Annotated in this window: 53 protein-coding genes, 1 tRNA gene and 2 pseudogenes (2 of these 56 only partly in view); 37 read left to right on the top strand and 19 right to left on the bottom strand. The window is 28.9% G+C overall.

The annotated features are described in order from the left end of the window. From waaF to CPEL_RS06745, 4 genes are all read left to right on the top strand, one after another. Positions 1 to 192, top strand: partial view of a lipopolysaccharide heptosyltransferase II gene (gene waaF, locus CPEL_RS06760; RefSeq protein ID WP_044599169.1) — the 3' portion only. It extends 729 nt beyond the left edge of the window; only the last 192 of its 921 coding nucleotides appear in the window; its start codon lies off the left edge, out of view; it ends in the stop codon at positions 190 to 192. A gap of 88 nt (positions 193 to 280) precedes the next feature. Continuing rightward, positions 281 to 583, top strand: coding sequence for an HU family DNA-binding protein (locus CPEL_RS06755; protein WP_044599168.1), 303 nt, complete (start codon positions 281 to 283; stop codon positions 581 to 583). A 101-nt stretch (positions 584 to 684) separates the two neighbouring features. Continuing rightward, positions 685 to 1587 carry a cysteine synthase A gene (gene cysK, locus CPEL_RS06750; RefSeq protein ID WP_044599167.1) on the top strand — a complete coding sequence of 301 codons (903 nt, stop codon included), beginning with the start codon at positions 685 to 687 and terminating at the stop codon, positions 1585 to 1587. A gap of 9 nt (positions 1588 to 1596) precedes the next feature. Beyond that, positions 1597 to 2985, top strand: a complete 1389-nt coding sequence (locus CPEL_RS06745) for a replicative DNA helicase (RefSeq protein ID WP_044599166.1) — start codon at positions 1597 to 1599, stop codon at positions 2983 to 2985. Here the strand turns inward: CPEL_RS06745 and tpx are convergent. The 3 genes from tpx to CPEL_RS06730 are packed head-to-tail and all read right to left on the bottom strand — an operon-like array spanning position 2982 to position 6012. Further along, positions 2982 to 3500, bottom strand: coding sequence for a thiol peroxidase (gene tpx, locus CPEL_RS06740; protein WP_044599165.1), 519 nt, complete (start codon positions 3498 to 3500; stop codon positions 2982 to 2984). The genes CPEL_RS06745 and tpx overlap by 4 nt on opposite strands. A 9-nt stretch (positions 3501 to 3509) precedes the next feature. Next, on the bottom strand, positions 3510 to 4853 hold the full coding sequence (gene mgtE / locus CPEL_RS06735; protein ID WP_044599164.1) for a magnesium transporter: 1344 nt from the start codon (positions 4851 to 4853) through the stop codon (positions 3510 to 3512). A 1-nt stretch (position 4854) separates the two neighbouring features. Next, positions 4855 to 6012 carry a peptidoglycan DD-metalloendopeptidase family protein gene (locus CPEL_RS06730; protein ID WP_044599163.1) on the bottom strand — a complete coding sequence of 386 codons (1158 nt, stop codon included), beginning with the start codon at positions 6010 to 6012 and terminating at the stop codon, positions 4855 to 4857. Positions 6013 to 6130: 118 nt separating this feature from the next. On the opposite strand from CPEL_RS06730, the gene CPEL_RS06725 reads away from it, so the two are divergent. The 3 genes from CPEL_RS06725 to CPEL_RS06715 are packed head-to-tail and all read left to right on the top strand — an operon-like array spanning position 6131 to position 9044. Further along, entirely contained in the window at positions 6131 to 6850 is a 720-nt protein-coding gene (locus CPEL_RS06725; RefSeq protein ID WP_375154877.1) for a plasminogen-binding N-terminal domain-containing protein, read from the top strand. Next, positions 6850 to 8232, top strand: coding sequence for a gycolate oxidase, subunit GlcD-related protein (locus tag CPEL_RS06720; protein WP_044599162.1), 1383 nt, complete (start codon positions 6850 to 6852; stop codon positions 8230 to 8232). The genes CPEL_RS06725 and CPEL_RS06720 overlap by 1 nt, the downstream gene beginning before the upstream one ends. Further along, entirely contained in the window at positions 8232 to 9044 is an 813-nt protein-coding gene (locus CPEL_RS06715) for a ribonuclease BN (protein ID WP_044599161.1), read from the top strand. The genes CPEL_RS06720 and CPEL_RS06715 overlap by 1 nt, the downstream gene beginning before the upstream one ends. Here the strand turns inward: CPEL_RS06715 and CPEL_RS06710 are convergent. Genes CPEL_RS06710 through CPEL_RS06695 form a run of 4 tightly spaced genes read right to left on the bottom strand, consistent with a single transcriptional unit; the run spans position 8991 to position 12926 of the window. After that, entirely contained in the window at positions 8991 to 10250 is a 1260-nt protein-coding gene (locus CPEL_RS06710; protein ID WP_044599160.1) for a ComEC/Rec2 family competence protein, read from the bottom strand. The two genes, CPEL_RS06715 and CPEL_RS06710, sit on opposite strands and share 54 nt — an antisense overlap. Continuing rightward, a complete protein-coding gene (locus tag CPEL_RS06705) occupies positions 10247 to 10810 on the bottom strand; it encodes a DedA family protein (RefSeq protein ID WP_044599159.1) in 564 nt (187 codons plus the stop codon). The genes CPEL_RS06710 and CPEL_RS06705 overlap by 4 nt, the downstream gene beginning before the upstream one ends. A gap of 9 nt (positions 10811 to 10819) precedes the next feature. Next, the gene (gene rny, locus CPEL_RS06700) at positions 10820 to 12373 is read right to left on the bottom strand and encodes a ribonuclease Y (RefSeq protein ID WP_044599158.1); all 1554 of its coding nucleotides are present in this window, start codon (positions 12371 to 12373) and stop codon (positions 10820 to 10822) included. Further along, on the bottom strand, positions 12297 to 12926 hold the full coding sequence (locus CPEL_RS06695; protein ID WP_044599157.1) for a 5-formyltetrahydrofolate cyclo-ligase: 630 nt from the start codon (positions 12924 to 12926) through the stop codon (positions 12297 to 12299). The genes rny and CPEL_RS06695 overlap by 77 nt, the downstream gene beginning before the upstream one ends. A gap of 67 nt (positions 12927 to 12993) precedes the next feature. On the opposite strand from CPEL_RS06695, the gene CPEL_RS06690 reads away from it, so the two are divergent. The 9 genes from CPEL_RS06690 (at position 12994) to CPEL_RS06650 (ending at position 22071) form a co-directional block, all read left to right on the top strand. Beyond that, positions 12994 to 13542 (top strand): TlpA family protein disulfide reductase, encoded by a 549-nt coding sequence (locus CPEL_RS06690; protein ID WP_044599156.1) that lies wholly within the window; start codon positions 12994 to 12996, stop codon positions 13540 to 13542. Beyond that, a complete protein-coding gene (ftsY, locus tag CPEL_RS06685; protein WP_044599155.1) occupies positions 13542 to 14408 on the top strand; it encodes a signal recognition particle-docking protein FtsY in 867 nt (288 codons plus the stop codon). The genes CPEL_RS06690 and ftsY overlap by 1 nt, the downstream gene beginning before the upstream one ends. Before the next feature lie 36 nt (positions 14409 to 14444). Next, complete coding sequence (gene radA / locus CPEL_RS06680) at positions 14445 to 15779, top strand: DNA repair protein RadA (RefSeq protein WP_044599154.1); 1335 nt, start codon at positions 14445 to 14447, stop codon at positions 15777 to 15779. Next, the gene (locus CPEL_RS06675) at positions 15770 to 16216 is read left to right on the top strand and encodes a DUF2147 domain-containing protein (RefSeq protein ID WP_084083591.1); all 447 of its coding nucleotides are present in this window, start codon (positions 15770 to 15772) and stop codon (positions 16214 to 16216) included. Before radA ends, CPEL_RS06675 begins: the two co-directional genes overlap by 10 nt. Next, positions 16209 to 17714 carry a phytoene desaturase family protein gene (locus CPEL_RS06670; protein WP_065757279.1) on the top strand — a complete coding sequence of 502 codons (1506 nt, stop codon included), beginning with the start codon at positions 16209 to 16211 and terminating at the stop codon, positions 17712 to 17714. Before CPEL_RS06675 ends, CPEL_RS06670 begins: the two co-directional genes overlap by 8 nt. 69 nt (positions 17715 to 17783) lie before the next feature. Beyond that, complete coding sequence (locus CPEL_RS06665; protein ID WP_044599152.1) at positions 17784 to 18464, top strand: F0F1 ATP synthase subunit A; 681 nt, start codon at positions 17784 to 17786, stop codon at positions 18462 to 18464. A gap of 120 nt (positions 18465 to 18584) precedes the next feature. Then, entirely contained in the window at positions 18585 to 20003 is a 1419-nt protein-coding gene (gene gatB, locus CPEL_RS06660) for an Asp-tRNA(Asn)/Glu-tRNA(Gln) amidotransferase subunit GatB (RefSeq protein WP_044599151.1), read from the top strand. A 2-nt stretch (positions 20004 to 20005) separates the two neighbouring features. Beyond that, positions 20006 to 20905, top strand: coding sequence for an NAD(P)H-dependent glycerol-3-phosphate dehydrogenase (locus CPEL_RS06655; RefSeq protein ID WP_044599150.1), 900 nt, complete (start codon positions 20006 to 20008; stop codon positions 20903 to 20905). After that, a complete protein-coding gene (locus CPEL_RS06650; protein ID WP_044599149.1) occupies positions 20902 to 22071 on the top strand; it encodes a dihydroorotase, subgroup IIa in 1170 nt (389 codons plus the stop codon). The genes CPEL_RS06655 and CPEL_RS06650 overlap by 4 nt, the downstream gene beginning before the upstream one ends. 11 nt (positions 22072 to 22082) lie before the next feature. Here CPEL_RS06650 and cetZ (CPEL_RS09810) read toward each other — a convergent pair. From cetZ (CPEL_RS09810) to CPEL_RS06630, 5 genes and pseudogenes are all read right to left on the bottom strand, one after another. Further along, positions 22083 to 22508: pseudogene (gene cetZ, locus CPEL_RS09810) on the bottom strand (energy taxis response protein CetZ); the annotation flags it as partial. 102 nt (positions 22509 to 22610) lie between these two features. Beyond that, positions 22611 to 23282, bottom strand: a pseudogene (gene cetZ / locus CPEL_RS09805) (energy taxis response protein CetZ); the annotation flags it as partial. Positions 23283 to 23443: 161 nt separating this feature from the next. Continuing rightward, positions 23444 to 23878 (bottom strand): hypothetical protein, encoded by a 435-nt coding sequence (locus CPEL_RS06640; RefSeq protein WP_044599147.1) that lies wholly within the window; start codon positions 23876 to 23878, stop codon positions 23444 to 23446. Positions 23879 to 23899: 21 nt separating this feature from the next. Then, a tRNA-Leu gene (locus CPEL_RS06635) sits at positions 23900 to 23985 on the bottom strand. 33 nt (positions 23986 to 24018) lie between these two features. After that, on the bottom strand, positions 24019 to 24342 hold the full coding sequence (locus CPEL_RS06630) for a F0F1 ATP synthase subunit C (RefSeq protein ID WP_044599146.1): 324 nt from the start codon (positions 24340 to 24342) through the stop codon (positions 24019 to 24021). Positions 24343 to 24539: 197 nt separating this feature from the next. Here CPEL_RS06630 and CPEL_RS06625 point away from each other — a divergent pair, with 197 nt between their 5' ends. From CPEL_RS06625 to pckA, 5 genes are read left to right on the top strand one after another with little or no spacing between them, the layout of a single operon-like run. After that, a complete protein-coding gene (locus CPEL_RS06625) occupies positions 24540 to 25892 on the top strand; it encodes a sodium-dependent transporter (protein WP_044599145.1) in 1353 nt (450 codons plus the stop codon). Between the two features lie 9 nt (positions 25893 to 25901). Continuing rightward, entirely contained in the window at positions 25902 to 27239 is a 1338-nt protein-coding gene (locus tag CPEL_RS06620) for a sodium-dependent transporter (protein ID WP_044599144.1), read from the top strand. Positions 27240 to 27248: 9 nt separating this feature from the next. Beyond that, on the top strand, positions 27249 to 28583 hold the full coding sequence (locus tag CPEL_RS06615) for a sodium-dependent transporter (RefSeq protein ID WP_044599143.1): 1335 nt from the start codon (positions 27249 to 27251) through the stop codon (positions 28581 to 28583). Positions 28584 to 28640: 57 nt separating this feature from the next. Then, complete coding sequence (locus tag CPEL_RS06610; protein WP_044599142.1) at positions 28641 to 30425, top strand: pyruvate carboxylase subunit B; 1785 nt, start codon at positions 28641 to 28643, stop codon at positions 30423 to 30425. An 11-nt stretch (positions 30426 to 30436) separates the two neighbouring features. After that, the gene (gene pckA, locus CPEL_RS06605; protein WP_044599141.1) at positions 30437 to 32011 is read left to right on the top strand and encodes a phosphoenolpyruvate carboxykinase (ATP); all 1575 of its coding nucleotides are present in this window, start codon (positions 30437 to 30439) and stop codon (positions 32009 to 32011) included. A gap of 15 nt (positions 32012 to 32026) precedes the next feature. Here pckA and CPEL_RS06600 read toward each other — a convergent pair whose 3' ends face one another. Further along, positions 32027 to 32392, bottom strand: a complete 366-nt coding sequence (locus CPEL_RS06600; protein WP_044599140.1) for a histidine triad nucleotide-binding protein — start codon at positions 32390 to 32392, stop codon at positions 32027 to 32029. A 94-nt stretch (positions 32393 to 32486) separates the two neighbouring features. Between CPEL_RS06600 and CPEL_RS06595 the strand changes: the two genes are divergently transcribed. From CPEL_RS06595 to efp, 8 genes are all read left to right on the top strand, one after another. Then, positions 32487 to 33470, top strand: coding sequence for a phenylalanine--tRNA ligase subunit alpha (locus tag CPEL_RS06595; RefSeq protein ID WP_148308803.1), 984 nt, complete (start codon positions 32487 to 32489; stop codon positions 33468 to 33470). After that, a complete protein-coding gene (gene pheT / locus CPEL_RS06590) occupies positions 33467 to 35797 on the top strand; it encodes a phenylalanine--tRNA ligase subunit beta (RefSeq protein ID WP_044599138.1) in 2331 nt (776 codons plus the stop codon). The genes CPEL_RS06595 and pheT overlap by 4 nt, the downstream gene beginning before the upstream one ends. Then, complete coding sequence (gene aroA, locus CPEL_RS06585; RefSeq protein ID WP_044599137.1) at positions 35794 to 37080, top strand: 3-phosphoshikimate 1-carboxyvinyltransferase; 1287 nt, start codon at positions 35794 to 35796, stop codon at positions 37078 to 37080. Before pheT ends, aroA begins: the two co-directional genes overlap by 4 nt. Next, the gene (locus CPEL_RS06580; RefSeq protein WP_044599136.1) at positions 37070 to 37897 is read left to right on the top strand and encodes a 4-hydroxy-3-methylbut-2-enyl diphosphate reductase; all 828 of its coding nucleotides are present in this window, start codon (positions 37070 to 37072) and stop codon (positions 37895 to 37897) included. The genes aroA and CPEL_RS06580 overlap by 11 nt, the downstream gene beginning before the upstream one ends. 65 nt (positions 37898 to 37962) lie before the next feature. Continuing rightward, positions 37963 to 39630, top strand: coding sequence for a 30S ribosomal protein S1 (locus tag CPEL_RS06575; protein WP_044599135.1), 1668 nt, complete (start codon positions 37963 to 37965; stop codon positions 39628 to 39630). 76 nt (positions 39631 to 39706) lie between these two features. Next, positions 39707 to 40117, top strand: a complete 411-nt coding sequence (locus tag CPEL_RS06570; protein WP_148308785.1) for a hypothetical protein — start codon at positions 39707 to 39709, stop codon at positions 40115 to 40117. Next, positions 40114 to 41694, top strand: a complete 1581-nt coding sequence (locus CPEL_RS06565) for an alpha-ketoglutarate reductase / D-3-phosphoglycerate dehydrogenase (RefSeq protein ID WP_044599133.1) — start codon at positions 40114 to 40116, stop codon at positions 41692 to 41694. The genes CPEL_RS06570 and CPEL_RS06565 overlap by 4 nt, the downstream gene beginning before the upstream one ends. A 60-nt stretch (positions 41695 to 41754) precedes the next feature. Beyond that, positions 41755 to 42324, top strand: a complete 570-nt coding sequence (efp, locus tag CPEL_RS06560; RefSeq protein ID WP_012661892.1) for an elongation factor P — start codon at positions 41755 to 41757, stop codon at positions 42322 to 42324. Positions 42325 to 42342: 18 nt separating this feature from the next. Here the strand turns inward: efp and uvrB are convergent, their stop codons facing one another. Further along, the gene (gene uvrB, locus CPEL_RS06555) at positions 42343 to 44316 is read right to left on the bottom strand and encodes an excinuclease ABC subunit UvrB (RefSeq protein WP_044599132.1); all 1974 of its coding nucleotides are present in this window, start codon (positions 44314 to 44316) and stop codon (positions 42343 to 42345) included. 149 nt (positions 44317 to 44465) lie between these two features. On the opposite strand from uvrB, the gene CPEL_RS06550 reads away from it, so the two are divergent. From CPEL_RS06550 to ispG, 6 genes are all read left to right on the top strand, one after another. Continuing rightward, entirely contained in the window at positions 44466 to 44696 is a 231-nt protein-coding gene (locus CPEL_RS06550; RefSeq protein ID WP_044599131.1) for a hypothetical protein, read from the top strand. Beyond that, positions 44686 to 44937 carry a hypothetical protein gene (locus CPEL_RS06545; RefSeq protein WP_044599130.1) on the top strand — a complete coding sequence of 84 codons (252 nt, stop codon included), beginning with the start codon at positions 44686 to 44688 and terminating at the stop codon, positions 44935 to 44937. The genes CPEL_RS06550 and CPEL_RS06545 overlap by 11 nt, the downstream gene beginning before the upstream one ends. Next, positions 44927 to 45403 carry a prepilin-type N-terminal cleavage/methylation domain-containing protein gene (locus tag CPEL_RS06540; RefSeq protein WP_044599129.1) on the top strand — a complete coding sequence of 159 codons (477 nt, stop codon included), beginning with the start codon at positions 44927 to 44929 and terminating at the stop codon, positions 45401 to 45403. The genes CPEL_RS06545 and CPEL_RS06540 overlap by 11 nt, the downstream gene beginning before the upstream one ends. Further along, positions 45400 to 47244, top strand: coding sequence for a primosomal protein N' (locus CPEL_RS06535; protein WP_044599128.1), 1845 nt, complete (start codon positions 45400 to 45402; stop codon positions 47242 to 47244). Before CPEL_RS06540 ends, CPEL_RS06535 begins: the two co-directional genes overlap by 4 nt. Positions 47245 to 47364: 120 nt before the next feature. Next, positions 47365 to 48858, top strand: coding sequence for a C69 family dipeptidase (locus CPEL_RS06530; protein WP_044599127.1), 1494 nt, complete (start codon positions 47365 to 47367; stop codon positions 48856 to 48858). 57 nt (positions 48859 to 48915) lie between these two features. Next, positions 48916 to 49980, top strand: a complete 1065-nt coding sequence (ispG, locus tag CPEL_RS06525; RefSeq protein ID WP_044599126.1) for a flavodoxin-dependent (E)-4-hydroxy-3-methylbut-2-enyl-diphosphate synthase — start codon at positions 48916 to 48918, stop codon at positions 49978 to 49980. On the opposite strand, the gene CPEL_RS06520 is transcribed toward ispG, so the two are convergent. From CPEL_RS06520 to CPEL_RS06500, 5 genes are all read right to left on the bottom strand, one after another. After that, complete coding sequence (locus CPEL_RS06520; RefSeq protein WP_044599125.1) at positions 49964 to 51340, bottom strand: nicotinate phosphoribosyltransferase; 1377 nt, start codon at positions 51338 to 51340, stop codon at positions 49964 to 49966. The genes ispG and CPEL_RS06520 overlap by 17 nt on opposite strands. Positions 51341 to 51365: 25 nt before the next feature. Then, positions 51366 to 52472 carry a cell division protein FtsZ gene (gene ftsZ / locus CPEL_RS06515; protein ID WP_044599124.1) on the bottom strand — a complete coding sequence of 369 codons (1107 nt, stop codon included), beginning with the start codon at positions 52470 to 52472 and terminating at the stop codon, positions 51366 to 51368. Between the two features lie 14 nt (positions 52473 to 52486). Further along, complete coding sequence (gene ftsA, locus CPEL_RS06510; protein WP_044599123.1) at positions 52487 to 53863, bottom strand: cell division protein FtsA; 1377 nt, start codon at positions 53861 to 53863, stop codon at positions 52487 to 52489. Then, positions 53860 to 55338, bottom strand: coding sequence for a peptidylprolyl isomerase (locus tag CPEL_RS06505; RefSeq protein WP_044599122.1), 1479 nt, complete (start codon positions 55336 to 55338; stop codon positions 53860 to 53862). Before CPEL_RS06505 ends, ftsA begins: the two co-directional genes overlap by 4 nt. 81 nt (positions 55339 to 55419) lie before the next feature. Then, entirely contained in the window at positions 55420 to 55998 is a 579-nt protein-coding gene (locus CPEL_RS06500) for a class II aldolase and adducin N-terminal domain-containing protein (protein WP_044599121.1), read from the bottom strand. 60 nt (positions 55999 to 56058) lie between these two features. Between CPEL_RS06500 and rsmH the strand changes: the two genes are divergently transcribed. Together rsmH and CPEL_RS09470 are read left to right on the top strand one after the other, a co-directional pair. Then, complete coding sequence (rsmH, locus tag CPEL_RS06495; protein ID WP_044599120.1) at positions 56059 to 56976, top strand: 16S rRNA (cytosine(1402)-N(4))-methyltransferase RsmH; 918 nt, start codon at positions 56059 to 56061, stop codon at positions 56974 to 56976. 3 nt (positions 56977 to 56979) lie between these two features. Further along, on the top strand, positions 56980 to 57671 hold the 5' portion of the coding sequence (locus CPEL_RS09470; RefSeq protein ID WP_044599119.1) for a hypothetical protein. The gene runs 238 nt beyond the window's last position; only the first 692 of its 930 coding nucleotides appear in the window; it begins with the start codon at positions 56980 to 56982; the stop codon falls past the right edge of the window.

Below are 57671 nucleotides of genomic sequence, written 5' to 3'. Positions count from 1 at the left end.
ACCATAGCTATTTTTGGCTCGACTAAATTCAGCCAAACATCACCTTGGCAAGAAAATGCTACAATAGCGCATTTAAATTTAGCTTGTATGCCTTGTATGCAAAAAATTTGTCCTTTAAAACATCATAAATGCATGAAAGATTTAAAACCTGCTATGGTGATAAATTTAGCAAAAGAATTGCAAAAAATATAAAATTTTATTTTTACATTATAAAAACCCTTGCAAAAGCTTGATAAATGTGTTAAACTTTAAAAATCATTATTTTAACAAGGAGCTTTTTATGACTAAAGCAGAATTTATTACTCAAGTTGCTCAAACTTCAGGGCTAACTAAAAAAGACGCAACTGCAGCTACTGATGCAGTGATTGCTACTATTACTGATGTTTTAGCAAAAGGTGATAGCATTAGTTTTATAGGTTTTGGTACTTTTTCTGTAGCTGAAAGAGCTGCTAGAGAAGCTAGAGTTCCAAGCACTGGTGCTAAAATCAAAATCCCTGCTACTAAAGTTGCTAAATTTAAAGCAGGTAAAAATCTTAAAGATGCAGTTGCTGCTGCAAAAGCTGCTAAAAAAGCTAAAAAATAATTCTTTAATTTACGCAAAAGCTAAAAACTTTTGCGTAAATTCTTCATTATAAAACATTAATTTTCTTTTGATATTGTTTCAAAAATATTAAAAGGAATGATATGCAAATTTACAATAGCATTTTAGATTGTATAGGTAATACCCCAATTATTTCCTTAAAAGAATTTGCTTCTAATCTTTATGGCAAATGTGAATATTTCAATCCAAGTCATTCTATAAAAGATAGAGCAGCTATAGAGATGATAAAACAAGCACTAGATAATGGCGATATCAATCAAGAAACTACTATCATAGAAGCAACTAGTGGGAATACCGGTATAGCCTTAGCGATGATTTGTGCGAGTTTAAAATTAAAATTAGTTATAGTTATGCCTGAATCTATGAGTATAGAGCGTAGAAAGATGATGAGTTTTTTTGGTGCAAATTTAGAACTTACTCAACCAAGTAAAGGTATGCAAGGAGCACTTGATAGAGCTAATGAGCTTTTAAAACAAATTCCAAATTCTTTTATGGTAAGTCAGTTTGAAAATATAAACAATAAAAATGCACATAAGAAAAATACAGCTTTAGAAATTTTAAATACTTTACCAGATGTTGATATCTTTGTTGCAGGTTTTGGAACAGGTGGAACAATTAGTGGGGTAGCAGAGGTATTAAAAGAAAAAAATCCTCAAATTCAAATTATTGCCATAGAGCCAGCATCTTCTCCACTTTTGAGTCAAAATATAGCATCAAGTCATAAAATTCAAGGCATAGGGGCAAATTTTATCCCTAAAATTTTAAATCAAAAAATCATAGATGAAATAATTTGTGTAAGTAATGATGATGCTATAAATACAGCCTTAGATCTTGGAAAAATTGGGGTAATGGCAGGGATTTCAAGTGGAGCAAATGTATATGTTGGAGCACAAATTGCAAAAGCAAATCCTAATAAAAAAGTTTTAACAATGCTAAATGATACAGCAGAAAGATATTTATCAACTGATTTGTTTTTAAATTTATAGGAGTGATTAATGATTCAAAATAATGAGCATTTTGATTTAGATTTAGAAAGAGCAATTTTAAGTTCTTGTATTTATAGTGAGGATTCTTTTTTTAGTATTTCTTCGGATATTGAGATAAACGATTTTTCACTTAAGGCGCATCAAGATATATATAAAGCTATTTTAGCTTGTGTAAATGCTGGTGAGCCAATAAGTGCTAGTTTTATTAAAAAACATAAAAAAATTGATGAGCAAATTTTAAATGAAGTTTTGGCTACTACTTCTATCGCAGATGTTAGTAAATATGCTCAAGAATTAAAAGAAAAATCCATAAGACGCCAACTTTTAAATTTTGCCTATACCATACCAACAAGGGTTAATGAAGATAAAAGCATTTCACAAATTTCTGATGAAATAGGTAAGGAAATTTTTAATCTTACTAATCGTATAAATAGTAATAGTATTAAAGATGTAACCATGGTTATGTCTGAATTAATGGAGGAATTTAAAAAATTGAAAGAATCTGAAAATAAAGATATTTTAGGACTTGATACAGGTTTTAGTGAGCTTAATAAAATGACAAAAGGTTTTAAGCCAGGTGATCTTGTTATTGTGGCTGCAAGACCTGGCATGGGAAAAACTACAATTTGTTTAAATTTTATTGAAAAAACTTTAAGACAAAACAAAGGCGTTGTGATGTTTTCTTTAGAAATGCCAGCAACACAAATCATGCAAAGATTGATTAGTGCAAAAACTTCTATACCTTTGCAAAAAATACTCATAGCAGACTTAAATGATGATGAATGGAGTAGGGTGGGTGATGCTTGTAATGAGTATGCGCAAAAAAATTTATATATTTATGATAGTGGTTATGCAAGTATAGCTGATATTCGCTCAATTTTAAGAAAAATCAAAGCTCAAGATGAAAGTATAGAACTTTGTGTGGTTGATTATATAGGTCTTATGATGAGTAATTCTACATTTAGTGATAGGCATTTGCAAGTTAGTGAAATTTCAAGAGGTTTAAAACTTTTAGCAAGAGAATTAAATATGCCAGTTGTAGCTCTTTCTCAGCTTAATCGCTCACTAGAAAGCAGAGCTAATAAACGCCCTATGCTTAGTGATTTAAGAGAGAGTGGAGCTATAGAGCAAGATGCAGATACAATTTTATTTGTTTATAGAGATGAGGTTTATAGAGAGCAAGAGGAAAAAGAGCGGGAAAACAAAGCAAAAAATGAAGGAAAAACTTATGAAAGAAAATTTATGCCAAATCCTGTTCAAGAGAAAGCTGAGCTTATTATAGGTAAAAATAGAAACGGACCAGTAGGACATGTGGATTTGTTATTTTTAAAAGAAAAATCTTGTTTTATTGAAGCACCTAAAGAAGAAGAATTTGTGGTTACCAACTTTGAAACCTAATTTAAAGGGTAACCATAGGTTTTATGCATAAAAAGTTCTAAGTCTTTAAAGTCTATTTTACCCATTAATTCTTCAACAAATTGTTTATAGACTATTTTTCCATCTTTTACTACAAATGCAGCCCTTGCTAAAAGTCCTGCAAAAATACTCTCTCCAATTAGTGTTCCATATTTTAAACCAAATTCTTTAAAAGCAAAATCACTTGCTACTATGATATTACTAATTCCTTCGGTTGCACAAAATCTATCAGCCGCAAAAGGTAAATCCATGCTTATAATGATAACTTCTATATTTTTCATAGAAGCAAGTCTTTTATTTGTTTCTTTTGCCTGTTTAGAACAAACAGGGGTGTCTAAACTTGGCATAGATAATAAAATTTGTGTTTTTCCAGGAGGTGCGATTTCAACAGGAGCTAAATTCTTTGTTTTTAAAGTAAGTCTTGGGGCTTCATCACCTACTTCTAGTTCATCACCTAATAAAGGAATATCTTTTTCTTTATATTTTATATTTATCACTTTTTCTCCTTATAGTAATATCATTTTTGCTAAGAGCAAAAAGCTAAAAAAACCAAGCCCATCAGTGATTGCAGTGATAACTACACTTGAACCAACTGCAGGGTCTATCTTAAATTTTTTTAAAGTTAAGGGCACAAAAGAACCCACAAAACCAGCTAAAGCTAAGTTAATTAGCATGGATAAAGCTATAACAACTCCTAGCATAGCTGTTTTAAACCATATAAAAGCTATTATACTCATTATAATAGCAAATGTAAATCCATTTAATAAAGAAATTCCACTCTCTCTTAAAATAACTTTTTTAGCATCTTTAAAATCAACTTCATTTAAAGATAATTTACGCACGGTTACAGCTAAAGCTTGCGAACCTGTATTGCCGCCCATAGAAGCTACTATAGGCATTAAAATAGCTAATGCAACAAGTTGTTCTATTTCTCCTGAAAAAAGACTTATGATATTAGCTGAAATTAGTGAAGTAGTAAGATTGATTAATAACCAAAAAGCTCTAGCTTTAGCTGCTTTAAAAGCACTTTCTTCTTCAACATCAGCATCTACTCCGGCTAAGTTATAAATTTGCTCAGTTGCATTTTCTTGAATAAGATCATGGATATCATCATAAGTAATTCTTCCTAAAAGTATTCCATCATCATTTATAACAGCCAAAACACTTAAATCATAATCTTCAACCATATTAATGGCTTTTTGTATATCATCATAATCTTTTACATAGTAACTTTTGTATTTTTCATGATTATTTTTTATAATATCTGCAAAACTAAGCTTAAAATCCCATAGTAAAAGATCACTTAAATTGATAGAATTACAAAGCTTGCCCTTTTCATCTACAATATATACTTGAAAAATTTGATCTACTTGTCCAGAATGTTTTAAAATCCTATATCTTTTAATCGCTTTTTCTATACTTTCATTGATAAAAGCAGTGAAAAATTCAGTTTGCATATATGCACCAGCTGTATTTTCATCATAATTTTTAAGGCGTAAGATTTCTTCTTTATCTTCTGAACTTAAGCGGTTTAAAATAGCTAGGGTTTTTTGTGGATTTAATTCTTCAAAACGCTTGATTAAGTCAGTTGCATCATCACTTTCTAGTTCTTCTACGGCTTTGGCAATTTTAATTATGCTTAGGTGTTCTAAAATATCTTCTAATATATATTCAGAAGTGATTATAGCTACATTAGCTAAGGTTGTAACATCAAAAGTTTTAATAGTTTGTAAAAAAAGTTCTTCATTGTATCTTTTGATGGTTTTTAATGCCTCATTGATATCATAATAATTTTGACTACTAGAAATGTTTTTTAAAAGTTCTTGTGCTTTTAAAAAATCATTAGGCATTTTAAAGCTCCATGTAATTTTCTACATTTTGTTCTTTAGATGGATTTTTAAAATCTTCTCCTACATTCTTTAAGCGTTCTTGGTAATCTTTAGCTATTTTTAAAAATTCTTCTTTGTTTTTTCCACTTAAGCTTGATTTTGGAATTTTTACTATAGTTTCAGGGTTAATTGCTTTATTGTTTAGATAAAGTCCAAAATGCAAATGTGGCCCTGTGCTCATTCCGGTTGAACCTACATAGGCAATTACTTGCCCTTGTTTAACTTTTTGGCCACGCTTGATTTTTGCAAAACGACTAAGATGAGCGTATAAAGTCATATAACCTGAGACATGTTTAACTTGAACTACTTTACCATAACCGCCTTTATTGCCTACAAAACTAATGATTCCATCTCCAGCACTTTTAACGGGTGTTCCAGTAGGTGCAGCATAGTCAATGCCTAAGTGTGCTCTATATCGTTTTAAAATAGGATGATATCTTGCTCTAGTGAAGCGATCTGAAATTCTTGTATATTTTACGGGTTTTGTTAAAAAGAAATTTTCAAGTTCCTTTCCTTGTGCATTATAGTAAGAATCTTTATACAAAAATACAGAATATTCTTTACCTCTTATATTAGCTAGTGCTGCATTAATATTTATATCACCAAAAAGCTTTCCCAGTCTTCTTTTTTGCTCATAAATTAATACTACACTATCTCCTTTTTTCACATTTTTAAAATTTACACTATTTTTAAATGCTCTTACCATAGCTCTTGCTAAAGTAACACTCCCGCTTTCATCGTAGACATCTTGATAAGCAGAGTTATTAATACTTACGCGTATAGTTCTTTTTTCTTTTATATATGATATAGGAGTAAAATTTAAAACAAATTTATTATCCATATTTTTGAAAATATGAATTTGCAAATCATCACTTATTGGGATTAAAACTTGCTCAAGTTCTCCTTGATCATCTTTTAACATCTGATATTTTATGCCACTTACAATCTCTGCGCTTAATTCTTTATCTTCTGTATCAAGATTGTAATATAAATTAAGAGGGATAGAATGATCTTGTAAAAAATCAAGTAGAGTTTTTCCATTTTCCCATGAAAGCTCTTCAACGCTTGATATAGCAAAAAGTTTTATACTAATAAGTAAAGATATTATAATTTTTTTCATGTTAGTTTATTAAGCCTTCTTTGAAATATAAATTTGTATTTTACTTAATTTTTCTTACAATTTTGTAAGGAAAAAACAATATAATTTAATTTTTATATATTTTAAGGAGTAAACATTGATAAGAGTATTTTTCATATTTTGCTGTTTTTTGGCGTTTTTACAGGCTAAAAATTTTGATTTAATTCAAACAAAGCTTGAAAAAGTAGATGATATTTATGGCTATATAAAAGATGATCCTAAAATTTTATTACATTCTAGTGGCATAGTAGTGCATGATATTGACACTCAAAAATCAATCATCGCAAGAGCTAGCGTTATAGGTCGTGAAAATGGTTTTATCAAATTGCAATTTAAAGTTTTTGATATGCTTGCTCAAGATGCTATGCCATTGCCAAATGTATTGCCACAAGTTGGCGATAAGGTAGTTTTAAACTATTTGTATGATAGAGCTTTAATCATTGCTCCTGATAAAAAAGTTTATGATTTTATAGCACAAAAAATGAGTGGTTTGTATTTTTTACATCCTGATTTATTTGGTGCACATATGATACAAGAATACCGCCAAACTCCCAAAAGATCAGATTTTAGATCATTTTGTTCTCAAAATGCTGTTGGTTTGTTAGTTGTTGCTTTAGAGAAAAAAGCTGAAGTAGTAGATTGTCAAGATTTTGGTAAAATTGAAGAATTTGAAATCCCTCAAGCTCAAAGTTTACAAATTCCATTTTACTCAAGAATCACAGGTTATAAAAGCGATATCTTTAGCTTGAACGATGAAGCTATTGGAAATTATTATGTATACTATGAAAAACTTATCAATTTAACTAGAGAAGAAAACTAATGCAAAAAATCCATCAAAAATTCTTTCAAGAACTTTTAGGGGCACAAAATGCTCACTTTGATCCTATCCATCAAAGAGCTTATAGTTATGATGCTACTAGAAAACATTATTTGCCAGATGGTGTGCTTTTTCCAAGAGATGAAAATGATATTGTTCAAATTTTAAAATACTGCAATGAAAATAAAATCATAGTTATTCCTAGAGGTTCGGGAAGTGGATTTACTGGGGGAAGTTTAGCGGTTAATGGTGGAGTGGTTTTAAGCTTTGAAAAGCATATGAATAAAATTTTAGAAATTGATCTTGAAAATTTAGTTGCTATAGTCCAACCTGGCGTGATAAATATGACTTTGCAAAAAAAAGTAAAAGAATATGGCTTATTTTATCCGCCTGATCCTGCTAGTATGGAGTATTCTTCTTTGGGAGGAAATGTTAGTGAAAATGCAGGAGGAATGAGGGCTGCAAAATATGGCATCACAAAAGATTATGTTATGGCTTTAAGAGCGGTTTTGCCAAATGGTGAGATTATTAGAGCAGGAAAAAAAACCATTAAAGATGTAGCAGGTTATAATTTAGCAGGAATTTTAATAGCAAGTGAGGGTTCTTTAGCTGTGCTTAGTGAGATTACCTTAAAATTAGTTGCTTTGCCTAAATTTAAAAAAACTGCCATGGGGATTTTTAGTAGCATTGATGATGCAATGAATGCGGTTTATAAAACCTTAGCTAAAGGTGTGACTCCTGTTTCTATGGAGTTTTTAGATCAATTAAGCATACAAGCTATAGAACAAAAATTCCAAAAAGGTTTGCCTAAGGATGCGGGTGCGATTTTGATTGCTGATGTAGATGGCAATGTTAAAGAAGCTTTAGATGCTGATTTAAACATTTTACATGAGTGTTTTTTAAATTCAGGTGTTAAGGAATTTAAAATCGCTAAAGATGAGCAAGAAGCAGCTGATATTTGGTTTGCTAGAAGAAATTGTTCTCAAAGCATTAGCATATATGGAAATTTAAAGCTTAATGAAGATATCACCGTGCCAAGATCAAAGCTACCAGAACTTTTAAAAGGTATAGAAGCAATTTCTAAAAAATATGGCTTTAAAATTCCTTGTTTTGGGCATACTGGCGATGGTAATGTGCATACTAATGTAATGGTGAGTGATAAAAACGATCCTGCATTGGTAAAAAAAGGTTATGAAGCTGTAGAAGAGGTGTTTAAACTAACTATCTCTTTGGGTGGAACTTTAAGTGGAGAGCATGGTATAGGCATTTCAAAAGCTCCTTTTATGAAACTTGCTTTTAGTGAAGCTGAAATGAACTTAATGAGAAATATCAAAAAGGCATTTGATCCAAATAATATATTAAATCCTTTTAAAATGGGACTTTGATGAATTTTAAAAATATTTTTAAAATTCTCTTAGTTTTAAGAGATAAAGAAATTTTAAATTACGCTGCGGCTTTAAGTTTTTATACTATTTTATCTTTGATACCTCTTTTGTTTTTGTGTTTTTGGGTTTTTACTCAAATTCCAAGTTTTGATATGTATCAAGAAAAGATTAAAAATTTAATTTTTACTTTTTTAATCCCAACCCAGCAGGATATAATCATACAGTATATCAATACATTTTTAAAAAATAGTGTAAATTTAGGATTGATTGGGCTTTTGGCTATGGCTATAACATCTTTGGCATTTTTTTCAGGTTATGATTATGTGATTAATAAACTTTTACAAGAGGATTCTAAAAGTCTTTGGCATAGTATAAGTTCTTATTGGACGCTAGCAACTTTAACTCCATTGGGACTTGGAGTGAGTTTTTATATTTCAGGTTTTATACAAAAAACTTTAGATAATTTTAATATTGCCTTAAATTTTTTTGAAATTTTACCTTATGTGATTATTTGGGCTTTATTTTTTGTATCTTATTCTAGTTCAGTCAGCAAAAAAGGAGACTTAAGAGCACTTTTGCTTAGTTCTTTTGGCGCTTCTGTGATTTGGTATATTTCTAAGATGATTTTTGTTTATTATGCTGTATATAATAAAACTTACTTAAATGTTTATGGCTCTTTTTCTGTGATTTTGTTTTTCTTTTTATGGATATATATATCTTGGATTATTTATCTTTTAGGTTTAAAAGCTTATTTGATTTTAAATCAAGAAAATAAAGGGAACAAGCCCAAGAGAAATTACAAAAAGAGCTAAGTATTTATTGAAAATAGCCAAAAAAGATAAAATCAGATATAAAATAAAATATATATTGTTTATAGTAAAATCAATACTATATGATTTTATAGCAAAAAAATTTAACAAAAAGGTATCTAGCAAATTGCCATAAGAAAAAATATGTAATAATAAAACTAAAGGGTAAAAAATAATAAAAATCAAACTAAGCGGTATAGCTAAAAACTGCTGCAAACTTAGCAAAGGAAAAAAATGCAATACTGGTATAATCATAGCTAAAAAAGTCCAAAAATTAAGCAATATTATATGTATGTAATTAGAAAAATATTTTTTAAAATGATAAAGATATAAATAAATATAAAAAACTCCTAAAATTGAAAATAAAAATCCTATACTAAAAAGGAGTTTTGGAAAAATACTTATACAAAATGCAACACTTAAAAATAAAAATTTAAAACTTAAAATTTTAATGTTTCTACTAAAAAGATAAAAACCAAATAAAGCCATACACAATGCTCTAGTATATGAGGGGGTAAAGTCAATAATAAATATATAAGAAATTAAAAGCATAAAAGCAAAAATACTAATATCAAGCTTTAAACTTCTATAAGGAAAATATCGTTTTTGAAAAAAAGCATACAAAGGATTAAGTATAAAAAAGCAAAAACTAAATAATAATCCCAAGTGATAACCACTTATTGCAATTAAGTGTGCTATACCATAAAAATTTACATCATTTCTAAGTTCTTTTGATACACTTTGGGCAAAAAATAATGCCCCATAAAATTCTTTTATTTTTTCATTAGTATGTTGACTTAAAAAATAATTCTTTATTTTATTTTCATTGAAATTATTTATGCTTTTATTAAAATCATAACTTGGAACAAAGAAACTTTTACTAAGATAATCTTTAAAACTAATGTTTTTTGTGATAATTCTAAGACTTAGAATATCGTTTTTATTAAATTTTAAGTCAGAATAATTTGCTGTATAAAAAATAAAATTATTATTTTTTACTTTTAAAATTTGATAATGTTTGCCCTTTTTGGTTGTTTTATTTTGGCTTGATAAAATTATATTCTCTTTAAGAAATAGGTGTTTTGTAATTTTAAAATTTTGATATTTTTTATACTCATAAATAAGATTAAAGCAAAAAGTTATAAAAAAACATAATAATAAAATAAAAAATTCTCTATAAGCATAATTTATAGAGAATTTTATTTTCATTTTTTTCTAGAAAAGCGTGATAAATATAACCATATAATTAAAATTAAAGTGATTATAAAAATAGGAGCGATATAAGGATAATTTGAAAATACTTCAAAAGCTTCCTTTAAAGTATTTCCAAAAATAAAACCAGCATAAGCTAAAACAACAGCCCAAATTAAACTTGCTAAAGTATTAATGATAAAAAATCTTACAAAGCTAAATTTACAAAGTCCTGCAGCTATAGGGATAATAGTTTTTACTCCATAAATAAATTTTTGCACTATTAAAAGCAAGTCGCCATATTTTTTGATTTTTATCATAGCAAGTGCAATTTTTCTTCTATGGTTTTTAAAATAAGGCATAATATCTTTTTTGTAGTATTTTCCTAAAATAAAAAGCAAGGTTGAACCTATGGTATTAGCTAGAAAAGCTAAAAATATACACAAGTGTAAGTCAAGCTTAGTTGAACTTGCACAAAGAACCCCTGCAGCAAGTATAGCCACCATTCCTCCACCAAAAGAATAAAAAAATAAAATCAAATAACCATAAGTGCTAAGATTATCAATCATTTCTTGCATATAAAAACCTTATTTTGCAAAATCAATAGCTCTAAGTTCTCTAATAACATTTACTTTTATTTCACCAGGATATTGCACTTTTTCTTCTATTTCTTCAGCAATTTCTTTGGCTAAAAGCACGGCCTCATCATCATTGACTAATTTAGCATTTACTATAACTCTAATTTCTCTTCCTGCGTTTATCGCATAAGCTTTTTTAACCCCTTCTTTGCTTTTTGCTATATCTTCAAGCTCACTAACTCTTTTTAGGAAAGCTTCTAATACTTCGCGTCTTGCACCAGGGCGTGCAGCGCTTAAAGTATCTGCAGTACAAACTGCAGCTGATTCTATACTAGTAGCTTCTTCATGTCCATGGTGAGCATATATTGCATTAATTACTACAGGATGTTCTTTATATCTTTTACAAAGCTCAGCACCTAAATCCACATGAGAACCTTCAAATTCATGGGTTAAAGCTTTTCCTATATCATGCAAAATTCCAGCTCTTCTAGCTAGCTTTTCATCCCCGCCACACTCAGCAGCAATAATCCCAGCTAAATGCGCTACTTCTAAAGAATGCGCTAGGGCATTTTGTCCATAACTTGCTCTATATCTTAGTTTTCCTATAAGTTTTACAATTTCAGGATGCATTTGATTTAAACCTAAATCCATTATAATGGTTTGCCCCTCTTCTAATATACCATCATCAAATTCTTTACACACTTTTTCATGAATTTCTTCTATTCTTGCAGGTTGTATTCTTCCATCTTCTACTAGTAGTTCAATCACCTTTGTAGCAATGGCTCTTCTATAAAGATTAAAACAACTTACTATAATCGCTCCAGGTGTATCATCGATGATAATATCAACTCCCAAAACCATTTCTAAAGTTTTTACATTTCTACCTTCTTTACCTATAATACGACCTTTTAGCTCATCGTTTTTGATATTAACTACATTTATGAGTCTTTCAGCCGCAAATTCTCCTGCAAATCTTGAAGTAGCTTGTGCTAATATATAGTTTGCTTTTCTTTTTGCTTCTGTTCTTGCTTCTTCTTCGTATTTTCTAACAATGTGTGCAATTTCAGCTCTTGAATTTTCTTCTACTTTTTTTAAAACTATAGTTTTAGCTTCATCTTGAGTAAGTCCTGCTGAATGTTCTAAAATTTTTAAAACATCACTAAGTTTTTTTTCATAAGTATGTTTTAAATTTTCATTTTCTTCATACATTGTTTTTATATTTTGTTTTTCTTTGTTTAGTTTGTTTTGATTTTCCTCATAAAGCTTTTCTTGATAGCTTAAATTTTGTTCTTTTTTATTAAGCTCATCCATTTTAGCAGAATGTTCTTTTTGTAGTTTTTGAATTTTTTCATCAAATTTTTTCTTCGCACTAAATTCTGCTTCAGCAACTGAATTTTTAGCATCTTTAAGTGTTAATTCTGCTTCATATTCTATCGCTTTTGCTTTTGCTTTTGCTTGCTCTAAAAAGATATTAAAATTTGCATCATTAATCTTTTTGGCGACTACATACCCAATCCCTCCGCCTGTAAAAACGGCTATTAATCCAACTAATATTTCTATCATTTTTTATTACTTTCCTAACAAATTTTTTATAAGGGTTTATGTAAAAATTCCCTTTTATATCATGATCTTGGCTAAAATAATATTCACTTTTAGCGTTAATTGATTGTGTGAAAATAACCAAAGGCTTTTTATATTGTATATCATTAAAAAACCTATCATAAAATCCTTTTCCATGACCAATTCTTCCTAAATTTGCATCAACACCTACTACAGGAATGATGGCTACATCTATATGTGCATGTAAAAAAGAATCTTTTGGTTCATATACACCAAAGCTCTTTTTATCAAGAGTTAATCTTAATTTTACTACTTTTAAACTTTTATCTTGCATAAATGGTACAAAAATTTGATATTTTTTAGCAAAAAAATGCCTAAATTTGTAAAGATTTATTTCATAATTTAAGGGTATATAAATGAGAATATTTTTACATTTTTTATGATATTTTAGAATTTTATTTATATTTTTAAATACCAAAAAATCTTTTTTATACTGATAAGTTAGTGTTTTTTTCATTTTAGCTTTTTGTTGTAGTCTAAAATTATTTTTTATCAAGACTTAGCCTTAAGTTTTTAACTTTTTATGTTATACTTTTAAGCTTAAAAAATAATAAGGAAATTTTTTGAAAATTAAAATTTTAATTACAAGTTTAATCATTTTCATTTTTTTTAATGCTTGCTCAAATGAAAAAGAAAACACACATGATGATGGAAATAATCAAGCAAGTTTATCGCAAAGCGAAAATGTAAATTTTACTTTAAAATTTTTAGATGGTAGAAAATTATTTATAAAAACAAATAATCAAAATTTTTATTTTGATGATACTTCTAAGGCAAAATTATTTGTTTTTTTTACAACTTGGTGTGCTCCTTGTAAGGTTGAAATTCCCCACTTGAATAATTTATATCAAAAATATAAAGATAGATTTGAAGTAATTGCTCTTTCTTTAGAAGAGAATAAAGAACAAGAAATGTTTGAATTTATACAAGAGTATAAAATTGCTTACCCTGTAGCAATTGGGGAGAATAATTTTATTTTTTCTAAAATTTTAAATGTTGGAGCTATTCCTACTATGGTTTTGTTTAATGCAAAGGGTGAAAAAGTAAAAGAGTATTTAGGTGTAATTCCTGAAGAAATGCTTGATGTTGACATACAAAAGGCTATTTTATAATGTTTAGTTTTTTAAAAAATGGTTTAAAAAAAACTTTAGAAAATATAAATTTAGTAAAAGCAAATAACAAAAAAATAACAAAAGAACTCTTAGAAGAAATGCTATTAGAAGCTGATGTTGCTTATGAGATTGTAGAAGAGATAATTTATTATTTACCGCCAAGTGATGAGGTAAAAAAAGAAGATTTAAAAAGAGTGATGAGTGCGTATTTTATATACGATCAAAAAGAATTTAAAGACTATAAGCCTTTTGTTGATTTGATTATAGGGGTAAATGGAGCTGGCAAAACCACTACCATAGCAAAACTTGCAAATTTATATAAAAATCAAGGCCAAAAAGTAATCTTAGGAGCTTGCGATACTTTTAGAGCCGGAGCTATCGAACAACTTAGAATTTGGTCTGAAAAAATAGGAGTTGATATAGTTTTAACTTCTCAAGGACACGATCCATCAGCAGTTGCTTATGATAGTATTTCTAAAGCTATTGCAAAATCATACGATAGAGTTTTATTAGATACTGCTGGACGCTTACAAAATCAAAAAAATTTAGCAAACGAACTTGATAAAATAGTAAGAATTTCAAACAAAGCTTTAGAAAATGCTCCTCATAGAAAGATTTTAATACTTGATGGAACTACTGGTAATGCGGGGATTTTACAAGCTAAAGCTTTTAATGAGCTTGTAAAATTAGATGGAGTGATTATCACAAAGCTTGATGGAACCGCAAAAGGTGGAGCTTTATTTAGCATAGCAAGGGAATTAGAGCTTCCTATATTTTATATAGGAATAGGGGAGAAAATGGAAGATATTTGCGAATTTAATGCAAATGATTATCTAGATACCATTTTAGATCCTATGTTTGAATAACTTAAATTTTTAAATAATTAAAATTTAGGTGGTTTTATGGCTAAAAAACAAATTTTATTTGAATGTCAAGCATGTGGAAATCAGCAAAGCAAATGGCTTGGTAAATGTCCAGAATGTGGATCTTGGGATAGTTTTATAGAATTAAAACAAGAGCAAATTAAAATTCTAAAACAATTAAACACGCAAAAAGCTCAAAGTGCAATTTGCATACAAGATGTCCAAATTGAAGAATTTCAAAGAGTAAGCACTAAAGATAATGAGCTTGATTTGGTTTTAGGTGGCGGGCTTGTTGTTGGATCTTTGGTATTAATAGGAGGAACTCCAGGAGTTGGCAAATCAACTCTTTTGTTAAAAATTGCTTCAAATTTAGCAAAAAATGAAAAAAAAGTATTATATGTAAGTGGCGAAGAAAGCAAAGCACAAATAAAACTTCGTGCAAATCGTTTAGATGCAAATGATAAGAATTTGTTTTTATTGACTGAGCTTTGTTTAGAAGATATTTTAAATGAACTTTTAAATAAAGATTATGAAATTTTAATAATAGATTCAATACAGACTATATATTCAAACAAAATTGCTTCAGCAGCTGGAAGTATAACTCAAGTAAGAGAAATTACATTTGAGCTTATGCGTTTTTGTAAAGCAAAAAATATAAGCACTTTTATAATAGGCCATATAACAAAAGATGGATCCATAGCAGGCCCTAGAATTTTAGAGCATATGGTAGATGTGGTTCTTTATTTTGAAGGTGATGCAAATAAAGAAATAAGAATTTTAAGAGGTTTTAAAAATCGTTTTGGAAATATAAGTGAGGTTGGTATTTTTGAAATGACTTACAAAGGCTTAATAAGCGCAAAAGATATTTCAAATAGATTTTTTACAAGAACAAAATCAGTAAGCGGAAGTGCATTAAGTGTGATTATGGAAGGATCTCGCGCTTTGATTTTAGAAATTCAAGCTTTAGTTTGTGAGAGTTCTTATCCAAAAAGAAGTGCAACAGGATATGAAAAAAATCGCTTAGATATGCTTATAGCTTTGCTTGAGAGAAAGCTTGAAATTCCACTTGGTAGATATGATGTTTTTATAAATGTAAGTGGTGGAGTTAAAATCAATGAAACTGCCGCTGATTTAGCTGTGGTAGCGGCTATAATCTCAAGCTTTAAAAATAGACCATTAAGTAAAGATAGTATTTTTATAGGTGAGCTTAGTTTAAATGGTGAGATAAAAGAGGTTTTTTCGCTTGATGCAAGATTAAAAGAAGCTAAAATGCAAAATTTTAAAAATGCCATTTTACCAAATAAACCTATGGAAGATATAGGCTTGAAATGTTTTGTAGCAAAGGAATTAAAAGAAGTATTAGAATGGATGTAATTAGATATTTGTTTTTATGTTTTATTATAAATTTTTCTTATGCAAATATAACAGGTTATTATATTTTAGAAAAAGATGAAAACAATAAGCAAGCTATAGTCGAGATTTTTAAATATAAAGATAAATACTATGCTTATGCTTTAGGATATAGTGATAAAAGTTATGGCAAATACAAAAACACTATATTTATGTGGAATTTAGAACAAATCAAACAAAATAATTTTGATAATGGAAAAATATTAAATATAAAAAATAATAAAATTTATGATATAAAATTAGTTAATAATAAAGATTATTTAAGTATAAAAATAAAAATCATATTTGGACCCACATTAAAATGGAAAAAAATTTCTAATGATGAATTTGATAAATATGGATTTATTAGGCCTGATATAAATAAAATGATAAATGGTTTTTTAAAGGTAAATGATGAATGATTTTGATATAGTGATTATAGGATCAGGACTTGGAGGCTTATGTGCTGGAGCGTATTTAGCTAAAAATGGTAAAAAAGTTTTGATTTTAGAACAACATTTTTTAATAGGTGGATGTGCAACTTGTTTTAAAAGAAAAGGCATTTTGATAGATGCGGGACTTCACGAGATGGATTTTGGAGATTTTAAAACAGATATGAAGCATATAATATTTAAAAAATTAGGCTTAGATAAAAAAATAAAATTTATAAAATTACCAAGCGCTTGGAGTATTAAAAGTAAAAACTATAATTTAACATTGCCTCATGGTATAGAAAATGCAAAAGCTATATTAAAGCAAGAATTTCCACAAGAATGTAAAGGCATAGATAAATATTTCGACTCTATCAAGCTTCAAGCTTATGCGGTTAGAAGATTTCCTTGGGATATGAATTTTTTAGAACTTTTTTTATATCCATTTACAACTGCTTGGATTTTTTTAAAAAATAAAATTATGAATAAAAAAGTAGATGAAGTTTTAAATTCTTTCATTAAAGACAAAAAATTAAAAAAAATATTAAATGCAAATTTAGGTTATTATCATCACGATAGCAAGGAATTTATATTTAGTTTTCATGCTATTGCTCAAAAGCATTATTATGATAGTGGTGTTTATATAAAAGGCGGTTCTCAAAGCTTAAGCGATGCTTTAGCTAATATAATAAAAGAAAATAATGGAGAAGTATTAACAAAGGCTGAAGTTGTAAAAATACTCACAAAAGATAATTTTGCTTATGGAGTAGAATATATAAAAGATAATAAAAAAATAGAAATTTTTGCTGATAAAATCATAGCAAATTGTGATCCTTTGATAGTTTATAAAGATTTGCTAAAGAATTTAAATTTGCAAAATGAAATAAATTTTTTAAATTCCAAAAAAAGAGCTTGTTCTTTAATAAGTGCTTATTTTATATATGATAAAAATATTTCTGATATTTATAAGGATATGGATTATTGTAATTTTATTTTTAATGATGAATTTTTTGATATAGATGAAACAAATATGCTAAAAATAGATTTGAAAAAGCGTCCTATGGCTTTTGTGAATTATTCTAAAATAGATAATGGTTTAAGTAATGATAATGACAAATTTTTAGGCGTTGTGGCGATTAGTTCTAATTATGATGAATGGAATTTATCAAAAGATGAATATGAAAATAAAAAAGATGAAGTTTTAAATTCTATCATAAAAAGATTAGATGAAATTTTTCCAAATTTAAGTTCTTATTTAATACATAAAGAATTAGCCACTCCAAAGACTATACAAAGATATACAAAAGCTTATGAAGGAACGATTTATGGATTTTCTCAAGATAAGGAAGGAAGTAAATATCGTTTAAATTATAAAAGCGATATTATAAAAAATTTATATTTTGCAAATGCTTTTATATTTCCAGGTGGTGGATTTACTGGTGCTATTATAGGTGGATATTTTTGTGCAAATAAAATTCTTAAAGAATAATTTCATTAAATTATAAGCAAGTTTTTTATACAATTTGAAATAATTATTTTATACTACTGAGGTTTTTTAATGAAAGATTTATTTTTGTTTAGTTCTTTTATTGATTCTAGTCATACTTTTGCTTATTTTTTTCATTTAGGTATAGTGGTTGTTATTTCTATACTTTTAGCAAAACTTGCAACAAGCTCTATGCAAATTGTTCCAAGAGGAAGTCAAAACTTAGCAGAAGCTTATATGGAAGGTATATTGAGTATGGGAAGAGATACTATGGGAAGCGAAGAAGCTGCAAGAAAATATCTTCCTTTGGTAGCAACTATAGGTTTTATAGTCTTTTTTAGTAATTTAATTGGTATTATTCCAGGTTTTGAAGCTCCTAGTGCTAGTTTAAATTTTAGTGCATCTTTAGCTATTATTGTATTTTTTTATTATCATTTTGAAGGTATAAGAACTCAAGGTTTTTTTAAGTATTTTGCCCATTTTATGGGTCCTGTTAAAATTTTAGCTCCATTGATGTTTCCTATAGAGGTAGTTTCTCATATTTCAAGAGTTATATCTTTATCATTTCGTTTATTTGGAAATATAAAAGGTGATGACTTATTTTTAGCTGTTATTTTAGCTTTAGTTCCTTGGATAGCACCACTTCCTGCTTATATGCTTTTAACTTTTATGGCCTTTTTACAATCTTTTATATTTATGATTTTAACTTATGTTTATTTAGCTGGTGCAACTGTTGTTGATGAACATCATTAATTTTTAAAAAGCAAAAAATTATTTTTGCTTTTTTTGTTATTTAGTCTTTAAATATTCTTTTTTTAAACTCTTTTTGAAATAAAAAACGATAAAATAAATAAAAACTCAAGGAAAATTTTAATGTTTGAAGTAGTTATTGGACTTGAAGTTCATGCACAATTAAATACCAAAACCAAGATCTTTTGCTCTTGCGCTACTTCTTTTGGGGAAAAAGCAAATACCAATGTATGCCCTACATGTTTGGCATTACCAGGTGCTTTGCCTGTATTAAACGAAGAAGCGGTTAAAAAAGCTATATATTTTGGAAAAGCAGTTAATGCTACTATAAATAAAAAAAGTATTTTCAATAGAAAAAATTATTTCTATCCTGATTTGCCTAAAGCTTATCAAATTTCACAATTTGATATTCCTATTGTAGAAAATGGGGAGTTGTTTATAAATATAAATGGAGAAAACAAACGCATAGGCATAACAAGGGCTCATTTAGAAGAAGATGCGGGTAAGAATATACATGAGGGTGCTTATTCTAAAGTGGATCTAAATAGAGCAGGCACCCCTTTGCTTGAGATAGTTAGTGAGCCAGAGCTTAGAAGTTCTGATGAGGCTGTTGCGTATCTTAAAAAACTTCATTCTATTATAAGATTTTTGGATATTTCTGATGCAAATATGCAAGAAGGAAGCTTTAGATGTGATGCAAATGTAAGCATACGCCCAAAAGGAGATACCAAGCTTTACACAAGAGTTGAGATTAAAAATCTAAATTCTTTTCGTTTTATACAAAAAGCTATTGATTATGAAGTAATGCGTCAAAGTCAAGCTTGGGAAGATGGAATATATGATAAAGAAGTGGTGCAAGAAACACGCTTATTTGATACCACAAATTTGGTAACAAGAAGCATGAGAGGTAAGGAAGATTCTGCTGAGTATAGGTATTTTCCAGATCCTGATTTATTGCCTGTGCTTTTAGATGATGATATGTTAGATGCAAAAATTCCTGAGTTACCTGATGAGAAAAAAGCAAAATTTATCAATGAACTTGGAATCAAAGAAAGTGATAGTGAGGTTTTAATTTCATCTTTAGAGCTTTGTAAGTATTTTGAATATTTAATTTCGCAAAATTTAAATCCAAAACTATGCGTTACTTGGCTTACAACAGAGCTTATGGGCTTGTTAAAAGGCGAATTAACTATAGAAAATTCACCTGTTAAACAAGAAAAATTAGCTCTTTTAATCAAACGCATACAAGAGGGTATAATAAGTGCTAAAGCAGCTAAAGATATACTTGCTTATGTTTTTGAAAATACGCAAGTTGATATTGATGAGGCCATAGAAAAATTAGGTTTAAAACAAGTTAGTGATGATGGAGCTATAGAAAAAATCATTGATGAGATATTAAAATCTAATGAAGATAAAGTAGCTGAATACAAAAGCGGTAAAGATAAGCTTTTTGGATTTTTTGTTGGTCAAACTATGAAAGCAGGCAAGGGCGCGTTTAATCCTGCTAAAGTGAATGAAATTTTAAAAGCAAAACTTGGTTAATTATGAAAATAGCAGTCATTGGTGCAGGAAAATGGGGTAGTGCGATTTATGATGCTTTGAGTGTGAATAATTCTTGCCTTATTACTTCCTTTCACCAAAAAGCTGTGCCAAATTTTGTAAATATTAAAGAGGCTTTAGAGTGTGAATTCTTAGTGTTTGCTTTAAGTACTCAAGGTATAAGATCTTATTTAAGAGAGAATTTTGAAAATAAAAAACAAAAAATTCTCATTGCTTCAAAGGGTATAGAAACTAATACTTGTCAATTTTTAGATGAAATTTTTTTAGAATTTGTAGATAAAGAGCAAATTTGTGTTTTAAGCGGGCCATCTTTTGCAAGTGAAGTGATGCAAAAATTACCTTGTGCTTTAGTTATAAATGCGTATAACCAACAAAATGCTAAAGAATTTGCTAGTTTTTTTCCAAATTATATTAAAACTTATGTGGGCGATGATGTAAGAGGAGCAGAAATTTGTGGAGCTTATAAAAATGTTTTAGCTATTGCTAGTGGAGTTTGTGATGGACTTAGTCTTGGTAATAATGCAAGAGCTTCTTTAATTTCAAGAGGGCTTATAGAAATGCATAGGTTTGGTAAATTTTTTGGTGCAAAAGAAGAAACATTTTTAGGTTTAAGCGGAGCAGGAGATTTGTTTTTAACTGCTTCTAGCACTTTATCAAGAAATTATAGAGTTGGGCTGGATTTAGCTAAAAATAAACCTTTAAGCGAAATTTTAAAAGGACTTGGCGAAGTTGCAGAAGGCGTTCAAACTGCGTTTGCAATTAATACCTTAGCAAAAAAACACAAAATTTATACCCCTATAGTTCATGAGGTTGTTTTAATGCTTGAAGGAAAAAAAGCTCAAGAATGTCTTGTAGATTTAATGTTACCAAAGGAGATTTCATGATTATTAAACATGCAAAAATTTATGGTGAAGAGCAAGTTGATCTTAGAATTAAAGATGGTAAGATTATAGAAATTGGCAGTATTTTACAAAGTGATGATTGTGATGTTCTTGACTTACAGGGTAAAACTTTACTTCCTTCTTTTATTGATTTAAATGTTAGTTTATGTGATGATAGTTTTAGTGTTGATAATCTATGTTATTTAGAAAAATCATGCTTACAAGGTGGGGTTGGAACTATTGTCTTAAGAGATAGCTTATTAGATGCAAACACTCAATTTTATATGCTTTATTTTGATAAATTAAAATCTTTTAAAATTACTATACTTCCTACAATTAAAGCTGTTAATAACGAAGGCAAATTAAAAGATATTTCTATTTTATTGGATAATGGTGCTAAAGGCTTAGAAATTCAAAGTAGTTTAGGTTCAAATTTATTAAGGCAAAGTATGCAATATGCAAGTATGAAAAATAGCATAGTTTTTTTAAAATGTTTTGATGAAAATTTTGATGATCATGGTGTTATGAATGATGGAAAAACAAGTTTTGAATTAGGACTTATAGGAATTAGTGATATAGCTGAAATTAGTGAAGTAGCAAAAATGAAGCAAATTGTACAATTTTATAAAAATAAAGCAAGTTTTGATTGTTTGGGTATAAAAAAATCTTTTGAAATTTTAAAAGATGATTTTAGTGAAATTTCTATACATCATCTTATTAAAAGCGAAGATGCGTGTGAGAATTTTAATACTCAAGCTAAAATTTTACCACCATTAAGGGCAAAAGAAGAACTTGATGATTTACAAAAAATGTTAAAAAATCAAGAGATTAGTTTTTTAAGTTCATTACATTCTCCAAAAACAAATAAAAATTTAGCATTTGATGAGGCAGGATTTGGGATTGATAGTATAAATTCATATGCTAGTTTATGTTTTACTTATTTCGTAGATAATAAAATTTTAAATTGGAGAGAACTTTGTGATCTTACAAGTTTTAATCAAGCTAAATTTTTGGGATTAAATAAAGGAAAAATAGAAGTAGGTTATGATGCAGACTTGATTATTTTTGATGAAAATATTTCTACCAAAGGTAAAGGCCTATATAAAAACGATACCTTAAAAGGTAAGGTCAAAAAACACTTAATAAACGGGGAAGTTTTTAGCTTTTAGCTAAAAACTTTCTAATTTTCTTGCATAGCTTTTGCTACTTGAGCAGAACTATTTCTAATTTTTTCCATACATTCTCTAGCTTCTTTAGCTAAATCAACACTTTGATTAACCCCATTTAGTCCATCTTTAATGCTTTGAACAACTTCAGAAGTAACATTTCTAATAGAATTTATAGTTGTGGTTATTTCATTTACTGAATGCCCTGTTCTTTCAGCTAGATTTCTAACTTCATCCGCAACAACAGCAAAGCCTCTACCATGTTCACCAGCTCTTGCAGCTTCAATAGCAGCATTTAATGCTAAAAGATTAGTTTGATCTGCTATATCGCTAATTGTTTGTATTATATTTTTTATTTCCTCTGATTGATCGTTTAAAGATGAAACTAAATTGCTGCTATTACTCATCATTTGTGCTATATTTTGGATGTTTTCTACGGTATTTTCTATAACACTATCACCTTCTTGAGTTAGATTATCATTTTGATCAGCTAATTCACTAATTAATTTTAATTTTTCTTCATCTTTGATAACTTGTTCTGTTATATCTGTAGCGAATTTAATTACTTTATAGATTTTGCCATCATCATTTTTAATTGGATTGTAGCTTGCTTCTAAATATACTAATTTATTATTTTTTCCAAAGCGAACAAATTTGCCTGATTGAAATTTACCACTTCTTAATTCTTCCCAAAATATAGTGTATTCTTTTGAATTTCTAAATTTTTCTTCACAGAACATACTATGGTGCTTACCTTTGATTTCATTTAAAGAATAACCCATGGTTTGTGTAAAGTTTTCATTGGCATTTAAAATTTCTCCTTGAGGATCAAATTCAATGATAGCCATTGATCTATTAGCTGCTTCTATGGTATTTTTAAGATCAAGCATTTCATAGTGTCTTTGAGTGATATCATTTGCAAATTTAATTACTTTATAAACTTTATTATTGCTATCAATAATTGGTAAATAATTTGCTTCTAAATAAATATCTTTACCACCTTTAGCAATGCGTCTAAAAAGACCATTTCTTGACTTTCCATTTTTTAAGTCTTTCCAAAAATCAACATATCTTTGTGAATTTACAACTTCTGGCAAACAAAACATTCTATGATGTTTACCTTTAATTTCATCTAAAGAATAATTCATAGTTTTTAAAAAATTTTCATTAGCATTGATAATTGTTCCATCTGTTTGAAATTCTATCATAGCCATGGTATTGCTTATGGCATTGAGTATGTCTTGAAAATTTTGGTTTGATTGCTCTAACTGGGCGATTTTTTCATTGGTTTTTTTATTGGTAAACATATGGTTCCTTATTGTTAAATTTACAAATAAATTATATATAAAGTAAAATAATAGATAATATTGTTTTGTTAGTTTTTTGTTAAATTGGCAAATTTTTCCTGCAAGGTGATTCTGATTTTGTTATTTACTTCTTCATCTTGCTGTATATATTTTGAATTAAGATTTTCTAATTCTTTTAAAAAATTAAAAAGTGTTTCTTCCCATAAACTTGTATTTTTTTTACTTAAATTCATAGTCTGTATATGATTTAATTTTCTACTCATATCACTTAAAGACTCTAAAAATTCATCTTTTTTATCTTCTTCTTTTAATTTGATTTCATTTTGCAAAAGATCATTTTTTACATTTCGTATTTCTTCATTAATAAATTCACAAAATTCGGGATAGATATCTGTTTTAATAGGTTCTAATAATTTTTGTTCATCTAGTTTTAAAGTATATTTTTTAATTGCAAAAAAAAGTATTAAAAAAGCTAAGGCACTAATAAGAAGATAAAAAGCCATGTAAAAAATCCTTGAAGAATATGGTGCGGTTAGCGAGATTTGAACTCGCACACGCTGAGCGCACCACCCCCTCAAGATGGCGTGTCTACCAGTTCCACCATAACCGCATAAATAAGCTCTCTTGTGAGAGCTTGAGTGTATTAAGCTGCAACTAATGCTTGAAATGGATTAGCATATAAAGCAATAAGTGCAATAACAAGTGCATATATAACTTGTGCTTCAATCATCGCTAAAGCAATGAACATAGTTGTCATTAATTTACCACCAAGTCCTGGATTTCTAGCAGTTCCTGCGATAGTAGCTGCAGCAGTATTACCCATACCGATAGCTCCACCTAAAGCAGCAACACCAAGTCCTAAACCAGCTGCTAAAATTGAAAATGATGCTAACCATTGATTCATAGAACCTTCAGCTGCAAATGCAAATCCGCTTAAAGCTAGCATTAAAATTACGATTTTTTTCATGATTTATCCTTAAAAAAGTATTTTAAATCCTTTCGGCTTGCGTATCCCTACTCGTGATTTTAAAAGCAAAATTATATCAATATTAACTTTAAAATTATTGAATTTTGCTAAAAATATTTATTTTAAAATAAATTAAAGTTTTTTTTAGCTACATTAAAAACTTTTATAATTTTATAAAATTATTTAAGGTTATATTTATGAATGAAAAATTTTCTAAAATAGGTTTTGTCTTAGCTGTGGCAGGTTCTGCTGTTGGACTTGGAAATGCTTGGAAGTTTCCAACCTTAGTAGGGCAAAATGGAGGTTCAGCCTTTGTGCTTTTATATTTAATCTTAACTTTAGGTGTAGGTTTTGTGATTTTTTTAGCTGAGCTTAGTATAGGAAAACTTAGTGAAAAAGATCCTGTTAATGCATATTATAATTTAGCGCCAAAATATAAAAGAGCATGGTCGATTGTTGGATTTTCTATGATAGGTGCAATTTTGATTGTTTCTTTTTATAGTGTGATTATAGGCTGGATTGTAAAATATGCTTATTTAGGTTTTTTTCCTTTACCAAAAAACATAGAAGAAAGTGGTGTTATTTTTACAAATTTACTTTCTAAAGATGTTTTATCGCAGTTTATTTGTTTTACCTTTGTTTTTGTAATAATTTTTTATGTGGTATCAAAAGGAGTAAAAAGCGGTATAGAAAAACTCAATGTTTGGATGATGCCAAGTTTGTTTATCTTGCTTATTTTGATGCTTGGATATTCTTTTAGCATGGATGGTTTTTCTAAAGCTAGTGAGTTTTTGTTTTCACCTGATTTTTCTAAACTTGGAGTAGGGGCGTTTTTAAGTGCTTTAGGACTTGCTTGTTTTTCTTTATCTATTGGGGTGGGTTCGATTATAACCTATTCTGCAAGTTTATCTGATAAGACAAATTTTATTAGCAGCACTATAAATATTATTATTATAAATATTATTATTGGCATTATGATGGGGCTTATTGTTTTTACTTTTATTTTTGAATTTAATGGCAATCCTGCTCAACAAGGTCCAGGTTTGATTTTTGTATCTTTAATGAGTTTATTTTCAAATATCGATCCAGTTGGATTTTTACCTTTAGGAAATATTTTAGCTATAGCCTTTTTTATAGCTTTATTTTTTGCCGGGATTACTTCTGCAGTATCTATGATAGAGCCTTTAACTTTTTATTTAATAAATTCTTTTAACTTTTCTCGTAAAAAAGCTTTGTTGTTAATAGGTATTATAGTTTATGTATTAGGAAGTTTATGTATATTATCAGGTATTGAATGGAGTAAAGATTCTTTGGTAATTTTTGGAAAAAGTTTTTTTGATGCACTTGATTATTTAGCTTCTAATTTAATGATGCCTTTGGGTGGACTTTTTGGTGCTTTATTTGTTGGTTTTGTGCTTAAAAAAGAAGCTTTACAAACTTTATTTGGTCCTTACATGAAAGGTATGTTTTTTGAAATTTGGTATTTTTTTGTGCGCTATATTTCACCTTTAGCGGTGATTTTTATCATGATAAAACAATTATTTTTTTAAGGTAAAAGAATGAATGATAAATTTTCTAAGATAGGTTTTATTTTGGCTGTGGCAGGTTCTGCTGTTGGGCTTGGAAATGCTTGGAAATTTCCAACCTTAGTGGGAAATAATGGGGGCTCAGCCTTTGTGATTGTGTATTTGTTATTAACTTTGGGCGTAGCTTTTGTGATTTTTTTAGCTGAGCTTAGCATAGGAAAACTTAGTGAAAAAGATCCTGTTAATGCTTATCATTCTTTGGCACCTAAGAATAAAAAAGCATGGTCTTATGCAGGATTTTTTATGCTAGGTGCTATTATTTTGGTTTCTTTTTATAGTGTGGTAATTGGTTGGATTGTAAAATATGCTTATATGGGGTTTTTTACCCTTCCAAGTAATACCAATGAAGCTGGTGCTGCTTTTGGTAATTTGCTTTCTAATGATGTTTTATCACAATTTATTTGTTTTAGCTTTGTTTTTATTGTTATTTTTTATGTAGTATCAAAAGGTATTAAAAGCGGTATAGAAAAACTCAATGTTTGGATGATGCCAAGTTTGTTTATCTTGCTTATTTTGATGCTTGGATATTCTTTTAGTATGGATGGTTTTTCTAAGGCTAGTGAGTTTTTATTTGTGCCTGATTTTTCAAAATTAAGTGTTAATTCTATATTAGATGCATTAGGTCTTGCATTTTTTAGTATGTCTTTAGGGGTATGCGTGATTTTAACTTATGCAGCAAGTTTGCCTGATAAAACTAATTTTATCAGCAGTGCTTTTAATATTATCATCATCAATACCATCATAGGACTTATGATGGGACTTATTGTTTTTACTTTTATTTTTGAATTTGGAGCTGATCCTACTCAGCAAGGCCCAGGGCTTATTTTTATATCTTTAATGACTTTATTTGCTAAATTGGGATTTTTAGGCAATATTTTAGCCATAGCCTTTTTTATAGCTTTATTTTTTGCTGGGATTACTTCAGCAATTTCAATGATAGAACCTTTTACATTTTATCTTATAAATCGTTATCAAATTTCAAGAAAAAAAGCTTTGGTTTTTGTTGGAATAATTGTGTATTTTCTTGGAAGCTTATCTATACTTTCTTTTTATGGCCCAAGTGCTGATAGCTTGAATTTTTTTGGAAAAAGTTTTTTTGATATTTTAGACTTTTTCATCCAGAATTTATTAATGCCAATTTCAGCTTTAGTAACAGCTTTTTTTGTTGGTTTTGTGCTTAAAAAAGAAGCTTTACAAATTTTATTTAAACCTTACATGCAAGGAATATTTTTTGAAATTTGGTATGTCTTTTTAAGATATATTTCACCACTAGCAGTAGTTTTAATCATGGCTAGAGGAATCTTTTTTTAAGGTAAAAGAATGAATGATAAATTTTCTAAAATAGGTTTTGTTTTAGCAGTAGCAGGTGGGGCTATTGGACTTGGGAATGCTTGGAAATTTCCAACCTTAGTAGGGCAAAATGGAGGTTTTGCTTTTGTGATTTTGTATTTGATTTTAACAATTAGTATAGGATTTTGTGTGTTTTTAGCCGAAATTGCTATGGGTAGATTAAGCCAAAGTGATCCTGTAAATGCTTATAAAAGTTTAGCAACTAAGTATGCTCACAAATGGAAATTTGCAGGTTTTTTTATGTTGGGTGGAATTTTTGTTTTATCTTTTTATCTTGTTATTATGGGTTGGGTTTTAAAATACATGATAACTTCGATTTATTATTTGCCTACTAACACTCAAGAAGCAGGAGCTTTGTTTGGAAATTTAATACAAAATAGTATTTTAGAAAGCAGCTTGTATTTTTTGATTGCTTTTTTTCTAACTTTGTTTGTGGTTTCAAAAGGAGTAAAAAGTGGTATAGAAAAACTTAATGTTTGGATTATGCCAAGTTTGTTTATCATGCTTATTTTAATGCTAGTGTATTGTTTTTTTCAAGATGGATTTAAAGAAGCTTTTATTTATTTGTTTTATCCTGATTTTGCTAAACTTAGCTTAAATTCAGTATTAACAGCTTTAGGACTTGCGTTTTTTACTTTATGTTTAGGTATAGGATGTATTACTACTTATGCAGCTTCTTTAAAAGATGATACGAATTTAATCACTAGCTCAATGATAATTGTATTTTTAAATATTTGCATAGGGCTTATGATGGGGCTTATTGTTTTTACTTTTATATTTAAATTTAATGCTAATCCTGCAGAAGGTGCTGGACTTGTATTTATATCTTTAACAACTTTGTTTTCTAATCTAGGCACTATTTTTGGACATTTTTTAGCTTTTTATTTTTTCTTAGCTTTATTTTTTGCAGGAATTACTTCAGCAGTTTCCATGATAGAACCTTTTACTTTTTATCTTGTGAATGAATATAAAATTTCAAGAAAAAAAGCTTTGATTTTTATAGGCTTTGTAGTTTTTCTTTTGGGAATGAGTTGTATTTTATCTTTTAGTGCTAGTTATGGAGCTAGTTTTAATTTTTTTGGTTTAAGCTTTTTTGATATTTTGGATAAATTAACTTCTAATTTTATGTTGCCACTTGGAGCCATTGCTAGTGCTATTTTTGTTGGGTTTTTCATGGATAAAAAAAGAATTTATGGATTGTTTTCTAAATTTATGAGCAAAAGTATTTTTGAGGTTTGGTATTTTTTACTAAGATTTATTGCACCTATTGCAATTGTTATCATTATGTTAAATCAAATTTTATAAATTTGTTTTTTAAGAAAGTGAAGTTATAATTTTATAATGCAAAAAGAAGGATAAATAATGGCTAAAAAATTAATTGATGTGATGGATACAACCTTTAGAGATGGCTTTCAGTCTGTTTATGGGGCTAGAGTTTTAATGGATGATTTTTTTCCTGCTGTAAAAGCAGCCAAAGAAGCAGGAATTACACATTTTGAATTTGGTGGTGGTGCGAGGTTTCAAAGTTTATTTTTTTATTTAAACGAAAATGCCTTTGAAATGATGGATAAATTTAGAGCTATAGTTGGAAAAGATGTAAATTTACAAACCCTTGCAAGAGGGGTTAATACTGTAGCGCTTGATACAGGCAGTAAAGAAATCATTGATTTGCATGCAAAAATGTTTGCAAAACATGGCACAACAACTATAAGAAATTTTGATGCATTAAATGATGTAAATAATTTAAAATTTAGTGGAGAATGTATAGTTAAACATGGTTTAAAACATGAAATTACTATTACTTTAATGGACCTACCTCCAAAATGCAAAGGTGCACATGATGTGCCTTTTTATGAAAGAATTTTAAAAGAAATCCTACAAGCTCAAATTCCATTTGATAGTATTTGTTTTAAAGATGCAAGTGGAACTTCAAATCCAAATAAAATTTATGAAGTTATTAAAATGGCCAGAAAAAACTTACCTGAAAATATGCATATAAGATTACATACGCATGAAACTGCAGGGGTAAGTATAGCATGCTACTTAGCAGCTTTAGAAGCGGGAGTTGATGGGATTGATTTAGCCGCAGCTCCTGTTAGTGGAGGAACTTCTCAACCTGATATTTTAACCATGCTTCATGCATTAAAAGGAAGTAATTTTGATCTTGGTTTAGATAGTGAAAAAATTTTAGAATATGAAGAAGTTTTAAAAGATTGTTTGAAAGATTATTTTTTACCACCTGAAGCAACAGCGGTAAATCCTTTAATACCTTTTTCACCTATGCCAGGTGGTGCATTAACTGCCAATACTCAAATGATGAGAGATAATAATATTTTAGACAAATTCCCAGCGGTTATCAAAGCCATGCAAGAAGTGGTTGAAAAAGGTGGCTATGGAACTTCAGTAACCCCTGTTAGTCAGTTTTATTTTCAACAAGCTTTTAATAATGTTATGTTTGGCCCTTGGAAAAAAATTGCAGATGGATATGGAAAAATGGTTTTAGGGTATTTTGGAAAAACCCCTGTTGCACCAGATCCTGAAGTAGTTAAACTTGCAAGCACACAATTAAAGCTAGAGCCAACCACTCAACTTGCAAGTGATATTGCTGATAAAGATGAAACAAAAAGCATAGCCTATATTAAAAATTTACTTGAAAAAGAAAATTTAGAAACAAGCGAAGAAAATATTTTTATCGTTGCAGCTTGCAAAGAAAAGGGTATAGCCTTTTTAAAAGGTGAAGCTAAAGTTAATGTTAGAAAAGATAATAAGTTAAAATCAAATCTTGCAAACGAAAATCAATTTACTGTATCAGTAAATGGCAACAAATATCATGTAGAAGTAAGTGCAGGATTTGATAGAGATGTTAATGTTAAAAATGCTATTAATGTTAAAAATAACAATACAGAAATAAAAAAAGCTCAAGTAAGTGATACAAGTAATGCAGTTACAGCTAGTATGAATGCTAATGTTTTTAAAATTTTAGTAAATGTGGGAGATAGCGTAAAAAGCGGGCAGGTTGTAGCTGTACTTGAAGCAATGAAAATGGAGATTGAGCTTACTTCTAGCAAGGATGGAGAAATTGCAGAAATTTTAGTAAATGCAGGAGATAGTGTTAGTGAAGGACAAGTTTTAATGACTTATAAATAAGGAGGATTAAAATGAAAGATGTAGAAAAACTAGGCTTAGAAAATATTAAAAAGATTTATCATAATATTAGTTATGATGAACTTTTAAAGCATGAAATTGAAAATAAAGAAGGAATTTGCACAAAAAATGGAACTTTTAGCGTAGATACGGGAATTTTTACTGGTAGAAGTCCTAAAGATAAGTATTTTGTAAAACAAGATCCTTCACAAAAATTTGTTGCTTGGGGTAAGATTAATCAACCTATTAGCAAAGAATTATTTGAAAAACTTTTAACAAAAGCTAAAAAACAACTTAGCAATAGTGATATTTATATACAAGATGCTTATTGTGGTGCTTCGTTAAAAAGTCGTAAAGCGGTGCGTTTTGTAACACAAATTGCTTGGCAAGCACACTTTGTAAAAAATATGTTTATTCGTCCTAAAGAAGAAGAGTTAGCAGATTTTAACCCTGATTTTATTGTTTATAATGCTTGCAAATGTGTGAATGAAGACTATGAAAAAGATGGCTTAAATTCTGAAGTTTTTGTAATTTTTAACATAGAAGAAAATATAGCAGTAATTGGTGGAACTTGGTATGGCGGAGAGATGAAAAAGGGAATTTTTTCTATGATGAATTATTGGCTTCCACTAGAAAATAAACTTTCAATGCATTGTAGTGCTAATGTTGGAGAAAAAGGCGATGTTGCACTTTTCTTTGGGCTTAGTGGCACAGGTAAAACCACTCTTTCAACTGATCCAAAAAGAAAATTAATTGGCGATGATGAACATGGTTGGGATGATGAGGGTGTGTTTAATTTTGAAGGGGGTTGTTATGCAAAATGTATTAACCTTGATCCTCAAAGTGAACCAGAAATTTATGGAGCTATAAAACAAAATGCACTTTTAGAAAATGTAGTTTTAAAAGAAGATTTAAGTGTTGATTTTAATGATGGCTCAAAAACTGAAAATACAAGAGTATCCTACCCAATAGAACATATTTTAAACCATGAACCAAGTCTTAGTGCAGGTCATCCTAGCAATATCATCTTTCTTTCAGCAGATGCTTTTGGGGTTTTACCTCCAGTTAGCAAACTTAGCAAAGAACAAGCGATGTATTATTTTTTAAGTGGATATACAGCAAAAGTTGCAGGAACAGAAAGAGGGATTAGCGAACCTGTTGCTACTTTTTCAGCTTGTTTTGGAGAAGTATTTTTACCGCTACATCCAACTATTTATGCTAAGCTTTTGGGTGAAAAAATCACTAAGCATGATGTTAATGTTTATCTAGTAAATACCGGCTGGAGCGGCGGTGCTTATGGGGTTGGTAAAAGAATGAGTATAAAAGCTACTAGAGCTTGTATTAATGCTATTTTAGATGGTAGTATAAAAAATTGTGAATTTGAAAATTATGATTTATTTAATCTTGCTATTCCAAAAGAACTTGCTGGTGTTGAAGCTAAAGTGCTAAATCCTATCAATGCTTGGGAAGATAAAAAGGCCTATGAAGAAACTAAACTAAAGCTTGCTAAAATGTTTATAGAAAATTTTAAACGCTATGAAGATGTAAAAGAAGGATCAGAATTTAAATTAGCAGGTCCTGCTATCTAAAAGAGTTAAACTCTTTTAGAATAAAGATTCGGGATTGATTTGAGTTTCTTTGCTTTTTGGAAGCTCAAATCCACCTAGCATGTGAAAATGCAAATGAAACACTTCTTGGCCACTATTTTTTCCACAATTTGTAATTAGTCTATACCCGCTTTTATCAAGCCCTAAAAGCATGGCTAACTCTTGAATAAATTTAGTCATTTCACTCATAAGTTCAGGTTTTAATTCTTGGAAATTTTCAAAATGTTCTTTTGGAATGATTAAAACATGGATAGGTGCTTTTGGATTTATATCATGAAATGCTAAAAATTTTTCACTTTCTAAGACTTTGTTTGCTGGAATTTTTCCTTCAATAATCAACTCAAATATAGTTTTTTCTCTCATTTGTTATTCCTTTTTTCTATTATTTTTGCTAATTTTAAATAATTTTACATTAGAATGTTTAAAAAAAATTTAGTTGGAGTAAAAATTGCAAGATATGATAACTAAAATTGCTTCTGCAAACACTTTAGCAGAGCTTGAAAATATAAAAGTGAGTGTTTTAGGTAAAAAAGGAATTTTGACTTTAGAATTTGCAAAGTTAAAGGATTTAGAAGGTGATGAAAAAAAAGAATTTGCAAATGGTTTAAATAAAGCAAGAGATGAATTTAACAAAGCTTATCAAGTTAAATTGAAAGAATTAGAAGAACAAGCTTTGAATGAAAAAATGAAACAAGATGTGCAAGATTTTAGTTTTTTTGATGAAACTTCAAATGCAGGTGCTTTGCACCCAATTATGCAAACTATGGATAAAATCATAGAGTATTTTACAGCTTTAAATTTTAGCATAGAAAAAGGGCCTTTGATTGAAGATGATTTTCATAATTTTGAAGCTTTAAATTTACCTCAAAATCACCCCGCAAGAGATATGCAAGATACTTTTTATTTTGAAGATAAAACTTTGCTTAGATCGCAAACTTCTCCAGTGCAAATTAGAACTATGCTTTCTCAAAAACCACCTATTAGAATGATAGCGCCTGGTGCAGTTTTTAGAAGAGATTTTGATATTACTCATACGCCTATGTTTCATCAAGTAGAAGGGCTTGTAGTTGAAGAGGGTGATAAAGTAAATTTTGCAAATTTAAAAGATATGCTAGAACATTTTTTAAAACATATGTTTGGCGATGTAAAAGTGCGTTTTAGACCAAGCTTTTTTCCTTTTACAGAACCATCTGCTGAAGTGGATATTTCTTGTGTGTTTTGCAAAGGTTGTGGATGTAGAGTTTGCAAGCAAACAGGATGGCTTGAAGTTTTAGGGTGTGGTGTTGTTGATCCTAATGTTTATAAATTTGTAGGTTATAAAAATGTAAGTGGCTATGCCTTTGGTTTAGGTGTAGAGCGTTTTGCTATGCTTTTGCATAAAATTCCTGATTTGCGTTCTATGTTTGAAGGTGATTTAAGATTATTGGAGCAATTTAGATGATTATTAGTAGAAATTGGTTAAGTGAATGGATTGATTTAAGTGAAATATCGACACAAACTATAGTAAATACCTTAAATTCCATAGGATTGGAAGTTGATAGTTTCAAAAGTGTTAAAGCTCCCCAAAAAGTTGTAGTTGGTAAAGTTTTAGAAAAAGTTAAACATGAAAATTCAGATAAATTAAATATTTGTAAAGTAGATGTTGGAAATGAAATTTTGCAAATTGTTTGTGGGGCAAAAAATGTTGATAAAGATCAATTTGTAGCCGTATCTTTAGTGGGCGCAGTGCTTCCTAGCGGACTTGAGATAAAACCTGCTAAACTTAGAGGGGTTGAATCTATGGGCATGATTTGTTCTTCTAGTGAGCTTGGTTTTGGAAAAAGCAATGAAGGCATTATGGTTTTAGATGAAAGTATGGGAGAATTAGTTCTAGGAAAAGCTTTAAATACTTATGAACTTTTTAATGATGAATTAATTGAAATAGAGCTCACTCCAAATCGTGGGGATTGTTTGAGTTTATATGGTGTTGCTAGAGATTTAAGTGCAGCACTTGATTTAAATTTAAAAGAATTAAATCCTTTAAAAGAAAGCGAAAATAGTGTAGGTATAGGAAGAATATTAAGTGTTAAAAATCAAAGTGATATTGAAGGATTTTTTGCTTATAAGGCTTTAGAAGTTAAAGAAGAATTTAAACTAAATATTACCATACAAATCCGTCTTGCTTTGATTGAAGCATATAAAAATAACAATATAGAAAATCTTTTAACTTATACAACCCATGCAAGCGGGGTGATTTTTTGTGCTTATGATTTTCATAAACTTTGCAAGGAATGCCAAATTGATGAAAAGATTATTTTAGAAATTAAAACTCAAGAGCATGGAGAATATGGGGTTTATTACAAAGATGAGTTAATTGCTTTAGCAGGTATAGAACAAGAGGATAAATTTAAAATCAATGATGAGAGTAAAATTATCATTATAGAAGCAAGTTATACTCATCCTCAAACTATAGCAAATGCAATAGCCTTTCATAAAAAGAAAAACGATACTATATATCGTTCTTTAAGAGGCAGTGAGCCTAAGCTTTCTTTGGGAATGGAATATTTATTTAATGAATGCTTGAAAATTGGTGCAATTAGTGTTTTTTCAGGAAGCCAACAAATTTTTAAAGAAAATGAAGCAAATATTATCGGAATTTTTGGTGCAGAGATTGATAAAATCATTGGTATGCCTATAGATAAAAATAATTTAGTAAAAATTCTTAAAAAATTAGGTTTTGAAATAAGTGTGGTAAATGATGAGCAATTTAATATCAAAATCCCTCTTCATCGCAGTGATATAGTAAATATAGCTGATATTAGCGAGGAGATAGTAAGAATTATTGGTATTGATAATATCCCATCAAAAGCTTTAGAATTTAAAGAAAAAAATCGTTTAAATCAAGTATATTTTGATTATCAAGAGCTTAAAAATTTAAGACTAAAAGCAAGTAGTAATGGATATTTTGAAAGTATACATTATGTTTTAGATAATGAAGAAGAATTAAATCAGCTAGGATTTAAGTGCATTAAAAATAAACTTATTAATCCCATTACCAATGAGCTTAATACACTAAGAAGTACTTTGATTAATCATCTTTTAAATGCAGCAAGTTTTAATCTAAGAAATTCCAAAAAGAAAATCAAACTTTTTGAGTGTGGTAGTGTTTTTGATGAATTTTCGAATGAACATGTTAAATTTGCAATGATTTTTAGTGGTTACAAAGAAGAAGCTAAAATAACAAATAAAGCTAAACCTGTTTTGGTGGATTTTTATACTTTTTTAGCAGAATTAAAAAGTATTATAGGTGAGTTTAGTTTACAAAAATCAGAATATACATTTTTAAGTCCATATGAACAAGCAAATGTATATAAAAATGGCAAGCGTATAGGATTTGTAGGTAGAGTGCATTTAAGTGTAGAAAATAAAAGAGATTTAGCTAAAACTTATATTTGTGAGTTTGATTTAGAAGGTTTAAAGCAAGAATTTAAAATTGCTAAAGCTTATTCTAAATTTCCTTCTATAAGCAGAGATTTAAGTATAGTTATTCCTAAAGGTTTTGCATATGAAAAAATCAAAAATAGTATTGCAAAATTAGATATTGATATTTTAGAAACTTTTAGAGTGGTGGATTTATACACAGATGCAAATTTAGGTGATTTTTATAGCTTGACAATTAATCTTGTGTTTAGAGATTTTGAAAAAACTTTAGAGGATAATGTAGTTCTTGAACATATTGATAAAATTATCAAAATGCTAAATGATGAATATGGTTTAAAACTACGATGAAAATTTCACCTTTAAAATCTTTTAAAGCAATACTTGAAGATATAGCTTCTGATAAGTCTATATCTCATCGTTTTGCGATTTTTTCTTTACTAACCCAAGGGACTTGTAAAATTAAAAACTATCTTAAAGCTGAAGATACTTTAAATACTTTGAAAATTATTAATGCTTTGGGTGCTAAGATTGAAGAGGATGGTGAAAATATTTACATACAAGCTCCAGTGAGTATTAAATCTCCAAATGTTATTTTAGATTGTGGAAATTCAGGCACAGCTATGAGACTTTTGATAGGTTTTTTAAGTGCTATTGAGGGAGGATTTTTTGTTTTAAGTGGAGATAAGTACTTAAATGCTAGGCCGATGAAAAGAGTAAGTATGCCTTTAATATCAATTGGAGCAAAAATTTATGGAAGAGATGGTGCTAATTTAGCTCCAATTTGCATTCAAGGTATGAAATTAGATGGATTTGATTATAAAAGTGATATTGCTTCAGCTCAGGTTAAAACTGCACTGATTTTGGCAGCATTGCATGCAAAAAAAGAAAGCTTTTTTCAAGAAATTGAGCTTTCAAGAGATCATAGTGAAATTATACTTAATAAAATGGGAGCTTGCATTGAGTATTTAAACAAAGAAAAAACTTTTATAAAGATAAATCCTTTAAAAGAAAAATTAAAAGCATTTGAAGTATGTGTGCCAAATGATCCATCATCGGCCTTTTATTTTGCCTTAGCTGCTTGTATTTTACCTCATTCAAAAGTAGTTTTAAAAAATGTTTTGTTAAATAAAACACGCATTGAGGCCTTTAAAATTTTAGAAAAAATGGGTGTAAAAATCACTTATAATGTTATCAATGAAGATTTTGAAAGTATTGGAGAAATTTGTGTTGAAGGTGCGCCTTTAAAGGCGGTAAATGTGAGTGAAAATATCGCATGGTTGATTGATGAAATTCCAGCTTTGGCCATAGCTTTTGCTTGTGCAAAGGGAAAAAGCATGATAAAAAATGCTAAAGAATTGCGCGTAAAAGAAAGCGATAGAATCAAATCAATTGTATTAAATTTGCAAAAATGTGGCATAAAGGTAAAAGAATTTGAAGATGGTTTTGAAGTAGAAGGCGGCGAAGCTAAAAGTGCTAAAATAGAAAGCTTTGGAGATCATAGAATTGCGATGAGTTTTTTAATTTTAGGTTTAAGATGTGGAATGGAAGTAGATGATAGTGAATGCATTAAAACTTCTTTTCCAAATTTTATTGAGATTTTAAAGCAAATAGGAGCTAAAATTGGAGATTGAACTAGCAAAAAGCTATGGATTTTGTTTTGGGGTAAAAAGAGCTATTAAAAAGGCTGAACAGATTAAAGATGCAGCTACCATAGGCCCTTTAATTCATAATAATGAAGAAATCACAAGACTTTGGAAAAATTATAATGTTAAAACATTAAATGATATCAATGAATTAAGCACAGAAAAAAAAGCTATCATTAGAACTCATGGTATCACAAAGCAAGATTTAGAAAAATTAAAGCAAAAAGATATAGAAATTTTTGATGCAACTTGTCCTTTTGTAACAAAACCTCAAAAAATTTGCGAGCAAATGAGCAATGAAGGCTATGAAGTTGTGATTTTTGGAGATGAAAATCATCCTGAAGTAAAAGGGGTAAGAAGTTATGTAAGTACTAAGGCTTATGTAGTGCTTGATGAAAAAGAATTGCTTGATATTAAATTGCCTTCTAAAATTGCAGTGGTATCACAAACTACAAAAAAGATAGAAAAATTTATGGAAATTGTGAATTTTTTAATGCTTAGGGTTAAGGAAGTGCGTGTTTTTAATACCATATGCGATGCGACTTTTAAAAATCAAGAGGCAATTAACGAGCTTGCCAAAAAAAGTGATATTATGGTGATTGTCGGAGGAAAAAATTCAGCTAATACAAAACAGCTTTTTTTAATAGCAAAAAATTATTGTGAAGATAGTTATTTGATTGAAAATGAAAAAGAAATTCAAAAAGAGTGGTTTGAAGGTAAAAAGCGATGTGGTATTAGTGCGGGTGCTTCTACGCCTGATTGGGTTATAAATTTAGTAATTGAAAAAATTAAAGAATATGCATAGAATTAACTAAGTTTAAAGAAAACAATATTATAATCAAGAATTGAAAATTAAAATAAAGGACCACGATGAGCGAGGTGAACAAAAAAGTTCAAAATAGACTAGAGGATATTGTCATTGAAGAAGATTTTGAGCAAATGCTTGAAGAATCTTTTAAGTCTAATGAGGATGCAACGACACAAGGTATAATTGTTGAAATAAAAGGGGATGAGGTTTTTGTAAATATAGGGCAAAAATCAGAAGGTATTTTAGCAAGTGAGGAAATTCAGAATGAAAAAGGTGAATTGATTTTTAAAGAAGGTGATACTTTAGAAGTTGCTATAATAGGTTCTCGCAGTGGTAGATCTTTGCTATCTCATAAAAAAGCTTTGAGAAAACAAAAAGTTAAAGAATTTATCGAAAATTACAAAGATGATGAGCGTATTTTTGATGTGAAAATCATTGGTAAAAATAGAGGTGGTTTTGTAGCTGTTGATGAAAATGGAGTGGAATTTTTCTTGCCAAAATCACAAAGTAGTTTTAAAGACTTTAATAACATCATTAATAAAACTTTTAAAGTTAAAATTATCAAAATAGATAAAGAAGCTCAAAGCATAGTAGTTTCTAGGAAAAAAATAGTAGATGAGGAAAGAAAAAAACGCAAAGAGATTATTTCTAATGTAGTAAATCAAAATGAAGTAATTGAAGGTGTTATTAAGAAAATTACTACTTATGGTATGTTTGTAGATGTAGGTGGTGTTGATGGTTTGGTACACTATAGTGAAATTTCTTATAAAGGTCCTGTAAATCCTAGTTCATTATATAATGAAGGAGATAAGGTTCCTGTTAAGGTAATTAGTTATGATAAGGACAAAAAACATCTTTCTTTGTCAATTAAACTTGCTATGCCTGATCCTTGGGATGAAATCAAAGATGGCTTAGAAGTTGGAGATACTATTAAGGTGACTGTTTCAAATATAGAACCTTATGGAGCATTTGTAGATTTAGGAAATGATATAGAAGGATTTTTACATATTAGTGAAATTTCATGGGATAAAAATGCAAAAAATCCAAAAGACTATATTAGTGAAGGTCAAGAGCTTGATGTAGAAGTGATTGAAATTAATGCAAAAGAAAGAAGACTTAGAGTTTCTTTAAAGAATTTATTAGCTAAGCCTTTTGATGAATTTTTGAAAAAATATAAAGTTGGTGATGTTGTTAAAGGTATTGTAACTTCTGTGACTAATTTTGGAGCTTTTGTAAAAATTGCAAATTTAGAAGGTTTATTGCATAATGAAGATGCATCATGGAATAGAAATGATAAATGTAAAGATATATATAAAATTGGTGATGAAATCGAAGTAAAGATTACTAAATTAGACAAAGAAAATCAAAAAATTTCTTTAAGTGCAAAAGAATTACAAAAAAGTCCAGTGCAACTTTATGCACAAAAACATCATGTTAATGAAGTTATTTCAGGAAAAGTAAGAGATATTAAAGATTTTGGTTTATTTGTGGAACTTGAAGAAGGTGTTGATGCATTAATCCATAAAGAAGATCTAGGCAATTTAGATATTTCTAGTATAAAAATAGGAGATAACATAGAAGCATTGATAGTCTTTATTGATGAAAAGAAAAATAGAATTCGTTTAAGCATTAAAAGTCTTGCGAGAATGAAAGAAAGAGAAGCTTTGAATGAAATTAATGATAATGATAAAGTAACTTTAGGTGATATTATCAAAGATCAACTTTCGTAATTAAAAAATGAAAAAATATACCCTTTATGGTATTTTAGGCTTTTTAAGTCTAGTGTTAATTATAGCTTTTATATTTATGGTGAGATATGTAAAAATTGAAGAATTACCTATCTCACAAAATATAAAATACTCTTTTGATGAGATTAAAAAAGAATTACCCCAAACTTGGCAAGATAAATTTTCAAATCTTAAGATTAATGATTTTTCTCCTGCTGCAAACGAATTTTATATGAGTTTTAATATGGATGATACCATAGTAAAACCAAAACAAAAATTTTACATTTTAGATATTGATAAAAACGATGTTTATTCTATGTTTTGTTTAAAGCAAACTTTACATTCTTTTTTGATTAAATATACTTTAACACAAAGTAAAAATGAAGTGCTAATTTATTTAGATACAAACAATGAAAAAGTATTAAATACTCTGGTGGACAAATTGAAAATTTACAATATTAATGCAAAATTAAAGGAGGTTTGGTTATGAAAAAAATTATTGTGTGTGATGCAATACTAGATAAAGGTGTTGAACTTTTAAGAAAAGCAGATGGTATAGAGCTAATTGAAGCTGCCCATTTGCCTAAAGATGAGCTTTTGACAAAACTTAGTGATATTGATGTGGCTATTACTAGAAGTTCTACTGATGTGGATATGAAATTTATTAATGCTTGTAAAAATTTAAAAGCACTAGTTAGAGCAGGTGTTGGAGTTGATAATGTAGATATTGATGAATGCTCTAAAAAAGGTATAATTGTAATGAATGTTCCAACGGCTAACACTATAGCAGCTGTTGAGCTTACAATGAACCATTTATTATGCTCAGCAAGATCTTTTGTAAATGCGCATAATTTTTTAAAAGTGCAAAGAAGATGGGAGAGGGAAAAATGGTATGGTGTTGAGCTAATGAATAAAACTTTAGGGGTTATAGGTTTTGGTAATATAGGCTCAAGAGTTGCTGTGCGTGCAAAAGCTTTTGGAATGAAAGTTATTGCTTATGATCCTTATGTGGTAGCTTCTAAGATGACAGATTTAGGTATAGAATGTGTTAATTCTTTGGAGACAATTTTAACTCAAAGTGATTTTATCACCATTCACACGCCTAAAACAAAAGAAACAACTGATATGATTTCTTTTGAAGAGATAGCTAAAATGAAAGATGGGATTAGATTAATAAATTGTGCTAGAGGTGGACTTTATAATGAAGATGCATTGTGTGAGGGTTTAAAAAGTGGTAAAATAGCTTGGCTTGGTATAGATGTGTTTAATAAAGAACCAGCAACTAACCATCCATTTTTAGATTTTGAAAATGTTTCGGTTACTTCTCATCTTGGGGCAAATACCTTAGAAAGTCAAGAAAATATAGCAATACAAGCATGTGAACAGGCTTTAAATGCAGCTAGAGGTATTTCTTATCCTAATGCTTTAAATTTACCAATCAAAACTGAAGATTTGCCAAATTTTGTAGCACCTTATATAGAGCTTATTTCAAAAATGGGCTTTTTAGCAGCTCAACTTGATAAAACTCCTATTAAGGCTATTAAACTTGAAAGCGAAGGACAAATTAGCGAGTTTAATGAGTCTTTATTAACATTTGCTGCAGTAAGTGTTTTAAGAGGAATTTTAGGTGAGAATATTAATTATATCAATGCACATTTTGTAGCTAAAGATAAAGGCGTAGAACTTTCCTCTTGTATTCTACCAAGTAGTGGTTATAGTAATAAAATTACTATAAAGGTAATTACGGATAATTCTAGTCTTTCTATCTCAGGAACTATTTTTGGAGAAAATGAACAAAGAATAGTAGAGCTAAATGGTTTTGATGTGGATTTTAAACCAAAAGGGAAAATGATAATTTTAAATAACAATGACATACCAGGAGTTATAGCTAATGTTAGTGGAATTTTAGCTAAAAATAATGTCAATATTGCAGATTTTAGACTTGGTAGAAATGGTTTTGGTAAAGCATTAGCTGTAATTTTACTTGATACAAAGATTTCAAAAGCTTTACTTGAAGAGTTAAGAGCAATAGATGCTTGTATTTTTGCAGAATATGCAGAAATTTAAGGCTTTTTATAAGCCTTAATTGTTACAATTATTTTTCAATTTTAAATTTAAGGAAAATGTATGGCTTCTTATGGAATGGGAGATTTAAAAAAAGGTTTAAAAATAGAAATTGATGGTATTCCTTTTAAAATAGTAGAATATCAGCATGTAAAACCAGGTAAAGGTCCTGCTTTTGTGCGTATTAAAATTAAATCTTTTATTGATGGTAAAGTTTTGGAAAAAACTTTTCACGCAGGAGATAAGTGTGAATCTCCAAATTTAGAAGAAAAGCAAATGCAGTATTTGTATGATGATGGTGAAAATTGTCAATTTATGGATACTCAAACTTATGAACAAGTTGCAATTAGTGATGAAGATGTAGGTGAAGCTAAAAAATGGATGCTTGATGGAACTATGGTAGATGTTTTGTTTCACAATGGAAAAGCAATTGGTGTGGAAGTTCCTCAAGTAATGGAACTTAAAATCATCGAAACAGCACCAAATTTTAAAGGTGACACTCAAGGTTCAAATAAAAAGCCAGCTACTTTAGAAACAGGTGCAGTAGTGCAAATTCCTTTTCATGTGTTAGAAGGTGAAATAATCCGTGTTGATACTGTGCGTGGAGAGTATATAGAAAGAGCAAATAAATAATCCCTTGATTTTAAGGGATTATAAAGTTCTTAATTTATTAATCTCATCTCTAAGCATTGCTGCTTTTTCAAATTCAAGATTTTTAGCTGCTTGTAACATTTGTTTTCTTAATTCTTTTACTATTTTAGCGCGTTCTTTGGCAGGCATTTTTTCAAGTTCTTTACCCTTACGATAAATTTCTCCTTGCTCAAGATCTTGTTTTAAACTCTCTTCTAGGTTTCTTTTTACCGAGCTTGGAGTGATGTTGTGCTTTTTATTATAAGCTTCTTGTAAAGTTCTTCTTTCGTTGGTTGTATCAATAGCCTCTTGCATGGATTTTGTGATTTTTTTAGCAAAAAGCAATACTTTACCATTTATATTTCTAGCAGCACGCCCCATAGTTTGAATGAGTGCAGTAGTGCTTCTTAAAAAACCTTCTTTATCTGCATCCATTATAGCTATGAGCGAAACTTCAGGTAAATCAAGCCCCTCTCTTAAAAGATTAATGCCTATTAAAATATCAAAAGCTCCACTTCTTAAACCACGAATGATTTCATTACGCTCAATAGCATCAATTTCTGAGTGCATGTATTTTACTTTTAAGCCAAGTTCTAAGTAGTATTTACTCAGCTCTTCTGCCATTTTTTTAGTTAAAACGGTGATTAAAACTCTTTCATTACGCTCTATAACTTTTTTAGCTTCATCATATAAAATTTCAACTTGATTATCGCTATCTTTGATTTCTATTTTAGGATCTAAAAGTCCTGTTGGACGCATGATTTGATAAAAAACATTTTCTTTGCTAAGTTCTAATTCAAGTGGTGCAGGGGTTGCTGAAACAAATAAAAATTTGCAATTTTTATTAATAAATTCATCAAACATCAAAGGCCTATTATCTAAAGCACTTGGTAAGCGAAAACCATAATCAACTAAAGTTTGTTTTCTGCTTCTATCCCCTGCAAACATACCGCGAAATTGAGGCAAAGATACATGAGATTCATCAACAATTACTAAAAAATCTTTATTTTTTATAGCAAAATAATCAAAAAGCGTATAAGGGGTATCCCCGCTTTTAAGTCCTGTTAAGTGCAAAGCATAATTTTCAACTCCTTTACACATTCCTGTGCTTTGTAGCATTTCAAGATCAAATTCCACTCTTTGTTTTAGTCTTTGGGCTTCTACGAGTTTGTTTTCATGTTCAAAATAAGCAAGGCGTTCGTTTAATTCTGCCTTTATACCTTTTATAGCTTCTTTTAATCTAGCTTCGCCTACGCTAAATTGACTAGTTGGATAAAGTATAAATTTTTTTAAATCTTTACCTTTTTTATTTTCTAAGACATTATAATGATACATCGCTTCAAGCTCATCACCAAAAAATTCAAGTCTAATAGCCTCATCTTCATAATATGCTGGATATATATCGATAATATCTCCATTTACTCTAAAATCAGCCCTATCAAAAAAATTATCATTTCTTTTATAACCCATATCTACAAGTTTTTTTAAAAGCTCTTTTTGCTTTATTTGCATATTAGCTTCTAAAATCAAAACCATACCCACATACTCACTAGGATTACCCAAGCCATAATTTGCTGAAACACTAGCTATACAAACAACATCATCATAACTTAGCAAAGACGCACTAGCACTAAGTCTTAATCTTTCTAAATCTTCATTAGTAGAGCTATCTTTTTCTATAAAAACATCCGTTCTTGGTATATAAGCTTCTGGCTGGTAATAATCATAATAACTTATAAAATATTCCACATGATTGTTGGCAAAAAAACCTTTAAATTCGCTGTAAAGTTGAGCACATAAGCTTTTATTGTGACTCATGATTAAAGTAGGCATATTTAAATTTTTAATGATATTTGCCATAGTGAAGGTTTTTCCACTTCCTGTTACGCCTAGTAAAGTTTGGTATTTATTTCCTGCTTTAATGCTTTTTACTATACCATCAATGGCTTGTTTTTGATCAGGACTTGGCTTAAAATCGCTTGTGAGTTCAAACATAAAATTTCCTAAGTTGTGTTTTAATAATTTTACACAAAATTTTTAGTAAAAATTAAATTTTTAAACAAAAGCCTATGCAAAATTAAATTTTTTTTTGTTACAATTACATGTTTAAATACCCAAATTATTAAATTCAAAAAGGCAAGATTATGTATGATGAAAGAATAATTAATACCATGACAGATAAAGTCAATGAATTAATTGAAAAATATAATGATGTATGTGAAGAAAATGAGAATTTAAGAAATGAATTAGTCAGCGTAAAAGCACAAAATGAAGCAAAAAGCAATCAAATTGCTCGCTTAGAAGAAGAACTAAAATCACGCAATGCACAAAGTGAAGATATCTTCAAAAAAATAGAGGCTGTTCTTGGCAAATAACAATCAAAGAAAAGTTACAATAAATGTTTATGCTAAAGACTTTGTTGTAACTTGCAGTAATGAATTTGCAAATCATCTTGAGGATGAAATTGCGTTAATTTCTGGAGGTAGTGGTAAAATTGAGCTTGCAAATTTCATTAATGCTTTTGTTAAACTTAGTTATGAAAATTATATTTTTAAAAAAGAATTAAATAAACTTGTTAGCACAATAGATAAAGAAATCAAAAACGATGCAATATAAAAAAGCTTTTACTTTAATAGAGCTTGTTTTTTGCATAATTATTATTGCCATTCTTGCTTCCATTGCTTATCCGTATTTTTCTTTTAACAAAAACGATGCGAAAATAATAAAATTAAAAAGTGAAGTAGAGCTTATAAATTCTTCTTTAGCCTTACTTAGAAATCAATTTATATTTAATAAGAATCTTGATTTTCCTAAAATTCTTGATGAGGCTTTGATAAATAGTGAAAATCAAAAACTTTTTTATTGCTCTAACACTCAAATTCAAAATTGCCAAGGTGTAAATTGTTGTTCATATAGTGTTTTGCAAAGACCTATTATAGCGAGTAAAAAATCATGGATGAAAATTCAAAATACAAAATATAGATATTTTATCGATGCTAAAAATTATGTAGATTTTGTTTATAATAATGAGAAAATTTTTTTAGAGTGTATGAGTAAAAATTGCAAGGATTATGGATTTTGAATTATTATGAAGTTGCCATTAAAGGGTATTTTTTAGATACTTTAGTTTATGAAAGCAGTGAAATTTTAGAACCCTTGAGTGAAGTTATAGTGGATTTATCCACAAAGAAAAATTGCAAAGGCATTGTTTTAAGACAATGCCAAAAACCTGAATTTAAAACCCAAAAAATAAAAGAAAAAACTTCTTATAAAATTACTACCTATCAATACGAACTTGCAAAATTTATTGCTTATTATTATGCAAGCAAATTGGCTTTTGTTTTGGGAATGTTTGAAGGTATTAATGCGTATAATCAAGAAAAAATTCTTATAAAACAAAGTCCAAACTTAAATAAAGAGCAGCAAAATGCCCTAGAATTTATAAAAAAACATCCAATTTCTTTATTATTTGGTGATACAGGAAGCGGAAAAACTGAAATTTATATTAGTTTAATTAAAGAGTATTTAGAGCAAGGTAAGCAAGTTTTGCTTTTAATGCCAGAAATTGCACTCACTCCACAAATGCAAAAAAGGCTAAAGGTGTATTTTGGCGAGCATTTTTTCTTGTGGCATTCAAAAATTTCTAAAACAAAAAAACAAAAATGCTTACAAGATTTAGCAAATTCTAAAGCACTTTTGGTTGCAGGAGCAAGATCAGCTTTGTTTTTACCCTATGAAAATTTAGCTTTGATTATTGTAGATGAAGAGCATGATAATTCTTATAAAGCATCTAATAATCCAAGAATTAACGCAAGAGATTTAGCTCTTTTTATCGCTAAAAAAATGGATATAAAAGTGCTTTTAGGCTCAGCCACTCCAAGTGTAGTTAGTTTTTATAAACATCCTTATTTTAGATTAAAAGGAACTTTTTTTGAAAGTAAGAAGCATTTTTTGTATGATGAGAGCGAGCTTAGTATTTCATCAAAATTACTCTTAGAATTAAGAATTAGCTTAAGAGAAAAAAAACAAGCTGTGGTGTTTTTACCCACAAGGGCAAATTTTAGGCAAATTTTGTGTAAAGATTGTGCTAATACGATTAAATGCCCGTTTTGTTCTATTGCTTTGAGTTTGCATAAAAATAAAAATGCTTTGAAATGTCATTATTGTAATTTTACTAAGGAAATTGATCAAACCTGCCCAAATTGTAATGGAGCTATGCTTGAAGCTAAAAAAATGGGAACAGCAGAGCTTTGTGAGCTTTTGGAAAAAGAATTGGCTGAGTTTAATCCTATAATAAAAAGATTTGATAGTGATGAGATTAGTAGTGTAAAAAAACTTGATATGATTTTAAAAGATTTTAATCAAGAAAAAATAGACATTCTAGTAGGAACTTCTATGCTTGCTAAAGGGCATGATTATCATAATGTAAATTTAAGTGTTATTTTAGGGCTTGATGAGTATTTGTTTAGACCTAATTTTAAAGCCTTAGAAGAAACCTTAGCCCTTGCTATGCAAGTAGCTGGTCGTGCAGGGCGTAAGGGTGAGGGAAGAGTGCTTTTGCAAACCAAAAATAGGGCTTTTTTTGAAAAATATATACAAAATTATGATAGTTTTTTGCAAGATGAATTAGACATGAGAAAAGGAATTTATCCACCATTTAAAAGACTTTTGAGATTGATTGTTGAAGATGAGGATAAAAATAAAGCTTCATCGTTGTGTGAGTATATTGCTTTACAATGCAAAGAAAATACTTTGGTGCAATTAGTAGGATATGGTAGCTGTGGCATTGAAATGCTTAATAAAAAATGGCGTTTTTATATTTTTTTAAGAAGTGATTATTATAAAGAGCTTGTAAAGATTGAGCATTATGCTTTAAATTTTAAAAATGTAATTTGCGATATAGATCCACTTGATTTTTCTTAAAAATATTAAAATAATATAAACTATTATCTTTTATTATAAAAAACAATAAATAATTTTTAATTTTAAATTTATTTTGATAAGAATATACTTTTTTAAATTCTTGAATTTAAAGGAGAGAAAATGAAAAAGTTTAGTATTCTTGCAAGTTGTGTGCTTTTTGGTGCTTTATTTAACAATGCATTAGCCTGTACTACTATTTTAGTATCAAATAATGCAAGTAAAGATGGTTCTTTTCTTGTCGCAAGGAGTGCAGATAGTAAAGCAGATAAAGCACAAGTTTTTTTAATTCATCCAAGAATTGAAAATCAAAAAGGAATATATAGCACTAAAGCACATAATGGTATGAATGATTTTACTTACCCTTTGCCTATCACATCTTTTCAATACACTACCATAGCAAATTGGCAAAGTAAATTACACGGAGCTACTGGATTTAATGAAATGGGCGTTGGTATAAGTGCTACTGAATCAATTTATGCAAAAGATGAGCTTTTAAAATTTGATCCTTATAATGAAAAAAATGGCATCAGTGAAGATGATATTTTAGATGTTTTGCTTCCAAGAATTAAAAGCGCAAAAGAAGGTGTCTTATTACTTGGTGATATTATAGAAAAACAAGGTGCAGCTGAGGGTTTTGGAGTGGCTTTTGTGGATTCTAAAGAAATTTGGTATTTAGAAAGTGCAACAGCACATCAATGGATGGCAGTAAAAATACCAAAAAATTCTTATTTTGTTAGTGCAAATCAAGGTAGATTAAAACAGCTTAAATTTAATGATGAAAACACTTTGTATTCTAAGAACTTAATAAATTTTGCCATAATGCATAAAGCATATAATCCTAAAGTGGATAAAGTTTTTGATTTTTTTAAAGTTTACACAAGAAATGATGATAGAGATTTAACTTATAATTATCCTAGAGTTTGGTGGATACAAAAGATGTTTAATCCATCTTTAAATCAAGATATTAAAAATGGTGCTAATTTTAATGTATTTTTACAACCTGAACAAAAGCTTGGTATAGATGATTTAAAACAAGCTTTAAGATCGCATTATGATGGAACAAAATATGATCCATATGTAAATTTTAATAAAGATGAAAATATTTACCGCGTTGTGAGTGTTTTTAGAACTTATGAATCTCATATAATGCAAGTTAGACCTTGGCTTCCTAAAGAAATTGGGAGATTAGATTATGTAGCTATTGGAATGGCTGATTTGAGCGTATATTTGCCTTATTATTATGGCAATGATAAATTTATTGCAGGTTATCAACAAGGAACAAATGAAGCCGATGATGAATCAATTTATTGGATTTATCGCAAGCTTCAAACTCTTGTGATGAGTGATTATAATAAATATGCACCTATTGTAAAAAATGCTTATGCTAAATTTGAAAAGGATACATCTTTAAAACAAAAAGCTATGGAAAAAGAATATTTAAGTTTTTATAAAAAAGATAAAATTAAAGCAAGACAAATTTTAGTTGATTTTTCATTGCAAAATCAAATGGAAGCAAAAAAACTTACTCAAGATTTAACAAATCAAATTTTTACCCTTTTAACAAGAGATACAGATACAAAATATAAATCTCTTAATAAAAATAAAAAAGATTAATGATATAGCCCATTTTTGGGCTATAATACTTTAAAAATATTTTATTAAAGTGAATTTATGAAAAGATATAAAACAAGACAAATAAAAGTAGGTGATGTTTTAATAGGTGGCGATGCTCCAATTTCTGTTCAGTCTATGCTTTTTAGCAAAACAAGAGATGTAAAAGGATCTTTAGAACAATTAAATAGACTTTATTTTGCTGGAGCAAATATAGTTCGCTTAGCGTGTTTAGATATGGCTGATGCAAGAGCTTTAAAAGAAATAAAAGCACAAAGTCCATTGCCATTGATAGTAGATATTCATTTTAATCATAATTTAGCTATATATTGTGCTGAATTTATAGATGGAGTTAGAATAAATCCTGGCAATATAGGTTCAAAAGAAAAAATCAAAGAAGTAGTAAATGCTTGCAAACAAAGAAAAATTCCAATTCGTATAGGAATAAATCATGGCTCTATAGAAAAACAATTTTCTGATAAATATGGTTATAATATAGATGCAATGCTAGAAAGTGCTAAATATAATATAAAATTATTAGAAGATTTTGATTTTTTTGATATAAAAATTTCTATGAAAACTTCTGATGCTCAAAAAACTATAGAAGCTTATGAAAGACTTCGCCCACTTTGTGATTATCCATTTCATTTAGGAGTTACTGAAGCTGGAACAAAATTTCATAGCACTATAAAAAGTTCCATAGCTTTAGGAAGTTTGCTTTTAAAAGGTATAGGTGATACTATGAGAGTATCTATGACAGGCGAACTTGAAGAAGAAATAAAAGTAGCAAGAGCGATTTTGCAAGATAGTGGAGTGCAAAAAAGCGGAGTAAATATAATATCTTGTCCAACTTGTGGAAGAATTCAAAGCGATTTAATAAGTGCTATAAAAATAGTAGAAGAAAAAACAAAACACATAAAAGAGCCTTTAAATATAAGTGTTATGGGATGTGTGGTAAATGCTTTAGGTGAAGCAAAAGGAGCTGATGTGGCTATAGCTTTTGGCAAAAATCAAGGTTTGGTTATTAGACATGGTGAAGTTGTAGCAAAATTGAAAGAAAAAGAATTAGTTGATAGATTTTTGCTTGAAGTTGAAGATGAAGTAAGGCTTAGGAAAAAAGATTAGTTTTTTCTAAGTAGTTTTTTTGCAAATTTTGCAATTTTTTAGAAATTTTTATTTTATAGATACTTGGATTATGAAGTTGTTTTATTTTTTGTTCCAAACTTAACACACTATTTTTGCAATAAATTTGAGTATTTTTTAAATTAGGTTTTTTATAGATTAAATTTCCATTTTTAAAAATAATTTCATGTAAATTTTTATATGTATAACCTTGATAATTTTTGACATTTTCATCACAAGTGTATAAAATATCAAAACTAGCTTTTTTGTTTTTATAATATCTTATTAGTTTTTTAAAATGTGGCAGAGTTGTTTTGCTAGAGCTTGCACTGATTTTGATTTTTGGGATAATTTGATTGTTTTTTTCAATAGCAACAAGTTTATATACAGCTCCAAAGATAGGTGAGCTTGCAGAAGTGATAAGTTTCTCTCCTATGCCAAAAGCATCAATAGGAGCTTTATTTTTAAGTAATTTTTCGATAATAATTTCATCCAAAGCATTGCTAGCTATGATTTTACAATTTTTTAAACCAACAAAATCCAGTTTTTTTCTAAGAAATTTAGAAATTTCGAGCAAATCTCCAGAATCAATACGGACAGAATAATTAAGCATAGAATCTTGTGCATTTAATTCTTTAAAAATTAAAATAGCATTTTCAATACCCTTTTTGTAATCATAAGTATCAATTAAAAGGCTTATATTGTCTTTATAAATTTGACAATATGCTCTAAAAGCACTTAGTTCATCATCAAACATTTGAATCCAAGCATGCGACATAGTTCCGCTAATTGGGATTTTAAATTTTTTTCCTGCTAAAGTACAAGCGCTTGCATGAAAACCTCCTATAAAAGCAGCTCTTGCTCCATTTAATGCAGCATTTTCTCCATGTGCTCTTCTAGAGCCAAATTCTAAAAGTGTTTTTTCTTTTGCAATTTGTTTTATTCTGTTAGCTTTAGTAGCGATTAAGCATTGGTGGTTTAAAGTTAAAAGTATGAAAGTTTCAAGCAATAATGCTTCTATAATTGGAGCTTTTATATACATTAAAGGCTCGCTTGCAAAAACGCATTCTCCTTCTTTTACACTAAATAAATCCCCACTAAAAGAAAGTGTGGAAAGATAATTTAAAAAATCTTCATCGAATTTTTTTGTATTTTTTAAATATTTTATATCACTCTTTGAAAATGAAAATTTTTTAATATGATTAATGATTTGTTCTAAGCCGCAAAAAATAGCATAAGAGGCATTATCAGGAGCTTTTCGGAAAAAAACTTCAAAATATACTACTTGCTTATGCATATTTTGTTTAAAATATGCATAAGCCATACTTAATTCGTAAAAATCACATAATAATGAAAAATTCATACTAAGAGATTTTTACAAATAAAGATTAATCCATTTGACGGCGTAAAAAGGCCGGAACATCTAGTTGAGAAATAACTTCTTCATCAAATCCACCACTAGCTTTACGCAAATTCATATAGCTATTCTTTTTATTTTCATCTTGTTCTTTAGCATTTTGAATTTCAGCCTTGTCTTCAAAACCAGTTGCTATAATGGTAACTTCAACACGATCTCCCATGCTTTCATCAGTGGTTGCACCAAAAATAACCTTCGCATTTTCATCAGATTCATCGCTAATGCTTTGAGTTGCTTGTGAAATTTCGATTAAAGAACAATCAGGGCCAACTTTATAATGTATTATAACACCTTTAGCACCTTTCATTGTCATACCATCAAGTAATGGCGATTCAATGGCGTTTTCAAGTGCTTCCATAATAGCATTTTCACCTTCACCTTGCCCTACACCCATTAGCGCTAAACCTCTATGACTCATTACCGTTCTAACATCAGCAAAGTCTACATTAATATCACCATCTTCTAAAAGTATAGAAACCATACCTCTAACAGCTCTTGCTAAAATATCATCAACTAGTTTAAATGCTTCTTTTATGCCAGCTTTTTTAGGAAGTATACTAAGGAGTTTTTCATTTTGTATTACAATGATAGAATCACTTTCTTTTTTTAATTCTGCTAAACCAGCTTCAGCTAATTTTTTTCTTTGCTTTCCTTCAAAAGTAAACGGCATAGTTACTACTGAAACGGTTAATGCACCAGCTTCTTTAGCAGCTTGAGCGACAACTGGAGCAGCACCAGTTCCAGTTCCACCACCAAGTCCAGCTGATATAAATACTATATCGCTTTGGCTTAATGCAGCTTTAATTTCTTCAAAACTTTCTCTAGCACTTTCAGCACCAATTTCTGGTTGCATTCCAGCACCCAATCCTTTAGTTTTTTTCTCACCAAGTTGAATTCTTGTCTTTGCTAAAGATTTTGCTATAGCTTGTGCGTCAGTATTTGCAGATATTAAATCAAGATCATGTAATCCCATATTAACCATGTGATCTATCATATTTCCGCCACCGCCACCGCAGCCTATTACTTTTATTTTAGCACCTTTTATGTGTTGCATTTCTTCTACTAGAAATTCGCTCATTATGGTATCTCCTATTAAAACTGGTTTATTATTCTATTCCAAATTTTGGAAATAGAACTAGCTTTTTTTTCTTTTTTTGTTTCTACTTTTTTTATATCTTCATGTTCATCTTCAAGATTTTGTTTTTCTTGAAATATTTCTTCGAATTTTTCATCCTCTTGCTCTTCTTCGATAGCAAAATTTTGTTTAATTTGCTTATTTACAAATTCAGGCTCTCCTTTGTATCTTAATTTTTCATTAGAATCTAACTCATAAGGAGTAAAATACCCACCGCCATATAAACAAAGTCCTATGGCACAACTATTTTCGGCATCTTCAAAAATTTCTTTAAAGCCATCCATAGTATCTTTTTTTGCGGTTGCTATTCTAACAGCTTTATTATCAAAATAAGCTGAAGCAAGCTTATCAAGCCCTGCAAATTTTGTCATACCACCGGTTAAAACTATACCAGCACCTGCTTGACTTGCACAAGCATTATCACTTAGCATTTTAGCTAAAATAATTATAGTTTCTTCAATTCTTGCATAAATTACATTAGAAATAACATCAACTGAAACTTCATTTTTCCTTTTTTCATCACCCATGTAAGGAATTTGTATAATGGAATTTTCATTTTGCATTAATGATGCATAATTTAATTTTAATTTTTCTGCTTCTTTTGGAGGTGTATGTAAAGCTATAGATAAATCATTGGTAATATTTACAGAGCCAATTTGTAAACATTCATTATAACGCACAGAGTTTCCAGCATGAATAACCATATCGCACACTGCTCCTCCCATATCTATAAGTATTGCACCTAGTTCTTTTTCACTTTCATCAAAACAAGCAATTGATGATGCATATCCTGATAAAACTATATTATCCACTCTAAGATCTGCAAGTTCAACAGCTTTTTTTAAATTTTTAATATGAACTTCTTGGGAAATGACAATATGAGTAGAAACTTCCAAACGATTTCCACTCATTCCTAAAGGATCTTCCACATGCTCAAGATCATTAACTTTGAAATTATAAGGTAATACATGAATTATTTCATATCCACTAGGGATGTTTGCGGTATGTTTTGCGGTACTAACAGCTCTATGAATTTCTTTTATTCCAATTTCTTGATTTGGAATATTAACTACGCCTATACTATCAACACTTTTTGCATAAGCTCCTGAAATAGAAACAATAACTTTATCATAATGCACTCCTGACATCATCTGTGCATCTGCAACTGCTTCCTCTATGGATTTAGAAGCTAGTTCTATATTAGTAATTGCTCCTTTTTTAACTCCATTGGATTTTGATTTTCCAAAACCTATGATTTTTAAACCATCTTCGTTTTTTTGCGCTAATATAGCACAAGTTTGTATAGATCCTAAATCAATTCCTAAGATATTCAATTTGTATTTCCTTTATAATAGCGTTGGATTGGATATATTTCTATAAGTTTTTTTAGCAATTCTTCCTTTAATAATGCTTGCTTTGTTTGTTTTGCACTTTGTTCTATGATAAATTTATAGATTTGTTCTTTATCTTTATTTTCTAAAATTTGCTCTGTAATTTCATAAACAATAGCTTTTTGATCTAGTATAACATAAGATTTAACTTTATTAGTATCAAAAACATGCATTAAAAATTCACTAAATTCAGTATCATTGAGCATATTGCCTACTTTTGAATTTTTCATAGAATCACGGCTAAATATTCCTATATCTATACCTTTAAAGTTCTCTAAGGCACTTTTAGCTTTTTCTTCTAATATTTTTTTAGCCTTTTCTTTTAAATAAAGTTTGCTTACCTCTTCTTTTGCTTGTTCAAAAGTTTTTGTTTGTATAGGGTTAATTTTTATAATTTTAGCAATCATATAGCCATCGTTTATTCTAAAAGGTTTGATAAAATCATTATCTTTGCTTTTTTCTATGGTAGCTAAAGGATAATATATATCAGCATCACTAATTGTGATATTTTTATCAAATTTTAATTCCCCTTTTCTTAGAGCAACATAGCTTTCATTAGCTTTAAGTTTGAGTTTGGATAATTTTAGATCTTTTAAAACTTGATTTTTACTTTGCTCAAAATTTAAAATTTTTCCACTAAAATCTTTGTAATTGTTTTTATTTTCCTCATAATATGCTTGTAATTCTTTTTCATCAATATTTATATTTTCAGGTTTTAAAAAATAAGTTGCGAGTTCATAGCTTTTTTGTGTTTTATAAAGCTCTTTATTTTTTTCCCAAGTTTGCTTTAATTCATCTTCATTGATAGGTATGTCTTTTTCGTTTAATTGAATGACTTGAATTTTTAATTTATCTTGCATTAAAAAGCTTGCTGCAAACATATCAAGTTCATCTTGATTTAATTGCAAATTTAAAATAGTATTGATTTTATTTAATAATAACTCATCATGAATGACTTTTTCATAAGTTTTTGGAGTGTAATTATTGCGTGAGAGTATATTATAATATAAATTTTTATCAAATACCCCCGAAGCATTATGAAAGACTTTTTGATGTGCTAAATCATAAGCAATTTCTTCTTCGCTTACTTCTAAACCAAGTGTTTTTGCATAAGAAAGAAGTAATTTTTCTTGTATAAGCTGATCAATAGCTTGCATATCTAAACCATCTTTTTGCGCTTGCTCTTGTGTGTAATTTCCATTGTTTAATTGTGCATAGTAGTTAAATAATTGAGAATATTTAAGATTAAACTCATCATAACTTATTTTTTCATCACCTACTTTTGCAACAGAATTAGAACGATCTGTGTTAAAATCGTAACTTCCCCAGCCAACAAAACCTGCGCCAACAAAAGCAATGACGCTAATCCAAATTGTTACAACTAAATATTTTTTATGATGCTGCATCCAAGTGAGCATTTTTACCCCAATCCAAATAATAATCTAAAACCACACATTATAAATAATTTGTGATTAATAAAAAATTAATTTTTAAAATTTTCATGATAAATTTGTTTCGGCAAGATGAATAATTTTACAAGAATTTTCAATTAAATCTATGATTTTTCCAAGTTCATAGCTAGTTCTACCATAAGCAAAAATTCCATATCCTTTAATCACTATAAAATTTTGTTTTTTTTCAAGCATATGACGATAAATTTCTGTTTGAGATCTATCTTCCCAATCTTCATAATTTTTAGGATTATAAACATGAATTTCTTTTAAAAAAATTTCTCCAAAATAATCTTGCGGGGTTATAAAATCATAATTTAAACTCATAGATAAAGTATATGCTGGACAAGCAAAGCATATAAATTTGGCTTCTGGAATATTCTCATAAATGCTTTTGTGAACCTCACAATCTTTGCTTGCTTCACTCCAGCTATAATCTTTTGTGAATTTTAAAGTATTTAAATTTTTTTCATTTAATTGATTTAAAAAAGCATCATTTTTATTGATAAGAAAAGAGCTTTGTGAGAGTTTTGCAGATACTGAGCCATGACAAATCCCAAAAAAATTTTTTTTAAACATAGATGATGCAAGGGCTTGAATTTGGTTGGTAATATTTTCTTTATCCATTAAAAACCTTATTTTAAACTTAATTAAGATATTATACTAAAAAATATTTAAAGGATTATTTTGCAAAGTCCGCATATTCCTGTTTTATTGCAAGAGGTTTTAGATGTTTTTGATGATTTTAGTGATGGAGATTTTTTAGATTGTACTTTAGGTTATGGTGGACATTCTAAAGCTTTATTGCAAAATCATAAAAAACTGAAATTAATTGCTTGTGATAAAGATTTAGAAGCCTTAAATTTTTCTAAGGAATTTTTAAAAGAATTTAGCAATAGAGTGCTTTTTAAGCATATGGGTTTTAAAGATATTTTAAGTTGCATTAATACTCAAAATTTAAGGGGAATTCTAGCAGATATTGGTGTTTCTTCTTTGCAGCTTGATAAAAATGATAGGGGATTTTCTTTACATTCTGATTTTTTAGATATGAGAATGGATCAAAATAATCCTTTAAGTGCAAAAGAAGTGGTAAATTCTTATACCAAAGAAGATTTGGAGCGGATTTTTAGAGACTATGGAGATTTAGCACCTGTTGCTTCAATGCTTGCGCAAAAAATCATTAGCACAAGGATTGAAAAAGAAATTACAAGCGCAAAAGAATTAAATAAAATTATCGGTAATGCTAAATTAAAAGGACGCAATGTGTCTTTGGCTTTGCTTGTTTTTCAGGCTTTACGCATAGAAGTAAATGATGAGCTTGGTGAATTGAAAACTTTGCTTGAAAATATAGAAAAAGCAAAGCTAAAAAATTGCAAATTTGCTATCATTAGTTTTCATTCTTTAGAAGATAGATTAGTAAAAAATACTTTTAAAAGATGGGAAAAAGATTGTATATGTGATGAAAGAGCTATGAAATGTGAATGTGGTAAAAATCATAGCCTTGGTAAAATTTTAAGTAAAAAAGCCATAAGTGCTTCCAAAGAAGAAATAAGCTATAATAGCAGATCAAGCTGTGCAAAAATGAGAATTTTTTATTTTAGGTAAATGATGATTGATGATGATTTTTTAAAAGAAAAGCAAAATATACGCGAAAAAATGCTTAAATACTCTAGGGCTATTAAAGAAGGCAGGCCTTATGAGGAATCAGAATATCAATTTAACGAAAGTGATCATATCTTAAAAAATAGAATTCATCGCAAAAAACGGCCTAAATTTACAGATTTTGATGAAGAATACGAAGAAAAACCAAAAAAACAATCTAATATTTATTTAAAAGAAGATCTAATTAATGTAAAATTAGAAGAAAAAAAACCTTTTAAAATTCATTTTAATTTCTTTAAAAAACAAAAAGGTAAATTAGATAAAAAAAACGAAAAAAATACAAAGTTATCAAAAAATTCCAAAATAAATCAAGATACCGCTACACCAAAAATACAAAATGAGCAAATAATAAAAAAAGACTCCCTTAAATTTTCAAAAATTTTTATTAAAAGCAATGCTTTTGTTTCGTTAAAAATTCAAGATATAAAAATAAAGAGAAAAGAAAAAGCTAAAATCAAGCAAGAATTAAAAGAGCAACGAAAAATAGAAAATGAGAAAATAAAAAAAGAGCAAGAGGAGATTAAAGAAAAAGAAAAATTAGCACAACAAAGACAGCAAATTCTAGAAGAAAAAGTTAGACAAGAGGAGAATGAAGAATATACTCAAGAGGATAAATACGAACTTTTAGATAGCATAGT

The organism is Campylobacter peloridis LMG 23910 (genome assembly GCF_000816785.1).
GTDB lineage: Bacteria > Campylobacterota > Campylobacteria > Campylobacterales > Campylobacteraceae > Campylobacter_D > Campylobacter_D peloridis.
Note: the sequence above shows the minus strand (reverse complement) of the source record. Positions and strands in the feature narration are given on the sequence as shown.

Excerpts from the sequence above, each read along its gene's own strand:
- CPEL_RS06755 (WP_044599168.1), top strand. The coding sequence starts at position 281 with ATGACTAAAGCAGAATTTATTACTCAAGTTGCTCAAACTTCAGGGCTA.
- cysK (WP_044599167.1), top strand. The coding sequence starts at position 685 with ATGCAAATTTACAATAGCATTTTAGATTGTATAGGTAATACCCCAATT.
- CPEL_RS06745 (WP_044599166.1), top strand. The coding sequence starts at position 1,597 with ATGATTCAAAATAATGAGCATTTTGATTTAGATTTAGAAAGAGCAATT.
- mgtE (WP_044599164.1), bottom strand. The coding sequence starts at position 4,853 with ATGCCTAATGATTTTTTAAAAGCACAAGAACTTTTAAAAAACATTTCT.
- CPEL_RS06730 (WP_044599163.1), bottom strand. The coding sequence starts at position 6,012 with ATGAAAAAAATTATAATATCTTTACTTATTAGTATAAAACTTTTTGCT.
- CPEL_RS06720 (WP_044599162.1), top strand. The coding sequence starts at position 6,850 with ATGCAAAAAATCCATCAAAAATTCTTTCAAGAACTTTTAGGGGCACAA.
- CPEL_RS06715 (WP_044599161.1), top strand. The coding sequence starts at position 8,232 with ATGAATTTTAAAAATATTTTTAAAATTCTCTTAGTTTTAAGAGATAAA.
- CPEL_RS06710 (WP_044599160.1), bottom strand. The coding sequence starts at position 10,250 with ATGAAAATAAAATTCTCTATAAATTATGCTTATAGAGAATTTTTTATT.
- CPEL_RS06705 (WP_044599159.1), bottom strand. The coding sequence starts at position 10,810 with ATGCAAGAAATGATTGATAATCTTAGCACTTATGGTTATTTGATTTTA.
- rny (WP_044599158.1), bottom strand. The coding sequence starts at position 12,373 with ATGATAGAAATATTAGTTGGATTAATAGCCGTTTTTACAGGCGGAGGG.
- ftsY (WP_044599155.1), top strand. The coding sequence starts at position 13,542 with ATGTTTAGTTTTTTAAAAAATGGTTTAAAAAAAACTTTAGAAAATATA.
- radA (WP_044599154.1), top strand. The coding sequence starts at position 14,445 with ATGGCTAAAAAACAAATTTTATTTGAATGTCAAGCATGTGGAAATCAG.
- CPEL_RS06675 (WP_084083591.1), top strand. The coding sequence starts at position 15,770 with ATGGATGTAATTAGATATTTGTTTTTATGTTTTATTATAAATTTTTCT.
- CPEL_RS06670 (WP_065757279.1), top strand. The coding sequence starts at position 16,209 with ATGAATGATTTTGATATAGTGATTATAGGATCAGGACTTGGAGGCTTA.
- CPEL_RS06665 (WP_044599152.1), top strand. The coding sequence starts at position 17,784 with ATGAAAGATTTATTTTTGTTTAGTTCTTTTATTGATTCTAGTCATACT.
- gatB (WP_044599151.1), top strand. The coding sequence starts at position 18,585 with ATGTTTGAAGTAGTTATTGGACTTGAAGTTCATGCACAATTAAATACC.
- CPEL_RS06655 (WP_044599150.1), top strand. The coding sequence starts at position 20,006 with ATGAAAATAGCAGTCATTGGTGCAGGAAAATGGGGTAGTGCGATTTAT.
- CPEL_RS06650 (WP_044599149.1), top strand. The coding sequence starts at position 20,902 with ATGATTATTAAACATGCAAAAATTTATGGTGAAGAGCAAGTTGATCTT.
- CPEL_RS06640 (WP_044599147.1), bottom strand. The coding sequence starts at position 23,878 with ATGGCTTTTTATCTTCTTATTAGTGCCTTAGCTTTTTTAATACTTTTT.
- CPEL_RS06630 (WP_044599146.1), bottom strand. The coding sequence starts at position 24,342 with ATGAAAAAAATCGTAATTTTAATGCTAGCTTTAAGCGGATTTGCATTT.
- CPEL_RS06625 (WP_044599145.1), top strand. The coding sequence starts at position 24,540 with ATGAATGAAAAATTTTCTAAAATAGGTTTTGTCTTAGCTGTGGCAGGT.
- CPEL_RS06620 (WP_044599144.1), top strand. The coding sequence starts at position 25,902 with ATGAATGATAAATTTTCTAAGATAGGTTTTATTTTGGCTGTGGCAGGT.
- CPEL_RS06615 (WP_044599143.1), top strand. The coding sequence starts at position 27,249 with ATGAATGATAAATTTTCTAAAATAGGTTTTGTTTTAGCAGTAGCAGGT.
- CPEL_RS06610 (WP_044599142.1), top strand. The coding sequence starts at position 28,641 with ATGGCTAAAAAATTAATTGATGTGATGGATACAACCTTTAGAGATGGC.
- pckA (WP_044599141.1), top strand. The coding sequence starts at position 30,437 with ATGAAAGATGTAGAAAAACTAGGCTTAGAAAATATTAAAAAGATTTAT.
- CPEL_RS06600 (WP_044599140.1), bottom strand. The coding sequence starts at position 32,392 with ATGAGAGAAAAAACTATATTTGAGTTGATTATTGAAGGAAAAATTCCA.
- CPEL_RS06595 (WP_148308803.1), top strand. The coding sequence starts at position 32,487 with ATGATAACTAAAATTGCTTCTGCAAACACTTTAGCAGAGCTTGAAAAT.
- pheT (WP_044599138.1), top strand. The coding sequence starts at position 33,467 with ATGATTATTAGTAGAAATTGGTTAAGTGAATGGATTGATTTAAGTGAA.
- aroA (WP_044599137.1), top strand. The coding sequence starts at position 35,794 with ATGAAAATTTCACCTTTAAAATCTTTTAAAGCAATACTTGAAGATATA.
- CPEL_RS06575 (WP_044599135.1), top strand. The coding sequence starts at position 37,963 with ATGAGCGAGGTGAACAAAAAAGTTCAAAATAGACTAGAGGATATTGTC.
- CPEL_RS06570 (WP_148308785.1), top strand. The coding sequence starts at position 39,707 with ATGGTGAGATATGTAAAAATTGAAGAATTACCTATCTCACAAAATATA.
- CPEL_RS06565 (WP_044599133.1), top strand. The coding sequence starts at position 40,114 with ATGAAAAAAATTATTGTGTGTGATGCAATACTAGATAAAGGTGTTGAA.
- efp (WP_012661892.1), top strand. The coding sequence starts at position 41,755 with ATGGCTTCTTATGGAATGGGAGATTTAAAAAAAGGTTTAAAAATAGAA.
- uvrB (WP_044599132.1), bottom strand. The coding sequence starts at position 44,316 with ATGTTTGAACTCACAAGCGATTTTAAGCCAAGTCCTGATCAAAAACAA.
- CPEL_RS06550 (WP_044599131.1), top strand. The coding sequence starts at position 44,466 with ATGTATGATGAAAGAATAATTAATACCATGACAGATAAAGTCAATGAA.
- CPEL_RS06540 (WP_044599129.1), top strand. The coding sequence starts at position 44,927 with ATGCAATATAAAAAAGCTTTTACTTTAATAGAGCTTGTTTTTTGCATA.
- CPEL_RS06530 (WP_044599127.1), top strand. The coding sequence starts at position 47,365 with ATGAAAAAGTTTAGTATTCTTGCAAGTTGTGTGCTTTTTGGTGCTTTA.
- ispG (WP_044599126.1), top strand. The coding sequence starts at position 48,916 with ATGAAAAGATATAAAACAAGACAAATAAAAGTAGGTGATGTTTTAATA.
- CPEL_RS06520 (WP_044599125.1), bottom strand. The coding sequence starts at position 51,340 with ATGAATTTTTCATTATTATGTGATTTTTACGAATTAAGTATGGCTTAT.
- ftsZ (WP_044599124.1), bottom strand. The coding sequence starts at position 52,472 with ATGAGCGAATTTCTAGTAGAAGAAATGCAACACATAAAAGGTGCTAAA.
- CPEL_RS06505 (WP_044599122.1), bottom strand. The coding sequence starts at position 55,338 with ATGCTCACTTGGATGCAGCATCATAAAAAATATTTAGTTGTAACAATT.
- CPEL_RS06500 (WP_044599121.1), bottom strand. The coding sequence starts at position 55,998 with ATGGATAAAGAAAATATTACCAACCAAATTCAAGCCCTTGCATCATCT.